Here is a 57,343-nt window from a genome sequence, read left to right as displayed (position 1 = left end):
TACTGCTGGACGAAAGGCTGCAGTTCAAAGACTTTCGAGTATGTCGTCCAGTCGTAGTTCTGCGGGATCAACTGCGGCGGAAAGGCAAAAATGTCGCTGATCGGCTTGATCGACGAGGTGACCATCCACCAGGTCGGAAAGACGAACGGAATAAGCAGAACGCACATCAGGCCGTATAGCGCCACCCGCATGCGCGCCGAAAGGTCAGTTTTCATAGAACACGATCCTCTTGCGCATCTGCCACTGGGCGAAGGTCAGGACGGCGACGATGACGAAAAGCAGGATGGAGAGCGTCGCGCCGTAGCCGAAATAGTGGAACTGGAAGGCCTGCTGGTAGAGGTAATAGACCAGCACAGTGGTCGAGAGGCCGGGGCCGCCCTGGGTCAGGACCGCGATCTGCGCGAACACCTGCAGCGAACCGACGATGGTGATGATCGAGGTCAGGAGGATGGTCGGGCTGATCAGCGGCAGGGTGATCCGCCGGAACTGCTTGAACGCAGGCGCACCATCGATGCGGGCCGCTTCGTACAGCTCCTTCGGCACGCCCTGCAGGGCTGCGAGAAACAGGATCATGTTGAGCCCGACATTCTTGAACACCTGCACGACGATGACCGAGATCATCGAGGTCACCTCCTCGCGCAGCCAGTTCGGGCCCTCGATGCCGACCATCAGCAGCATGCCGTTGATGCCGCCGTTCTTTTGCAGGAGGAAACTCCAGACGATCGTCCAGGCGACCAGCGAGACCACGACCGGCGAGAAGAACAGCGTGCGGAAGACGGCGATGCCGGCGAGCTTCTGGTTGAGCAGGACGGCGAGCAGCAGCGCCAGCGACATGTTGAGCACGACGAGACCGACCGAGAAAATGGCCGTGGCACCAAGCACCTCGAGCAGGTTGGTATCTTCAAGCACCATCCGGTAGTTCTGGCTGCCGGTGAAGGTGAACGTGTTGGCGAGCACGTTCCACTCATGCAGCGAATACCAGAACACCAGGCCGAGTGGCACCAGCACGAAGGTGATGATGCCGATCAGTTGCGGCGCGATGAACAGGAAGCCGGCGAGGCTGTCGCGCCGCGCGATCGTCCAGAACGGCGGCGGTGCGCCGGTCTTGGACGTTTTGTGATGATGCTGCGCGACAGCCATGGCGATCTCCTCAGCGCTTCAAGAGCGGGCCGATCTGGCCGCAGATTTTCTGCAGCGTGCCGGGAACGTCCGCTTCCGGGCGCCAGACGGCATCGAGGTTTGAGCGCACCATCTGCTGAATCTGGGCAAAGCCGCTATGACCGGGCATGACCTTGCCGGTGGCGATGCCGTTGATCACGACCTTTTCGATCTGCTCTTGGCTGAGCAGCGGATTTGTCTTCTTCAGCACCTCGGCATTCAGCAGCGACTTGCGCGCCGACGGAAAGAACTGGCTGAGTTTCGCCGAGTTTTCCGCGTTGGTCATGTAGGCAACGAACTCCGCCGCCGTCTTGGCGTTCTTGCCTGACTGCATGACGCCGATGCCGGCCTGGCCGATCAGCGCATACTCCCCGGCCGGGCCCTTCGGCAGCGGCACGAGATCCCAGGAGAACGGCTTGTCCTTGGGCAGCAAAGAAGCGCGGCTGATCTGCGTGATGGTCATCGCCGCATTGCCGGCGAAGAAGTCGACGGTCTCTCCGGGGCCGGGCATCGCCTTCTTCGTGAAGATGGCGTCGTGAATGACGGACAGGGCGTCCGCCATCGGCTTGTCGGCCATGCTGCAGGTCTTGCCGTCCTCGCTCCAGGGCAACGCGCCCCAGCCATTCCAGACCGACGTCAGGTACTGCCAGTTCTGGTAGTTGAAATCGCGCACGACCAGGCCGCCCTTGCCGGATTTGCCGACGGTCGAGGCCGTGGCGATGGCGTTATCCCAGGTCCATTCGCCGCTTGCGATCATCTCGGCCGGGGTCTTGGCACCGGCGGCCTTGATGACGTCGTTGTTGACGAACATCGCAAATGGCGAAGTGGAGAAGGGATAGGCATAGAGCGCGCCATCCTGCGTCCAGCGTTCGGTCGCACCGGCGCTGACTTCCTCGAGATTATAGCCTTTGGCCGCCTTCAGCGTGTCGGTCAGCGGATAGAGCGCTCCGGACTTGACGAAGTCGTAAGCCGAAGTCTCAAAGATCCAGGCCATGTCGGGGGCGTTGCCACCGGCAATCTGGGTAGTCAGAGCCGTCGTGTAGGTATCGAACGGCAGCGACTCGTAGGCCACCGTGACGTTCGGGTGCTCTTTCTTGAAGCCGCCGGCGATCTCGTTGAACAGCTTCAGATGTGCTTCGTTGGCACTCCAGATGGTCATCCGCAGGTTCACGGCGTCCTGAGCCTGGGAAATGCCGCCCAGTCCCAGAAGGCCGAGCGCGAAGGCAGTCGATTTCAACGTCAGGTGATAGGGCATTCCCAGTCCTCCTCCAAAGATGGGTTCGAGCTACAGATGGTAGTGTGGCTTAATAGGCCGCGACCTCGGGCCAGCGGATCTCGATCCCCTCGCGGGTCAGTGCTGCCTGGAAATCGTGAAGGTGCTTGTCGTCGGCCTGCACCTGATGAGGCGTCAGGCCCTTTTCGAGACTGAAGGCGGCGAGCATTCCTGCAACCTCGCCGATATTCCATTCGACCGGATGAAGGCGGTAGCAACCGTTAGTGATATGGGTCGTGCCGATGTTTTTGCCGGCCGGGATTAGGTTTTTCATCCGTTGCGGCAGAAGTGCGCCGAGCGGGATTTCGAACGGGCAGGACGGCACGTCGACATAGTTGTCGCCACCAGTCGAGGGGTGCAGGTCGATCCGGTACATGCCTATGCCGATGCTGTCGCGGTAACGCACCGCACCCTTTTCGCCGCGCACCGTGAAGGACAGATCCTGCTCGACGATGCGGGTGACCGGCTTGATGCGCCGGCTCTCACGCACATACGGCGCCATGGCAAGGCCGTGCTGGGTGCCGGTGATGTCGCCACGCAGCCGCAGGCCACGATAACCCTGTCCGCCATCGAGGCGCGGCGCTTCCGTCTGCAGCCAGTAGAAGACCGAATAGGACAGGTCGGCGGCCGACTTCAGGTGTCGTGCCTTTTCCGCTTTGGAAACGTCGATGATGGTGCCGTCCATGTAGTCGATCATTGGCCAGTTCACGAGGCAGATGTCGGACTTGTAGAATCCGGGTGAAAAATTCTTGCGGGCAGCGATGCGCCGGAAGATCCAGAGATTCTCGTCACCGCCACCCTTGCGCTGGTCGGCATCGACGAGAAGCGGATCATCATCGGGGTTGGGCGTGAAGGAGCGGGTCGTGTGCTCCAGCGTGCGCGGATGTGGGGCGGTTAGACCCAGCATCGGGCCACCCCAGAAATGCGGCTGATACTGTTTCCAGTAGTCGTAGTTTTCCGGCTTGTCGATCGTCCGGTCGCCGTCGACATGGTCGATGGCAAAGCAGATCGACACGGCTTGGACATTGTCCGGCTGCGCCTGCGCCCCCGCGCTCGGCTCGCCGGTATCCGATTGTGCCTCGAACCCCTTGGCATATTCGGCACCGGTCATCGGCAAGAGATCGCCAAGCTCGGTGGCATCGAGGATGTAGTCGGCGGAAATCACGATCTCGGCGCCGCTGTCGCGGTGACGGACGGTAATCGAACGGACGGTATCGCCGTCAACGTCGGCTGCCACAGGCCGATAGGGTTGCAGCACCTTCAGGCGGTCAGCGCCGCGATAAGATGCGAGCATGCTTTCCATGACAGCAAGGCTGACGCGCGGCTCGGCACAGATGCGGCTGACCCAGCCGGCACCGGGATTGAGGTCGCCCCAGGCGCGGGCACCTTCGGTGAGCGGATAGTGATCGCGGTAATACTGACGTACGCCCTGACGCAGCTTGCGATAAGAGCGGGTGATGCCGAATTGCTCGACCCATGTATGCTCGTCGGACGGCACGGCCTGACTGGTGAGCTGACCGCCGATCCAGTCATATTCCTCCGTCATGATGACGCGTTTGCCGGCGCGCGCAGCACCGAGTGCTGCCGCAACCCCACCAAGACCGCCACCCACGACAAGAATATCTGCTCGCATCTCTTTCACGTTATACCATCCGTTTTTTGTGCTGGATCTGAAGGACAGGGTCCCAGTGTCTCTCCCTCGACGGGCTCGCAGGGAAGAAGGATCTGAGTGCCGATGCCGCCTGTCTCGATGCGGGTCACCAGCATAGCGGTCGCCTGTCGGCCCATCTCCTCACGGGGAATCTCGTAGGAGGTGAAGCGCACCGCGCTGCGTCCAGCGCGGATGTGACTGCCGAGCACGATCATCGACAGTTCGCGAGGCACCGAAATCCCACGCTCGCGCGCCAAAATCTCGACCCGTACAGCGTCCGCCAGTTCTATGAAGAAGGCAGCCGTTGCGCCCGAGAAGAGGATCGCATCGAGGATCTCGTCGGCGGGACGATTGACGCTGGCGACATGCAACGCCTGTTGCGCACCGGTGGCCGACAGCGCCACCTGGTATCCGAGCCAGCGGTCGGCAACGGATTCCGCCGGGCCCTGCGGCCCGACATAGGCCAGTTTCGAATGGCCGAGCGAGCAGGCCTTCTCGACCAGCGCGCGGGTGCCGGACGCATAGTCGCCGCCGACGTAAGGAACGGGTCCGCCAGCGTCCTCACGTCGGCCAATCGCCACGAACGGGTAATCCTCGGCCACCAGTCGGGCAAGTTCTGCGCGATCGAATTCGCGCCCGAGCACAAGGCAACCGTCCGCAATGCGCAGCCGGTTGCCTTCGGAAAAGATCTTGCGGTTATTGCCGACGCCGGCGCTGGTCAAAAGCAGCAGGTCGTAGTTCTGCTGCTGCGCCTCTTCCTCGATGCCGAGCAGGAAGGGCGTGAAGAAGTCGGCCTGGGCGCTCGGAAAAGCCGGTTCGTAAGTGAAAACGCCGAGGATCCGGTTGAGACCCTTGGCCATGCGACGGGCGATCGGATCTGCGACATAGCCGGTCGTGCGGATGACCGTCTGCACACGCTCCCGGGTTTCCGCCGGAATGCGGGCGATCGCCGTCGGCGCACCATTCAACACGAGCGAAACGGTGGCCTGGCTGACGCCGGCGAGCTTCGCGATATCGTTCTGGGTCAGACGCTTGGTTGCTGCCACGGTCCCGTTTCCAAAAGGCAATAGTTTGCTAATGCGTATTAGCTGGTAATGCGCATTAGCAGTTCACAGGCCCTTAGTGTCAAGCAAAAAATCAATGACGCAACCAAGCACAGCACCGAGCAACCGCGACTTGGGGTGAAAGGGTGGCTTGAAATTCGATAGAGATGCGCTCAAAAGACGCCGGCTTTGCATTGTGGCGGTTCTCGCCCCCCTATCACGCTAGCCGATCACGCGCAGATGCGCATTTTCGAAAGCGTAGCCGTCATCTCGTGAGGACGGCGTGAGAGCTCCTGAAATCCGAGCTCATGGTAGCAAGCTATTACCTGTTGATCGTCGGTGAAAACCTCCAACTCGCGCTCTTGAGCGGGATCGAACCTTCAACCCAATACTAATTTGGCCCCTCATCGGAAATACAGTTACTGCTACGAAAACCGAATTTCTGATTATCGGATCAAGCGTGGATATTTTAGCCAAGTCTGGTGATTTCAAACTATTCGTTTTCTTTCGAGATTGCCGCCATCCCCTTGAAATTGCCTCAGCGCATTCTCCACGGAGTGAGCTCTACCCAGAGAGGCCAAGGCAGTATACAAACCGTCGTCAGCCCTCCCCGCCCAGTTTAAGCAATCAATAAATTTCGACTTCCGCTGCGTCTCTGCAATAGGGTCTGCTAATGAACCTCTGGCATGGAGACGCTCTCTCCACAGCGCTCGACCATCCACCAATGTGACGGTCACCTGATGAGCGATTCGGTCAACACCCCGCTCCTTTTCAGCGCTGTAGGCGCTCATAGTTACCTTCGACATATGACGCCGGATATCCGATCTGAAAATTGCCTCGCGCGTGAAGTCCGCGAGAGAAAGCCTGCCCTGATTCAGTGCGGCTGCGAGACAATACGGCATTGAGAACCGCGCCTGCATCTCATCGGCTGGATCGGGATAGGCCAGATTGTCAACGGCAGACCGCCCCACTTTCGTTTCTATGCGTTGCACGTCATCAAGCGAGAATCCATGCTCCATCTGCAAATCAAGCGCAGCATCAATGACCCGATGTGTGGAAGCACAACACGGGTGAAGTTTCGTTACCAACCCACGGGTTTCAATGATGTGGGATTCGTCCAGGCAAAGCGCATCCCATCCAGTTGCCTCAGCACCTCCAAACAAATCCAGAAAGCCTTGGACTCGCTCTAGAATATCCAGTCGTCCAGTCATTCCCGCCTGTGCAAGACATGTTGCCTCAACCGCGTTACGCGCGGCAATACCCGCGTGAAGCGGTTTTACGGATGTTCCGAACTGACCTTTAGGACCTGAAGCAAGGCTGACCGCGATACTCATCGCCTGTGCGACATGCGCGTCGTCAAGACCAAGAAGCACGGCGACACCTGCTGCTGCACCAATGCAGCCAACGGTAGATGTGCCGTGCCAGCCCCTGTTGTAATGGGACGGGTTAACGCCGAACCCAACCGCGGCCTGCGCTTCGAGACCAGCGAGATAGGCACGGATGAGCTGATTACCAGAGATAGCGCTGTTCGCAGAAGCGATGGCCAGCAAGGCAGGCACGAGAACGGCGGACGCATGGGCGCGTGCCGGGTGGAAATTGTCGTCGAAATCCAGACAATGGGCAGCGGTCCCATTGATCAAGGCTGTGATAGAAGGTGATGCCCTTCCACCGGTGAATAAAGCTGAAGCACCGTTTGAACCAATGTCTTTGGAAAATGCTGCCACGACAGAGCGAGGTGCCGGATCGGTTACTCCGGCGATCATGCAGCCGATCGTATCCACGATAGCTTGTTGTGCAAGCGTGCAGGCATGTTCAGAGAAACGCTTTCTTGAAACCACATGCGTTGCGATTTTTTCCAACACTGTTGCCATTGCCTAGTGTCCCTGCCAAGTCTCTACTCTTGGCAGTACTATTGGAAGGCTTCGTTCGATCCTGCAATCTTATGCAGTTTGAGGGTCATCCTATTCGTTTTTTGGGAGAGAGATTGATGGGAGACAACGAGATAGCCATCAGCAACAAGCATATTCATGCCTATGACGCGATTGCCGCTACCGGTTCCACGATAGCCGCCGCTGCCGATCTAGGTATATCCCAGTCGAACGCCAGCCGACTTCTCCACCAGCTTGAGCTCTATCTCGGCGTGCGGTTGTTTGAGCGGGATAAGAACCGGCTCTCCATGACACGTGAAGGCTTGGCGCTGGGGCCGGAAATCAGATCGATTTCGGATCGGCTGACGGCGTTGAAGGTGACAGCGCAAGAGCTGGAAAATGGTCGCTCAATCGAAATTCCGTTACGGCTGGCGTTTCCCACAAGCCTTTCGGTGACACTGCTCCCGCGTTTGATCAAACGTTTCAGGGTGGAAAACGGACCGGTCAGGATCGAGGTCGCATCTGGGAGTTACGTCGCAATCGAGCGGATGGTTACTGACGGCCAGGCAGACATTGGTTTCACCCGCCTGCCCTCGCCGACACCGGGATTGCGCAACGACTATGTGCTGCCCTCACGCAATATTTGCGTCATGCACACCGATCACACGCTTGCCGCGCACAAGACGTTGACGGTAAGTGATCTTAAGTCGCACGACCTGATCCTGTTGAACCGCGAGCGGCCGATACGCCATGAGCTAGAGGCGCAATTCTACAAACAAGGCCTTCGGCAGCGCCCGGCGATAGAGGCGCATTCCGTCGGTTGTGCCTGCGCGCTTGCGGCGGAAGGGCTGGGTATCGCCATTGTCAGCGAGTTGCTCGCGCTTGAATATGGGGCCATGCCCCTTGTTTTCGTCCCGCTTGAACCAGCACTCATCGTTGACTACGCAATCGTCAGTTCAGATCGAACCACTTTACCCAAATCAGCTGTGCCATTTCTGCGGTATCTAAAGGAATGGTTCGAGACGCAGGATACTGCGCGGCAAAATGGACAACGGGGGCAGGACGAATGATCAGTTTCAGACAGTTGGAAGTGCTGAAGACCCTTCTTGCGACGGGATCGACGATTGCGACAGCGAAGAGCATGGGCCTCAGCCAGTCCGGGGTCAGTCGTCTCTTGCAACAGCTCGAATCCGATCTCTCCCTGCGGCTGTTTGATCGCGACAAGGGCCGGCTCGTTCCGACACCAGAGGCCAGCATTCTGGCGCGTGATGCGGAAACGGTCCTCCTCGGTTTAAACCGCTTTTCGAGCCTAGCGGAGGATTTGCGCAGTGGTGCCACCGGGCCGGAACTGGTGCGTATCGGTCTGCCAAGCAGCATGTGGGAAAACTTTGCCCCGGCGATGCTGCTTGATTATATCAGTGAATATCCCACAGTACGGATCGAAACCTTCTTCGAAACCACCTCCAGCATCGCAAGGCTGGTCGAGCAGAAGGTCATCGATTTCGGCTTCCTTCGTTACGAGGATCAGGTAGGTCCGGGAATTGATATGGAAAAGGTGGCGACTGGATCGAGTGTGTGCGTCATCCCGAAAGATCATCCGCTGGCAACGGCGACCGAAATCACGCCCAAGGACCTGCGCGGCGAGCCGCTGATACTCATTGGTCGCCAGAGACCGAACCGCATGTTGCTCGACCAGGCCTTTAAACGCGCCGGTGTGAAACAGAACGTCAAGATCGAGACACATACCAACAGTTCGGCGTGCTCTTACGCCGCCCACGGCTTGGGCATCGCTATCCTGAGTAGTTTTTTTGCCAACCTCTATCGGCACCTGCCAGTCGTGCAGCGGCCGTTTATTCCTGCGTCGAATCAGGAGTTCGGACTGGCCACTCCTTCCGGCACCTCTTCCTCTCTTGCTGCAAAAGCGCTCATGAACGCGCTGAAGCGACAAATCGTCATTTCCCAAAAAGATAAAACCTAACAAGTCGTTAAAGATCTTTTGGATTAGCCCCATCATCCAAACGGAACGCATTATCTGCATAAAGCTATGATGAAAATGCATAATATTGCGCAAAATTCGCTCATCGCTCATAGTCTGCACATAAACAGCCGGTGACTTTGCAGATCCGGCCCCGCCAATCGTGTTCAGGGGAACCGATGATTAGATTTATATTCAACCGCCTGCTCATGGCGTTGCCAACCATGGTCATCGTTGCCATTACGGTCTTCGCGTTGATCCGTTTCATTCCGGGTGATCCCGCCGCTCTCATGCTGGGCGACATGGCTACGCCGGATCAGATTGCCGCCATGCGCACCGAGCTTGGCCTGGACCTATCGATGCCGCAACAGTTTCTGGTCTGGAGCGGCAATGTGCTGACCGGCGACTTTGGGCGCTCGATCGTCAATAACGAAGCGGTTTTACCACTCGTCGTGTCGCGCTTCATGGTGTCTGCTGAAATCGTTATCATCGCCGTCATTCTGGCGAGCCTGATTGCCGTTCCCGCCGGCGTGATTGCCGCATGGCGTCAGAACAGCGTCACTGATTTGGCGCTGGTCGGAACCGCCACGGTTCTGCTGTCGATCCCGACATTCTGGCTCGGACTGTTGCTGCTTCTGTTCTTCGGCCTCAAGCTCGGCGGGCTGCCGGTTCTCGGATATGTGTCGATCAGCGACAATCTAGTCGGGGGCTTGCTCTATCTTGTCCTGCCGATCATGACTCTGGTGATCCACGAGGCGGGTGTCCTGATCCGCATGGCGCGTGCTTCGACGCTCGAGGTGCTGCGGCTGGATTACATCACTCACGCTCGTGCCAAGGGCCTCTCAGAAAGCGCCGTTCTCTGGAAGCACGCGTTCAAAAATGCCTTCGGCCCGACATGGACGATGATCGGACTTATTCTCGGCAATCTTCTCGGGGGCATCGCCGTCATTGAAACGGTGTTCACCATTCCAGGCCTTGGGCGCCTGATGGTGGATAGCATCTTCCAGCGCGACTACCCGGTCATTCAAGGCTGCCTTCTGTTCGTTGCCTTCTCCTACGTCGTGATCAATCTGATCGTTGATCTCCTCTACCCTCTGTTTGATCCGCGTGTGGTGGCAGAATGAAACATTTTACTCTCAATGGCCTGATCGGCGGCCTGCTCATAGCAGTCCTTCTGGTCGTCGCAGCCATCAGCCTGTTCTGGACACCATTCGAACCGATGAAGCTCAGCTTCACCGCCCGTCTCGCCGCACCGGGCGCACAACATTTGCTTGGCACCGACGAATTCGGCCGCGATGTTCTCAGTCGCCTGATGATCGGCGCGCGCGCCAGTGTCTGGATCGGATGTTTGACCGTGGGTTTCGCCACCCTAGCTGGGACACTGATCGGGTTGATCAGTGGTTATGCCCGCGGCTGGATCGATGGCGTCATCATGGCCGTCAACAATGCGCTTCTTGCTTTCCCGGGCATCCTGCTGGCACTCGGTCTGCTCGCCGTATTCGGGGCCAATCAATACGGCATCATCTTCGCGCTCGGCATCGCCTATACGCCGTCCATGGCACGTGTGGTTCGCGGTGCTGTTCTATCGCTGCGTGAACGAGAATTCATCGAAGCCTCGAAGATCATGGGCAACAGCGAGATTTTCACCATGGTGCGGCACATTCTGCCCAATTGCGTGGCGCCGATCACCGTTCTTGCCACGTCCATGTTCGGCTGGGCCATTCTGTCTGAAAGCGCCCTGAGTTTCCTTGGCCTCGGCGTTCCTCCACCTGCGCCCACCTGGGGCAATATGCTGGCGGCTGGCCGTCCCTTTATTGAACAGGCCGTCTGGCTCGGACTTTTCCCCGGCCTCTGCATCGCACTGACGCTGCTCGGCATCAATCTGCTTGGAGATGCGCTTCGCGACAAACTCGATCCCCGCATGAGAGGTTTGAAATGACACAGGAAAAACTTCTCAGTGTGCGTAATCTCTCCCTGGAGATTACCCATCGCGGCGTCGAAGTCGTGAAGAATGTCAGCTTCGATCTGGAACCGGGAGAAATCTTCGGGATCGTCGGGGAAAGCGGCTCCGGTAAATCGCTTGCGACCCGCGCGCTGATGTCGCTGCTACCGCCCGCCATCCGCAAAACCGGCGGCGATGTGACCTACAAAGGTCGTGACGTCACATCGATGAGCGAAGCAGACTTGCGCCGCCTGCGCGGTGCCGAAATCGGGCTGGTGTTTCAGGAGCCGATGACGTCGCTCAACCCGTCCATGACCATTGGACGGCAGTTGCAAGAAGGTCTTACCCTTCATACCAAATATACACCGGCAGAACGGCGCACCAAAATCCTTGCCATGCTTCAGCGTGTAGGAATTCGTGATCCGGAAGGGGCGCTCACATCCTATCCGCATGAATTTTCCGGCGGCATGCGCCAGCGGATCATGCTGGCCTCGGTGATGCTTCTGAAGCCCGCATTGCTGATTGCGGACGAGCCGACGACGGCGCTCGATGCCGTCATCCAGCGCGATGTCATGGAACTGATGGTCGAGCTGACCAAGGCCGAAGGCACGGCTGTTCTGCTGATCAGTCACGATCTGCCGATGGTGGCGCGTTATACCAGTCGCATCGTGGTGATGGAAAAAGGATCAATCGTCGAGGCTGGAACCACAGAACAGATCCTTGAGACGCCAAAGCATCCCTATACCCGCAAGCTTCTGTCATCCCTGCCGATCCGTGGCGAGGTGAGAGCTATCAATACGGCAGCGGCACCGATGGTGTCGGCCAAAAACATCGTGGTCGATTATCCGGGCCGCAGATCCCTGTTGAAGAAGGGAACCGCCAAACGCGCTTTGCACGGCGTGTCCATCGATATCCACGAGGGCGAAGTTGTCGCACTGGTGGGCGGTTCTGGGTCCGGCAAGACGACACTTGGCCGCACCATTGCCGGTCTGGTCAGCGAGACCGACGGTGAAATCCTATTTCAGGGTCGCAAGCGTGATGCCGACTGGGAGGATTATCGACTGAACTGCCAGATGGTGTTTCAGGACCCTTATTCCTCGCTCGATCCGCGCATGACCATTCTGGCTCTGGTGGAAGAGGCGCTGCGACTGGTTCCCGATATTGACCGCGCCGCCAAGAAAAAGCGCGCTTATGAAACGCTGGAGGAAGTCGGCCTTGGTGCCGAATATGCCCTGCGTTATCCGCATGAGCTTTCGGGTGGGCAGCGGCAGCGTGTGGCGATTGCCCGCGCAATCGCGCGGCGTCCCCGCTTCCTGATTGCGGACGAACCTGTGTCGGCGCTCGACGTAACCGTTCGTGCACAGGTGCTATCGCTCTTTTCCGATCTACAGAAGCGCTACGGTTTTTCCTGCCTGTTCATCAGCCATGATCTTGGCGTCGTGGAACAGGTGGCCGACCGCGTGGTCGTCATGCAGGACGGGCGCATCATCGAACAGGGTGATCGCAACACAATCTTCGACACGCCGAAAGAGGCCTACACGCGACGCCTGCTTTCGGCCATTCCCGCACTCGACCTTAACGAGACCGGCGGCGTCAAACTGAAATGGCGTCTGGAGAACTAAAAAATGACAAACAGCACGACAATTCAAAAGATTTCCGGCAGCGTGGCCGAGCGCCTCAACGCCGTCTGTGACGAGCAGGATTTCATTACCCGTTTCAGCATTCGCAACCTGCTGACCGGCGAAACCTTCGACCGCGACGCGGATGAGGAAACGCCCTCCGCCAGCACCCGCAAGACATCGATCATGATGGCAGCGTTGAAAGCCGTCCATGAGGGCAGGCTCGATCTCGAAGAGCGGATCACTTACGAGGCACGTTTCGCCGAGGAGGTTGCAAGTGGCATGCTTCGCTACATGACGCCCGGCCTGGTCATCTCTCTTCGAGACGCCATCACTGGCATGATGGTGCTAAGCGACAATGTCTGTACCAAAATGGTGTTCGAGCGGCTGACGCTGGAGGAGGTTGATAGCTACTGCAAGTCGATCGGTATGAGCGGCACCCATCACCGCTTCCTCATTCCGCCGCTGGCCTTGTCGCCCGACCACACGTTGAAGTCGGTTACGACGACAACGGCGAGCGATCAGCTATTTCTGCTCCAGACCATCCTCGATGCGCAGACATCGCCGGAAGCCGCCGCCAAGCTTGGCGCTTCGCAGGCGCTATGTGCCTATGCGCTCCAGACATTGAAGAACCAGATCCTGCGTTATGCGATCCCGTCCCGGCTGCCATTCGGCACCGTGGTCGCACACAAAGGCGGCACGGGCAAACGCGGCCGTATGAATGCCGGCATCGTCTATCGCGATGGCGCGCCGCTCTACATCATCACAGCCTTTACCGATCAGGTGCCGCAGGAAATGCCTGATGGCACGCCGGGCTACACCCTGTCGCTTGAAACCATCGGCAGACTATCCCGCGTCTGCTGGGACGCATTTTAAGCCTTGAGAACAACCATAATCACCAACAAAAGAGGGTAACATGAAAAGCATTCTTCTCGCCGGAACGATCCTGATGTCACTGACCGGCATTTCCGCCGCGCGCGATATCGTAATTGCCCAAAGCTCCGATCTGCGCAGCAGCAATCCTGGCGTCAATCGCGACGGCAACACGGACGGCGTCATTCTCCACATCGTTGAAGGCCTTGTCGGTTATGCCAACAACGGCGAGGTCAAGCCTTTGCTCGCGCAGTCCTTCGAGATGTCCGTTGATGGCCTGACCTATACGTTCAAGCTCCGCCCGGACGTGAAATTTCATAACGGCAAGAGGCTGACGGCAGAAGATGTGGTGTGGAACTGGAACCGCTACATGGACCCGGCGACGAAATGGACCTGTATCAAGGACTTTGATGGCAGCGGTACCGTGAAGGTCACGGGCATCAAGGCGGTCGATACACAGACCGTGACCATGACGCTTGAAAAGCCGTCTGCCGTTTTTCTCGGCCTGATGTCGCGCCCCGAATGCGGTTACACCGGCATGATTTCACCGGACTCGATTGCTGCGGATGGCACATTCGACAAGCCAATCGGCACCGGCCCGTTCAAATGGGACCAGTGGAAAAAGGGCGAATATATTCATCTGACCAAATTCGATGACTACGCCTCGCCCGCCAACAATGGCGAGCCGGATGGCATGGTCGGCTCCAAGCGTCCGCTGGTCGACGGCATAAAGTTCATGGTCATCCCTGATGCCTCGACTGTGAAGGCTGGTTTGCAATCAGGCGTGCTGGATACGGCGGAAATTTCTCCCGACTTGATCCCTGAATTCGAAAAGAGTGAAAAGGCCAAGGTCATCGTTTCGCAGAACAACGGCAAGAATCTGTTCTATATCCAGACGCGCGATCCAATCCTGGGCAAGCCCGGCGTGCGCCGCGCCATAGCCATGGCGCTTGAGCTGGACGAACTGGTTGCCGCCGCATCCAACGGCACCGGCAAGGCAAATGGCTCCATGGTCGCTTCGGACTCCGTCTACTTCAGCGAAACCCAGAAGACGCGCCTTCCCTACGATCTCGAAGCGGCCAAGAAAGAACTAGCGGCTTCCGGTTACAAGGGCGAGCCGATCAGCATCATCGCCAACAAGCGCGGCAACGTGCCGAGCTTCCCGGCAGCAGTCATTGCCCAAGCGATGCTTCAGCAAATCGGTCTCAACGTACAGATCGAAGTGCTCGACTACGCCACACAGGTGGATCGCCGCCGTTCCGGCAACTACCAAATCATCTCGCAATCCGTCGCACCGCGTCTCGATCCGGCACTGATGTACAGCTTCTATGTGGGCGACAAGGACAAGAACGCATCGCTGATGTGGGATAACCCCAAGGCAATCGCATTGATGAAATCCGCCTATGCCGAAATCGACACGGCGAAACGCCAGGCCATCTTTGACGAATTCCACAAGCTGATGCTTGAGGAAATGCCGGGGATTTTCCTCTATGACATGATCGACGTCTGGGGTGCGACGAAAGCCCTGAAGGGCCAGCCTGTCTGGCAGTCCAACGCCCGCCTTTGGGAAGTGTCCCTCGATAAATGAAACATGACGACAGCCCGGTGCCGCGACGATGCGCGGCGCCGGAGTGACCTGCAGATTGGCTGGTTCATTTGCAAACCTGCTCCAAGACCATCCAGACTTCCGTGAGGATACAACATGCCAGAGACTGCCGCCTTGCAATCGCTCATCCAGACCCTTGATGCGCTGGCACCCGATTTTACCAGTATTAGCGACAAGATATGGGAGTTTTCGGAACTGAAATTTCACGAAGTTCGATCATCCGATCTACTGGTCGAAACGCTGAAACAAAATGGATTTTCCGTTCAGCAAGACATCGCTGGCATGAAGACGGCCTTCATAGGCGAGTATGGGCGCGGCAAGCCTGTCATAGCATTTCTCGGCGAATACGATGCCCTGGCGGGCATGAGCCAGCACCCGGGCGTGGACCGGCAAATGGCAATCGAAGAGGATGCAAGCGGCCATGGTTGCGGCCACAATCTTCTGGGAAGCGGCTCGATGCTGGCTGCGATTTCGCTGGCAAAACATCTGGAAGCCAACGGCCTTCCCGGCACCGTGCGCTATTACGGCTGCCCTGGCGAGGAAGGCGGTTCCGGCAAGACATTCATGGTGCGCGCCGGTGCCTTTGCCGATGTCGATGCGGCCCTGACCTGGCATCCTGCGCCGTTTAACGGTGTGCGCTCGACTAACAATCTCGCCGTACTCGAATATTATTACCGCTTCAAGGGCATTGCAGCTCATGCGGCAAACGCCGCGCATCTCGGCCGCTCGGCGCTTGATGCCGTCGAGTTGATGAATGTCGGCGTCAATTTTCTACGTGAGCACATGCCGCAGGACTGCCGTGTCCATTATGCCATTACCGACGCTGGCGGTCGTGCAGCCAATGTCGTTCAGGCAAAGGCCGAAGTGCTCTACCTCGTACGGGCACCCGAAATGTCCCAGGCGCTCGCGCTGGCGGAGCGCGTCGATGAGGTTGCGCGAGGTGCTGCCATGATGACCGGGACGGAGGTCGAGATCATCTTCGATACGGCTGCCACCAATCTGCTGCCCAATCTGACGCTTGAAAATGCAATCCACAATAATCTGGTCTCAATTGGCCCGGTACCCTTTGACGAAGCCGATATAGACTTCGCCCACAAGATACAGGCGACCTTTACTGACGAGGCGATCAAAAGCAGCATCCGTCTTTATCAGATCAAAAAGGACATCTTTTTGAACCAGAAGATCGACGGCTCGACACCACTGCATCTCGGTCTGCGTGACTTCGAAGGCCAGTCCCATTTCCGCGCAGGATCGACCGACGTTGGCGATGTCAGCCGGGTAACGCCAACGGCACAATGCTGGGCACCGGCTTGGGCAATCGGCACCAATCCACATACATGGCAGGTCGTGGCTCAGGGCAGAAGCGCTGGCGCCCACAAGGCGATGATCCATGCAGCCAAGGCCATGGCCGCAACCGGACTTGACCTTTTCACCTCGCCAAAACTGCTACTAAACGCCAGAGCAGAATGGCAGGAAAAGATAAAAGAAGAGCCGTATGTCTGCCCCATACCGGATCACATATCACCCGCTACCCCATAAGGTTATTCTGCGTTCAAGCGAGGCGAAGCTACTGACCAACTGATCGCAGGAGAACGAGCGATGTAGCTAGTGCTTAGATCATCCGTTCTCAAACCAGCGTATGAGTTTGACAATCGGCCACGAGTGCTAATCGACGGTAACGCTCGTGAAAGGAAACTATCGACGATGACCGAAAAGGATGTTGTTTGGTTGCCTGTCTTCCGAAGAACGACAACGCTTCTGCAGGACGTGCGTGATGTCGCAACTGAGCAAGGCGCAACCACTCTTGCTGTGACAGATGTTGGAGGAACGCGCATCGATCCACCACCCGAACATCATATCCTTGTATCCAGGGGAAATCCCGGTAAATCGCAGTCGCTTGTTGTTCCGATGACCATCGCAAACGCGGTAATTCTGGACCTGGCATCCATTGATAGCGGACGGTCGAACAGATCACTCAGTGAGTTCAAGTCTTTCAGGGCGTCAACTCGTTTCATCGGGAGTTGGAGGCCAGTTGTACTAAGAATTTATCGTCACGCCCTTTACGCCCAAGCGGATAAGCCAGCCCGCGCAGCGCCAGCCAGACCGTTGATACGTCTTTGGATCACCTTGTTTAAAATACACCCCTTCGAGGCATTGCGGGCATGGCCACCGGGCTCCGGCATGTCTTATAGAGCATCAGCCAGAACCAGGTCCGGCCATAGGGACTTCGTCGGTCGTCAGGCGGTATTCCGACATGTCTGCGGGCGTGAGATAGTAGAGCCGGTCGGGCGGTGTCTCCAGTGCGTGGATCCACAAACCGGCGCCGATACCCATTTCGTCGAGATGTCGCGCGACGCGCGCGGTGGTTGCCTGAGCGCTGGACATTGCCTGCTCCGGAGAAGGACGCTCAATGCCGCCATTGAACACCTGATGTACGCCCACCACGGCATCTTTTTCGGCTGATCGTGTCACACCACCGGCAAAGATGATTGGGCAGGAGGAGGCACAAAGCGCCTTTTCCGCAACCTTCGTGGCTATATTCTTCTCCCGGATCAGCTTTGACATCGCAATAGCATCATCGACCGAACCACCCGGTGAGTTCAAAGAAACCAATTTGATATACTCGCCACGGGCCTCGACTTCGCTGGCAAAACGGCCTGCTGCGCCGGGGTCGATAGTCCCTTCGGCAACGAGTATCCCGCCCGAGACAAGATTGAATGTCATCCGCTTGCGCAAGACTTCCTGCGGGCTCGAGGGTTGGACCGGCGGCGCGCCCGGCGCGGTCGTCGGCGGGAGAAAGATCGGCACGTCCGGCAATGTTTCAAGACCCGGTCGCGCCGCTTCGGCCGTGCTGATCTCCCGGATGTCGATTACCAGAAAGGCGGCGGCTGCCGCAAGCAGCACGTAGAAGGCGCCGCGCATCAGCACCCCATCGTCCATGTTGATCACGGCCTTGAGCGCGGATGCCGGTTTCATGTCGCCGGACCCTTGCGCGGCGTTTTGTTGAGACCGAGACTGGTGATGTTGTTGGCCTCCGTCTCGTCATTTGCGTCTTCAGCTTCGACAATGACATTTTCCGTGGCCTGAACTTCTGTAGCTGACATCGCTTCAGCGGCAATGGCCTTCTGCATCGCCAGCGTCTGCATCAGTTCTGCCACGGTGATCCGTTCGGCGAACGGCAGGGTCTCTTCCTGCCGGCGGATTGCACCATTCACCACGGCCAGAATGAACACCATGACACCTGGCAGCAGGTCGATGGAAATAGCCCCGGCCCAGGCGGGAATGAAGTCGGAAGCATAACGCAGCACGGCTTCCGCCGACGAGAGCGGCACAAAGCGCCGCTCGGCCACGGGAGCACGCGAGAGAATTTCGTCAGCGGCGTCAGACAACACCTTGGATTGCGCCGCGACCGATGTGCGGATCGTTTCCATCACGCGGTCCTGACGACTGATCAGATCCTGTTCGCCGCCGTCGGGGATTGGAGCGATGAAGCCAAGAGAAAGATCGTCGGCCGCACGGCGGATGGAAGGAGCGATCGAGGTTTGCCCGAGCGAGGCAATGACTCCAGTAAGTGCTACGACCTCCGACGAGAACTTGTCTGCGCGCGGTTCTACGACGCCGGGTGCCGAGACGAGACCACGCATGGTTTCGAGGCGTTTCTGGCCTTCGTTGAACAGGCTGGTAACCTGCTCACGCGAGGCATTGATGCCGTTTTCCAGTTCGTTCAGTTGCGACGACATCTGTGATAGCAGCGAGACGACACTGCCCGAACCGGTGGTGCCGGTCAGCGCACCCGACTGTCGTTCGGATGCCGCAAGCTGGGTGAAACGCTCCTTGGCGCGTTGAATGTCCGGCAACAGGCTCTGTGCTGCCAGCGCATTCTGGTGCGCCTGATCCAGATCTTCTGTGTAATCCTCGACCGTTTCCGCAAGATGCTGTTCAAGTGCCGCCGATCCTGCGAGAGCGGCTGCATTCAACCAGCTCGACATGGCCAGGATCATCACGCAACCGACGGCCATCACCGCCAGCATCGCAGTGCGACTGGAACGGCTGGTGACGTGCGGATAAAACCGCGCCATGTAGGACCAGAAGGCATAGATGCCGACGGATACCGAGGCCGAGTAGATGATGGCAGCAAAAAAGACCGCCGTTGGCGAGCCGTCCAGAATGCTGCGCACACCCAGATAGGTGTAAACGCCGGACGCGAGTGCGAGAACGGCAAGGGCGAAACGTGTCATCGTTTCGACCGCCACCAGGCTTTCCTGCAAGCGATGCGATGCGCCAAGCGCCATGGGCGATCTCCAAAAAAGGAATGTATTCCTTAACACTGATGTAGAATTCGGCGAATTCAAGGCTGCTAAAATGCGAGGCGTCCGCAGTCTACTGTAGCCGGTCAACTTTCAGTTATTATGGCGTGAAACACGCGCGGCGTGGGTCTTCTGGTTCGAAACGACATGCGGACGCACCACAACTCAGCCGCACGGCTCCAGTTGATGTAGAGGCGCTGACGACGAAAAGGCGCGAGCTGATTTTACGTAAAGCCCGTGCACAGGATCAGCTGCTGGCCATCTAGCGGAGCGGCAGACAACACGTCATTCTCGATGTCATCTACAAGACAAAAGGGTGCGCATCGCCCACTGATATCAGGAAATACCCTGCCCTGCATCGCAAGTTGAAGACAGACACAAATTACTTCCGCTTCACCATTCGTCGAAGCACAGATCTAGCTCTCGATTTACGCGGAATAAGCTCGATATCACTAACCAATTTTGCGCCACCCTCGCGTCGCTCCAGCGTAATCTTGCGGCTGTGAAATGCTTCCAGCTCGGCGCGATGCGCGACGCTAATAATCGTGGCGTCAGGTAGCTCATCGATAACTGTCTGCATCATCTTGTCCTGACTTTTCTCATCGAGCGCGGCGGTCGCCTCGTCCATCACAATGATATCGGGGGCATTGAGCAGCAGCCGTGCAAAGGTAAGCCGTTGTTTTTCGCCGCCTGACAATGTCTGGTCCCAAGGCGCCTCGTCTTCGATCTTGTCCTTGAGTTGGCCAAGCCCGACCTTTTCGAGAGCGGCGCCAATCTCTTCGCCCGTCCAGCTTTCTGCCGGCTGCGGATAAGAGACGGCACGGCGCAGCGTACCGGCTGGTATGTATGGTCGTTGTGGCAGCATGAACAACTGGCTCCCGGCGCGGAAATTGACGCTGCCCCCACCCCAAGGCCAGAGGCCTGAGATGGCACGAACCAGCGTGCTTTTGCCAGAGCCGGATTCTCCTGAAACCAGCACTCTCTCGCCTGCTCCGATTTCAACATCGGTCTCTTTCACCACCGCGGTTCCATCACCGAGTGATACGGATACGTCCTTGAGGCTCAGCATGGTCTCGCCTTCGGTCTCGCCGCGAATGATGCGTCCGAAAGTCTCACTTCTTTCGGCGCGCTCAAGGCCATCAAGCGACATCATCAGGGAGGCTACACGTCGGGCGCAGGCGTTCCAATCGGCCAAGCGCGGATAGTTATCAACGAGCCAGCCAAAGGCCGACTGCACAATGGTGAAAGCGGACGCTGCCTGCATGACCTCGCCGAGCGACATGCTGCCATCGAGAAACTTCGGCGCACAGAGCAGAAGTGGCACGACTGGGGCAATCAGTACCGAGCCGTTGGAGACGACGGTGGTCCGCATGTATTGTTGCGCCATTAACCGCCATTGTCGCCGGACGTTACCGAATCTTTTGTCGAGATCGCTACGCTCCTCCTCCTCCCCGCCAAGCAAGGCAATACTCTCACCATTTTCCCTGACGCGTGTCAGCGTATAGCGATATTCCGCTTCAACCTGGTTTTTAACTTCGGAGACCTTTACGAAGTTTCGGGCAATGAACGCGATGGAAGTGGAGGTGACTGCCGCGTAAATGATAGCCGCTATCACGAGAAAGCCGGGGATGGTGACCCAAACGCCGCCGATTGACAGTGTGAGCGCTCCACCAATTGTCCATAGAACAACAATGAAGGTGGAAGCGGATACGAAGGCGGAGATGACGCCGGAGACGAAATCGACCGGCGCTTCAGTGGAAATACGCATATCCTCCGAGAGCCTTGCTTCCGGGTTCTTATGGTCACCGTCGATTAGGTTGAGCTGGTAGTAGCGGCCGTTTGCAATCCATCTCCCCACCGTTAACTTGGTCAACCAAGAGCGCCAGCGCCGCTGGATGCGCATTCTGACATAGACCTGCGAGGTGACGATGAATACACTTCCCAGAACTAGAAACGGAAATATGGACGCGAGGGAATAGACAGTCGACGCATCTCGTTTTTCGATCGCATCAAAAATTCCGCGATTCCAGACGTTGACCCCGTACTGGATGGCGACATTTATGCCGATCATCGCCAGCAGGCCAAGCGTGAATAGCCATGCCAACTTATCGCCCCGGCGGCTCCAGAAGCCCCGCGCGCTGATCCAGAACCGTTTCAGCAAGTATTTCCGGCGCGCTTCCTCAGCCTCTTCCGGCGTCAAATCCGCATTAGGCTCTACTTCCTCTGGGGGAAGCTCTTCAGCATTGTCATCAACATCTTGGGAGAATGCGGCTTCGGTCCCAGTTGCGTTGGCACCGGCGACCGGCTTTGGTTCTATTTCATTGTTTTTCATGGGCGCTGAACGACCGACAATCGGAAAGGTTTCACGACTTTGTGAAGATAAGTGAAATTTATCTGAGACTGTAGCTTGGAACCGACGACGAGGAAGCAGCGACAGTTAGCGCGTGCATTTAAACGACTAAAAGAATTGGATCAGAAGCAAGCGTGCGCTGCAATCGTCTCTGCCGCCTCCTCATAGGGGCTGACATACTCCACTGCCGCAAAGCCATCGGCAGCAGAGGCGGCAAACCGTTCCATGAACGGATGTTCGGTGTAAAGCATGGACGGGTTGACGGCGCGGCGATAGGTCCGGCTTCGACTGATCGAACGTTGGGTTTTGACACGTGAAAGCCAACGTGGTTGCGAATGGCCGCTGCCATAACTACCTACAGAGCAATGACCGACAGCCCGCAATGAGCGGCATCAAGTCATGTCGGCCACTCAAGGAGAAAAGCTATGGCACAACCTCAAGGCGCTTCTGCGCCCGAACAGGCTTATGACGCCAAGACATTGGCCAAGAAGCATCGCATATCCATGGAAGAGGCAGAGAATATTATCTCGGAATATGGAGCAGACCGTAAAGCTTGCGACAAGGCGGCACGACGTATCGCCGCTTAATTTTCCTCGTTACGCCCTATGAAACGCAAGGCGGCTCGCCGAACCACTTAAGGGAGCGGGCTGCACGATTACCATGCAAGCGGAGGAAAACTTGCATGGGATCGAAAACCTAGGCCGCGTTGTGCTTTGCTTATTAGTGCTTACTCGTCCACGGCCTGTCATGCTGATCCGTTGGGACCCCGGCTAGAAGTACGTGGGTACCCTCTAGTGTTCATCGTCCTTTGGATGCTTCATCTTTCTTTGCCTGATCGTGATGCCACTTAATGGCATAAAACATGCCGATACTCAGCACGATGATCTTAAAAGGAAAAAAGATGTATGGAAACCAATTTACCCAAGAGCCGTCCGACATATCGAGTGCTTTCAATCTGTTGATTAGAATTGTCTATCCTTAAGAATAGCACTCTATCGAAATGCTCCTTCGACACCCTAATTGCAAGTTTGAGTGCATGGCCTTATTGACGCAGGTTGCCTGCTTATAAGTTGCGGACGCGGAGTTGAACCGCGTAGTTCCGCTTATACGGCCGTGGAGCGCACCAGCCCTCTTATGCGCTACAGTTTCGCGGGGCGTGCTAATGCATCTCCTTGGAACAGTTTGCAAATAGAAGTGCAAATTCCATCGACCTTCCAGCACTCATGAGCGACGGCGGTTGAAATCGTCGACGCTTTCACCCGAGAAAACTCAAAATTCGGCAGCGAAACAGAGAGATGGTGCAGATTCTTCTCACTCATGGGATCTGTCCAAGCATTGTACGAGTGGAAGCGATTGATGCCAATCACGACCACTTCAGCTACAGAACTTAGGGAAGAATTGTCTGTGCTCTCGAGTGATCTCAACGTCACATACATTTTTAGGTCGTATGCCAGCTTTGCCGACAAATGCCGGGATATAAGGACGGTAAAACACTAGATTCTCCTACAATTAATGCCAAGGATAAGTGCTGTTAAAAATGACTTCCTATTCCACCCGTATGTCAAAGGTAGCCAAAGTCGATTACGCTGACGCGGAAAAACGCTTTACTGGCTCGCTCAATCAGGCAGTTCTGGTGCCCGTGGATTCGATCAAGGATTTGCAAAAAGCTCATCAGAACTTCGTTGGTGACACTCGAATTTTTCTCTCCTCACTAGAGGTATTCCCGAGTGAAGAAAGAAAACAACAAATAAACTCTTCCCCATTCTAATTTAAATTCATAACCTTAGCATCCTTAGAAATTTACATTTGTATTTTCCAACAAAAAAGGCCGGGCGAAACCGCACCGACCTTTCTGTCGCTTGTCATCTTCTGCCAGTTTATCCGTGAACAGTGCGCAAGCTACTTGCTGTAGGAATGCGCGGAGGCAGCATTGGTTCCGCTTAATCCAGCAGTTCTGGCGGAACCTTGCCGCCGTTCTCAGACAGCTTCTTGAGAAGCGCCTTGTGCAGCCAAGTGTTCATTGAGGCAGACCCGTCTGCCTCACCATTATAGCCAAGTTCCTGCGCCAGTTCCTTACGTTCTGCACGGCTGGCATCCATGCCAAGTGCTTTCATCAGGTCGACGATTGAATGCTTCCAGTCAAGCTTCTGGCCACTTCTCTTCACCGCGGCGTCAAGCTGTGAGGCGACATCAACGGTCTGGTTGGCGCCAGCTGTTGTTGGCGTAGATGGCGCTGGTGCAGACGCGCCAGATGTGGTTGGGACGGGTTGGCCGCTACCGCCTACGGGTGGCGCGGTCGTTGCAGCTGGATCAGGTATCGAGGATGGCGCTGGTGTGGGCTCAGCACCTGATGGCGATGCGTCCTCAGCGTGGGCTGCTCCGCCGAAAATGGCGTCTCTGATTTTACCGAATATGCTCATTGTGTTTCTCCCTTTGTCTAATGATCACAAGAGACAAACGGATTGGATTCGCTTGCGTTCCTAAGCAAATTCTAAAAAGCCGCCAGCTATTAAAAGCTGACGGGGAAAATCAAGCAGCCCTATCAAACACCGCCACCTCCCGCCTCTCTGGATCGCGCTCCTCCTTCTCGACCATCGCGCCTTCCCCATGAGCGCCACAAAAATGCTGCCCGCACGCTTCCTTTGACCAGAATCATCCAACTCCAGCCATGCATCGTACTTTACAGGGTTTCCGACCACGACTCTGTTTCTATGAAACGCACGTTTTCCAACGGCATCGGCACATGATTCAAGCTGCCGGAAGTCGTCGGAAAGCACATTTGCGCCATTCATTGGAACGATGTTTACCATGGGGTAATCGCAGCTGAACAGGTTCAGAGACCGCGGAGAATAATGAGGGAATTACGACTGGCCTTGTCGAACACGCGGATCGCGTATTCGTCTATCAGACCATTCGACGGGAAGCGCTCCTTTGCACAGGGCGACCGCATCCTTCTGCTCGAGAACAAGCACGGTGCCGGCATCAAGAATGGCATGCTGGGAACGTGCAAGCCGTCGAGACAGCGCAATACATCCGCGGCTCGACAGATCTTCAGGTGGACAAAACGATGCCCGCCGCCCGTCCAGCGGAGCTACCACTTGGGTTTCAGCAGATCAAATGGACTACGATTGATGCCGACGTACTTCTCGGATTTCATTGTTCAATCCATAATTCATCAAAATATCGCATTGTGAAAACTTAGATGCTCTCTGACGCTGAAAGTCACTACAGACCCTGAAGAAGCGATTGAAGCGGCCGCAATACCAGCTGCCTGACCGGTGACAAAGGCCGTACCCATTACTCTCAGAGAGCCATAAGCAGCGGCATCTGCACCAGCAACCCTGCCCGCCAGAAGCAGGTTGTCCGCACCGGCAGCCTGTATGGCTCCTATTGGTATATCAGCAAAGCCGTCGCCGCCAAGATCGACGAAATGTGCCCGACCGGGTGCTTCGTGAACCTCCATGGGCCATGCAGCGCGCCCGATGCCATCTTCGCGACGGTCACCTCTGCGTAAAGCAGTACCGGTCAAATCGTTACGCGAATGTGGACGGCGTGTCTCGCGAATACCGATCTGTGGCCCCGTGGCCGAGATGAATGCGTTTTCGAAGCCAGGCATCTGCCGGAGCAATTGCAAATTCCGCCAGGCTTGCCGCCGTGCCTCGCGTTCCGCAGTGCCAAGACTGGCACCGCTCAAACCATCGGTCTCAAGATCGATCGTCATCCACCAATAATCGTTCGACGTCGGCAGCCGCAACATGACGCCGCCGTCGGTTCGATGGATTGGAACATCTGAGCAGGCGTTGTGCTCGGCGATCAGTTGCGTCATCTGCTCGCGGTCGAATGTCACACCCGCTGAAACGCCGCCGATACGAACCGGCATTGACGCGGGTTGGACGTGATCACCAGCGCGGCTGTCGGTCGTCATCTCAAGTCCCGCATGCGACGCCACAGCAGCGTCACCGCTGGCATCTACAAATGCATCAGCGGTGATCTCGTAGCTACCGGCATGGTCAGTCACCGTAATGGCGGCAATTCCACTCGGCTTCGTGGACACCGCAGTGACACGACTGTGCAACAGGATTTCGAGGCCAGTCATATCGGTCATTTGGTCGAACGCAAACTTGACCGCCTCAGGGTCCAGCATGACAATCCAGTTGCCGCTGCTAGATCGTATCGGAGCGATATCCTGGCCAATCTTCGCAAGCATGGCCAGCAGTTCGACACCGATCCCGCCAACTGCAAAAACAGGCTCAGGACCTTTCAGGAAGAAGCCGCAATAGGCTAAAACCAACGAATTGGCAGCCGCTCCGCCCAAGAAACCGTATCGCTCGATGAGTGCGACTTTCGCACCCATGCGGGTAGCAGCTACAGCCGCGCTCATTCCGGCTGCGCCGCCTCCAACGACCACGACGTCGTATCGTCCACCTCGGGCTTTAGACATCAGCTGGCACTCCAGCGAATATGCCCATCACTTTTCCAAGCGCAAAAAGTTGTGATTTGGCCATTTCCTCACCCGTCTGAATTTTCAGGCCACGAGCTTTCGCAAGTGTGAGCAGCGGCGTCATTTTCGGGCGTGTCACGACATCAGCCACCAGGCCTTCTGGTGGCATCAATGCCAGCGTAGAGTGAGGTACTGGCAGCGGATCGTCATGCTGCATACCAGCCGAAGACGCGTTGACGACAAGATCGAAGGCGCGCTGGGGTACTAATTCTGCCGAGATGGAAACGGCTGGGAAAACGCTGGACAGGCGAGCACAGAGATTGACGGCACGATCCTTGTTGCGATCGGAGATAACCAGATACGAAACGCCTGCGCCTGCAAGCGTGTAGCCAATCGCACTGCCAGCAGCTCCTGCTCCGACCAGCAGCACGACTTTGCCATTGGGAACGAAACCGTGCGCCCTTGAGGCTGTGAGGAAACCCTCGCCGTCCGTCATGTCGCCAGAAAGCTGTCCATTCGGGTGACGCCTCACCACATTCGCAACACCGAGAAACTGCGCTGTTGCGCTGAGCTCATCGACCAGCGCGGCGACTGCGGCCTTGTGCGGAACGGTGACGACGAAGCCATCCATATTCTGCCAGCCGCGCACCGTTGTAACGAAATCGGGAACGCGCTCCGGGACGAGATCGATGGCGATCATTGCCCTATTCACACCCTCATCGGCAAAATAGCGGTTGAAATTATCCGGTGATTTCACTTGGACAATGGGTGATCCGATGATCGCCACCAGCCGTGTTTCGCTTCCAGTCACAAAGCTCCCTCCCAATTTTGGAGCGACGATATGAGACCATTACCTATTGACGCCAATATAACTTTCAACCCATGCTATAACGTGGATTTATAGGAGAAATGCGAGCACGGATGCCAAATCCCAAACTCAGAGAACGGCAGATCGAGATTTTCCGAACGATCATGGCGACGCATTCGTTGACGGCAGCAGCCCGCCACCTCGGTGTTTCGCAGCCGAGCCTGTCGATTGCCATCAAGCGTCTCGAAGACCAGCTTGGTATCGCGCTGTTTGCGCGCATTTCCGGCCGACTGGTGCCGACTCAGGAAGCGGAGCTGATCTTTGCCGAGGTCGAGCGCGTCCACCAGCAATCCGAAATGCTGTCTGATGTCATCTACTCGATTGCCCGTGGCGACGCCTCTGTCTTTCGGTTCGGCTCGACGCCAAGTCTTGGCATGCGGTTGGTTCCGAAGGCATTGAGACGCCTGCAACTGGAAGGGGCTGCGGGCACCTACTACAGTGACTCACTATCGCAGCGCGATGTTCGCGACTACCTGCTGTTCGGCCAAGGTGCCTGTGTTGCAACGATTGCAGAGGTCAACGATCCAGTGATCGAAACGGCGAAAATAGCCAGCGCCGGTCTCGTCTGTGTCGTCCCCAATGATCACGCGCTGGCTGGCTGCAAATCCGTAACGCCGCTGGCGCTTGCCAGTGAACCGCTAATCTCTTTCGGAACCACCACCACGCATGGTCTTCTGATTGATGAGACCTTTCGGCGTTGGGGCGTATCGAGGAAAACGGCGGTATATGTGCATTTTGTCGAGGCCGCGCTGTCATTCGTCACAGAACGCATTGGTATCACCATACTCGACGCATTTTCCGCTATCGATTGCGAAGCAAACGGGCTCGTGGCAATACCGATCGAAAACAGCGTCAGCGTTTCCGCCTACGTCCATATCTGCCATCTTCGCCCGCGACAGAAAGGCGTAGACAGATTGATCGAGGCGCTAAGGGACATAGCCGCAGTGACCTCAAACGCTCAAAAGGGACAGCCAATCGATGTATAGACGCGCAAACGAGCTGTTTCCGGGCTTTGAAGAAAACCGTATCGAAACGCCAGAAGTCAATTTCGCCGTTCTGACGGCCGGCAGCGGTCCCGTGATCCTGCTTTTGCACGGCTATCCAGAAACCCGCTCGGCATGGCACCGGATCGCGCCGGTACTTGCCAAGACCTATACCGTCGTTGTTCCAGACCTGCCGGGCTATGGTGAAAGCCGCGTCACCGGCAACTCGCAAGGAATGGGTCCCAAACGTCGCATGGCGAAAAGCCTGAGAGAAATGATGCTGGCGCTAGGACATCGGCGGTATGCTGTCGTTGGTCACGACCGTGGGGGCAGGGTTGCCTATCGCATGGCGCTTGATTTTCCAGAAACGGTCACGGCACTCGTCTCGGTCACCGTCGTGCCCACACCGGAAATGTGGGAAGGTGCAAGCAAGGCCTTCGGCATGGGAGCATGGCACTGGTTCATGATGGCCCAGCCCGCGCCACTGCCCGAAACACTGATGGCCGCGGATCCGCGTTTTCTGATCAATCTCACGCTCGGCAAAATGGCTGAGAATATTGAACGGATCGATCCGCTTGCGTTGGAAGACTACAGGCTTGCATTCGACAATCCCGATGTTCGCCACGCCATGTGTGAGGATTATCGGGCTGGTGCCACGACAGACGAAACTGACGATCTTGCAGATCGCACGTCAGACCGCAAAATCCAGGTACCTGTCCTTTTATTCTGGGAGAAGGACAGGCTCTATGGCGGCGGTCGCGAACCACTCGATATATGGGCAGACTGGGCACCCAAGGTCCAAGGAAAGGGCATTGGTGGTGGCCATCTGCTGCCGGAGACCGCCGCCAGCGAAATGCTCGAAGAGCTCTTGCCATTTCTTGAAAAGGCGATCGATGTCCCAGGACAATGATGAAACTTCGATGGCCCAACGACCTGATGACGGTCTCCTCAGCCTTCGGCAGATGGAGGTCTTCCATGCGGTCATGCAGGCGCGCTCCATCACCGGTGCCTCAAAAGTTCTCAATGTCTCTCAACCAGCGCTGAGCCGTACGATCCGTCGGATCGAAGACCTGCTTGGCATTGCGCTTTTTACACGCGACCGCAACGGTCTTGTCCCTACATCCGAAGCACTTGAGATTTATGCCGAGATCGACCCGCTGATACGGCAGTTGACCGGCGTCGGCACCCAGATAGGCCGTATCGCACGCGGTGAAACGGCTGTATTCAGGGTTGGATCGACAGCCAGTGTGGCGCGCGCGCTGGTGCCACAGGCTCTAAGAACATTGTCCGTCGAGGTGCCCGGTATCGAGCTTTTCTTCGACGTACTTCCGGTAGACCAGATTGAGGAATACCTGATTACGGGACGCGGAGAAGCGGTGGTGACGATCGCCTCGCCAGATCATCCGCTGATTGCTGTCGAGCATGTGGGGCGGGTCGATCTGGTCGCGGTCATTCACAAGGATCATAGCCTTGCAATGACGCCTGTCATACGAGCGGCCGATCTGGCGGATATGGATTTCATAGCCTTCGCCCCGGGCGGCGCTCATCAGACAGTTGTCGATCAATTTCTCAGTCGCGAAAAATTGAAGGTCAATACGCGCGCTGTCGCCCGTTTTTCCGACACCGCACTGGCGCTGGCCAATGAAGCAATGGGCATCGTGCTCGTCGACTACGTGACCACGCTCGGCCCCGTCGGCAGCAACCTCGTGGTTCGGCCCATTGAGAACGCCCCGCAATTCTCGATATCGGTTCTGTGGAACCGTCGTCGCTCGCATTCTGCCAATCTGCGCAAACTCATTGAAATTCTGTTGCGCAGACTGGCCGATCTGCCGCCGCTCGCCTGATTGCAAACATTCATCTGCATGCCTTAAAGGCATGGGAGACATAATCATTGTTCGTTGTCTTCCGTTCAAGTCGGTGGCAATGAAAACCAACGGCGTCTCGGACACGCCATCTTTGGGAGGAGAATCGGAATGAATGTATTTTTGAGCCGCCGTCAGGCACTTATCGGCATGGGCGCACTCGGCAGCGCCTCTGCTTTCGGTCTGCCCGCCCGCGCAGCAACCCGAAATCTTGCAGTGCTGCACCTTGCCAGCCACGCGCCAAGCTTCATTGCTTTTGAGCGCGGCTACTACAAGGACGCCGGTCTCGATATCGAGCTGAAATTCTTCGAGGCCGCCCAGCCTATGGCCGTGGCAATTGCGTCCGGTGATGCCGACTTCGGCGTGACCTCGATGAGCGGTGGTCTTATCAGCCTTGCTCAGAAAGACGCCATCAAGGTCATCGGTGGAGCATTGACCGAGGAGAAGGGCGTCACCGGCGCGATCATTCTGGCGTCAAACAAAGCCTATGAGGCCGGCCTGACCGACTCGTCTAAGCTCTCAGGCAAAAGCTTCGGCATCACCACGGCGGGCTCGTCGTTCCACTTTATGGCCCACAAGATCGCCGTCGCGAACAACATCAAGCTTTCGGATATTCAGTTGCGCCCATTGCAGAAGCTGGGGGCCATCGTCGGAGCCCTGACCACAGGTCAGATCGATGCGTGGGCGATCCAGCCGAATGTCGCCAAGAAGATGATCCGCGAGGGTGCCGCCAAGCAGATCGGTCTGGTCTCGGATTACGCGCCGGATTATCAGGTCACTACCGCCTTCACCTCGACCAAGAATGCGGCCAGTGAACGCGAGATGACGGCAGCGTTCGTCAAAGCCTATTCGCGCGCTATTGACGATTACAATGCCGCCTTCGTAGACAACAAGGCGGACGATGCCGAACGCAACGCTCTGGCGAAAATCGTCCACAAATATGTCGAAAGCGATAGCCCGTTCGACGCTGCCAAACAGAATCTGATCGATGGCGCCATGCGCATCAATGCGGGATTGGCACTGTCGCTTGGCAGCTGTGTCGAGCAGCTTGAATGGTTCAAGGCAGAAGGCATGGTCAAGGACGCGATTACGAACGAACAGCTGTTCGACACGTCCTACGTAAAAACCATTTGATCAGCCAGCTATTGTCGCGGAGGCCTCACGGCCTTCGCATGGAGGAACCATGGATCTGAAGCTGAAGAACATCAGCCATTCCTACGGAGCCGTAGAGGTTCTGAAAGATATCTCGCTCGATATCCCGCAAGGGCAGATCATCTGTCTGATCGGGCCATCCGGTTGTGGCAAATCAACCTTGCTTCGGTTTCTCGGCGGCCTTGAACGACCAAGTTCAGGCGAGGTGCTGCAGATCGGGAATCCTCCACCCGGCTCCCTCAATCCCCTCACCTACGTCTTCCAGCATTTCGCCCTGCTGCCCTGGCGCACAGTCGAAGGCAATATTCGCCTTGTGCTCGAAGATCACAATCTCAGTCGGCGGGAAATGGACGAGATCGTCACAGACGTTCTTGACCGTACCCGCCTGACGGATTTCCGCACGGCACTTCCAAAGCAACTTTCGGGCGGCATGCGCCAGCGTGTTGCGATCAGCCGAGCACTGGCAGTGCGCCCCGCGCTGATGCTGATGGACGAGCCGCTTTCGGCCCTCGACAGCCAGACGCGCGAACTTTTGATGGATGACCTTGTCGCTCTGTGGACACGGCAGCCTTTCACATCCGTCTACGTTACCCACAATCTCAACGAAGCGGTTCGGCTTGGCCACCGCGTTGTCGTTCTTTCCCGTCGCCCAGGCCAGATTCGCGAAATCGTCGATATCGATATCCCTCTGTCCGAACGCCACCTTGGCGATCCCGTGCTGGAAGAGAAGCAGAAGCAGCTTTGGGACCTGATGCGCGAAGAGGCCATGGCTGCCGACAAGGAGTTGGTCAATGTCTAACATCACCACACTTGCAAACCCCGCTGGAGCATCCGGCGATAACAGGACGGAAACGAGAACTGCGCCTGTGCGCCCTGTCGCATTTCGTGGCGGCGGATTTGCGCCGATCCCAGTGCGCGGCGTGGGCATTGCCGTGTTCATCGTCCTGATCGCTCTTGCTGAGATTGGAACGCGCAGCGGTTTTATTTCCAACCTGACACTGCCGAGGCCCTCCGCCGTCCTCGATACATTCGTACAACTCTGGCAGACGGGATTACTTTGGAAACACCTGCTGCCATCGCTTCAGCGACTGTTCATCGGCGCCTTCATGGGCATCGCGGTTGGCATATCGGTCGGTGTGATGATCGGCCTGTTCAGCTACGTTCGGGCAGGTCTGGTGCCGCTGGTGGCGGCGCTGTTTCCAATCCCGAAGATTGCGCTTCTGCCGCTTTTCGTGATCTGGTTCGGTATCGACGAGACGTCTAAATACGCCCTCATTGCTTTCGGCACATTCACGCCGACGGTGGTGGCAACCTACGGAGCCGTCGACAATGTCGATCGCACCCTGGTCCGTATGGGCCAGAGTTTTGGGCTTAGCTGGTGGTCGATCGTCCGCAAGATCGTCCTGCCCGGTGCGTTTCCTGCCATCCTGTCAGGCCTTAGGGTGTCGATCTCGATTGCTATCATCCTCCTTGTGGCGGCCGAAATGCTCGGTGCGCAATATGGTGTCGGCTCCTACATTCTCGAGGCAGGCTCACTCTATGATCTCGAAAAGCTTTTTGCCGGTGTCACGATCCTCTCTGTCATGGGTCTGATCGTCAATTTCGCAATCGGACGGGTCGAGAAGCGCTTTTTAAGCTGGCGCGGCTGACACCTGCACCTCATCAATGGAGATTGAATATGCTGGCATTGCAAAAGGTCCGGCCCGGCAGCGGCGTGCAGTTCAACACGATAGCAGAGCCTGAAAACATTGCCGCTGGCGAGGTGCTCATCCGTGTCCATTCCGCGGGCATTTGCGGGACCGACCTGCATATCGCCCAGTGGACACCGGGCTACGAATCGATGGAAAGCGCCATGCCCGTCACGCTCGGCCACGAATTTTCAGGAACGATAGAGCGCGGTGGGAAAAACGTCTCCGCCGATGTTATTGGAAGCCGCGTCACTGCCAGACCCTCCACAACATGCGGTCATTGCGAGTTCTGCCTGAAAGGCGACGAGGATAATTGCACGTCGCGCAAGGGCGTCGGTATCGGCAGAAACGGTGCATTCACATCCTATGTCTGCGTTCCCTACGGCAATTGCCACACGCTGCCGGACAGTCTCGACATGGATATCGCGGCACTGGCAGAGCCGATGACAGTATGCGCGGAGGCTGTCGCGACGACTGAGGTTACGGCAGGTCAGACCATACTCGTAGTCGGGCCGGGCTTCATCGGTCAAGGTATCGCAATTCTGGCGCGCTCGCGCGGCGCTAAGGTTGTCGTCATGGGACGTGATGATGGGCCACGTCTTGAGAACTTAGCTGCTGCCGGTTTTGAGCATCTGATCGATACAAACGACAGAGACATGGAAACCGCGCTTTCCGAATTTGCGCCGTTCGATGCGATTATCGAGGCGGCGGGTGTGCCAACGCTCGTCGCCGCTACCCTGCCATTCCTGAAAAAGCGCGGAATTTTCACCGTCGTCGGCATTCATCCCAGACCCGCTGAAATCAATCTCACAACGCTTGTGCGCATGCACCAGCAAATACGCGGCTCCTATCGAGCCCACGCAGCCGACTGGGATGGCGTCATCGCCTTTCTTGATGGCCATCAGGATTTGATGCGGCAACTGATTTCGCACACCCTGCCGCTCAACGATGCTCTGGCCGGTTTTCAGGCTGCCCATGACCATGTCGCCTCCAAAGTCATTTTACGAATGGGAGAGGTTTGATGGCCGCAGCCATACTCGCACTCTGGAACGATTATCCGTCAAACCTCGCCGAAGAATACGCATCGTGGCACACGTTCGAACATGTACCCGAACGTTTGACCGTACCGGGCATGCAGGCCGCCCGTCGTTACGTGTCGGCCAGCCAAAGCGAAACCTATTTCACACTCTACGAACTTGAAAATCTCGGGGTGATCGAGCATCCCGCTTATCTCGATCTCGTCCGCAACCCCACGCCCTGGTCGCTCAAGATGCGTCAGCATTTCTCAGGGGTCCTCAGAATTCCGGGAGAGATCGCGGCGAGTGGTGGTAACGGGATTGGCGGGGCCGCAATTGTTCAGGCCTACTCCGTAGACCGCGCCAATTCGCAAACATCGGTGCAGGCACTAGAAGCCGGGTTGCACCATTTAATTACGCAGGGCCACTTAATTGGCTTTAAACTAGCTCTCGCCGAACCAAACCAGATGTACGAAGTTTTTAGTCAGGAGGAAACGACGGACCCCGACACCGTCAATCTAGTGGTCATTGCAGAAGGCGAATCCGTTGGATCACTTACGGGGGTAAACAAAAAAATAGCCGAGCATATCCACGCTGAGTTCGGCCCACGAAAAACTCTGCGCAACGACCTTTTCAAGATGTTAGTCAGCTATCGCGGCCACGAGTTTCCAACAGATCGATCGCAAATCGCTACAACCGGATATTCGAGACGCCAGTCGAATTTTACTGACACGTGACAAAAATCGGATAACGGAGGGGTGATCCCTTGCGTTATGAGTCAAAACTCGAGGTCGCCACATGCACTATCTCTTTCCCAGGCGGCAGAAGGTCGGATTTTTTAGCACATTTAGCGAAACAATATTATTATATTTCAATTTCTTACGATGGTTACTAAAAGTCAAAAATAAAGGTTGCCTGTGGCAAATAACGAGGAGGCCTTGCAGGGCTAGGCGATCTTAACTCGTTTGTCTTAAAACAGTGAAGCTGGCAGAGATCGCTTTAGGTCCACGTCACGTCTTGCGCCTGCGATCGGCGCAGCGGTAAAACCGTAGTATCCACAAAAGCTCTCAATCATCAGGACGCTCGATTTAATCGTCTTCGGCAAGCACACTTTCCACCAGGGCGAAATTTTCTTCGCGCTCATCTGACCATGTTTCACCGGTTGCCGGGCGCGTGTGAAACACAGATCGTAGATGCACTGCTCAGCGTTGCGCATGAGACGGATGCTATAATTGCCGGGGTCAACGGTGTTAGGCATCTTGGCGCAGGCGTTGCCAATTTGATCGACAGCTTAAGGCTGCAAGACGTTCGGGCAACTTTGAAAAGAGAGTTTGCAGCGTGGCTTGGCCCTCAGGACAATCAGAAATGGCAACCGCACATAACGGTGCAGGACAAATCCACTAAAACCGAGGCCGACAATCTCTACCGAAACCTGAGCCGAGAGTTTAAGCCGCACCCAATTTGGGTCACCGGGCTCGATTTGTGGGAATATAGGGGCGGGCCGTGGGGGCAGAAAACATATGTGCCTTTTAACGCTCCAACTGACATTGTCTGAGCGCATCCTTGCCCTTCGGTCGACGTGTTTCAGTCACGCAACCTGTCAAATGCCCTTAGATTCCCTTCCAACAAACAGGCCCGAAGATTTAGATCGTGAACAAGCCATTCTAATATCATGGTAGAAGCTACCTCGGGACATACCGTGTCCAAGGATGCTCTTCTTTGAAGCCAAGAACCTCGCGTGCCTTGCGATTGGAAATTGGTGCTTCGTCCCTGCCCATTTCCCTAATTATCGGCGTATTAGGGCAGTATTTGGCTAGAAATTCGGCGGTCGGGATATCTGCGGTGATCTTGTCATTGACCGCGTTGAAAACTTGAAATCCCAATCCGTCTTTTTCGATGCAGAGATGAACGAGATTGCCGAGATCACGTGCGTCTATGTAGCTCCAGGCATTGCGTTTTCTGGACATAGGATCATCAAGAAAGGCTGGAAATTTCGAGTATTCTTGCGGTTCGATTACGTTGGCAATGCGCAATGCGTAAATGTCTGCATTGTAGCGCATAGCAAACGCGCGCGCAGTCTTTTCATTTACGAGCTTCGATAGTCCGTAACTGTCCATCGGATCGGAATCGTAATTTTCATCCAAAGGAAATGCGTGGAAATCCTTATCCCCTTCTGCAAAACAAACACCATAAGTGGTTTCGCTCGAGGCGATTACGACCTTACGGACGCCCAGCTTCATAGCTGCTTCTATGACGTTGTATGTGCCGACCACATTCGCTTTGAACGTGTTGTTGTCGGGCTCAATCAAAACGCGTGGAATGGCTGCAAAATGTACGACGACATCAGGCCCAGTCGGCGGCGCGCCTTCTTCAAAACCGTCAAAGCCAAAATGCGTGGTTAGTGCGTTGAAAACCTGACCGCTATCGGTAATATCTGCAATCAGTGTGCTGACACCTTGCAAATCCAGGGGCTTCAGGTCAACATTTAGAACGGAATAACCCTGCTCAAGTAGCTTTGTAACAGCGTGCCGCCCAGCCTTGCCAGTGCCACCTGTGAAAACGATACGTTTCGTCATGTTTGCCACCTTTTTTGAAGCTCGGTCACATCATAAAATCGATCAGCATACGGCCTAGGTCTACGAATGTAGACTAATCTATCAGATGAAATGAAACGCTAGTTTTTCTCAAATCTATAGCCGGAAATGGGTGTCGCGTCGAATTGCGACACCCAAGTGATTTCAAGCCAGAAACTCGATCAAATCCTGATTCAGGCGCTTGGGCACCGTTGCGAACAGGCCGTGCGGTTCGCCATCGTATTCGATGAATTTCGCACCCGCGATTGCCTTTGCTGCTGCACGGCCCGTTGGATCGATTGGGACTGTTTTGTCGCCGGTGCCGTGAATGACCAGCGTTGGGATGGTGAAGGCGGCGAAATCGGGTCTGAAGTCTGTTTTGCCGAATGCATCGACGCAATCGATTGTTGCTTTGGGGCTTGCCATAACGCCCAGCACGAAGGACCAGTCAAGCACGCCCTGGCTGACGGGGCTGGTGACAAAGCCGACGCCATAGAATGTTTTCGCGAAGCTCTGAAGGAAGGCGAAGCGGTCTTCGCGGATATCGTTTTTCATGCCTTCGAATACGCTAGCATCGACACCATCGGGATTGGTCTCGTCTTTCAGCAGATAACCGGCGACGGATGCGACGAGAACGGCTTTCGAGACCTTCGACGCGCCGTGGCGTGAAAGGTAACGAGCGATTTCACCGCCACCCATGGAAAAGCCGACGAGTGAAACCTGCCGAAGCTCAAGGCCATCAATGACGGCGGCGAGGTCATCGGCAAACGTATCATAATTGTAACCGCTGGCGGGGTGTCCGGACTGGCCAAAGCCTCGGCGGTCATAGGTGATGACCCGAAAACCTGCTTCGAGCAGGGCGACGGTTTGGTATTCAAACATGTCGCCGGTGAGCGGCCAGCCGTGGATGAGGATGACGGGGCGGCCTTCGCCCATATCCTTGACGTGCAGTTTCGTACCATCTTTTGCGTCGATGAATGCCATCTGGAGACTCCCTTGGTGATGTCACCGGGTAAAGCGCGATGGGGTGCATCGCGTTCCATCTCCAACCGACAATCTCGAGGCGGCATTGCGGCCTGACTACCAAGTCCCGAGGCTGACTTGTGAAACGCTTACGTCGGAGTGTGATCCACGTTCGAAAAAACGGACAGCAATAAGAAGACGGGGTCGATCCCGGCGGCTGCCTATTCACTGCATTTCAGAAGGAACGAATGCACGCAGATAAAGTTAGAGAGTCTCTACAAGCAAAAATTCATAAGGAGACTTTCCAATGGGCCGTGGCATATTACTCTGGATGCTGGGTATTCCCCTTCCGATCATCATCCTCCTCGCCATTTTTCTGCGATAGGAATGAAGATGCCCCTATCTAGCACTTCGGGTGCAATGCCCGTCGAATCGTCCCAGACAGCGATGTCGTGGGGCCCTATCATTGGTGGTGCGGTCGCAGCGACAGGCGTTACCTTGATCATGTTGCTCCTTGGCTCCGGCTTTGGTCTTACCATGGTTTCACCCTGGTCGGGCGAAAGCAGTTCTGCCGCAACCCTCGGCGTGACGGCAGCGATCTGGCTGATTGCCGTTCAGTGGCTGTCTTCTGCTTTCGGCGGATATTTGACCGGGCGACTGCGCACCAAGTGGGCAGCCGTCCATACTGACGAGGTGTTCTTTCGGGATACGGCGCATGGTTTCCTGAGCTGGGCGCTGGCAACCGTGATTGTGATGGGCTTCCTGGCGTCGTCGCTGACCTCTCTCGCAGGTGCTGGTGCATCCGCTGTTGGCTCTACCGCATCGACGGCTGCCATGGCTGGGGCTGCGTCGTCTAACGGTTCGACCAGTGGTGCAGATCTATCGACGTCGTATTTCACCGACGCACTTTTGCGGCCTGAACGGGTAACGGCAGAAGCGAGAACGGATAACGGTGCGGCAGCCGCTGAGGTGTCTCGCATCCTCCTGCAAGGCGCCGCACAGGGTGAAGTAGCCGAGCCGGACCGTGCCTATGTCGCCAGCATTGTATCAGCCCGGACAGGTTTGAACGAAGCGGATGCTCGCGCCCGCGTCGATACCGTGCTTGGACAGATCGAAGCCGCCAAGGTCAAGGCACAGGAAGCAGCCGATACCGCTCGCAAGGCAGCAGCAACCACTGCTCTGGTTGGTGCGATCTCCTTGCTGGTTGGAGCGTTTATCGCTTCGGCAGCGGCGGCACTGGGTGGCAAGCAACGCGACGACGAGGAAGACCTTCTGGTATCGCGCGGCTAATCACTGCTCGCTCACTTTTGGGGTGCCACTGGCACCCCATTTCTTTGCGGAACTCTCAGAACGCCTACGATCGATGACGAAAAACGTCGGGCGGCGCTCTTACGCTGTAAGATCATGAAGATCGGTGGTGATGGCGTCACCAACTGAAAACTCCGAGAACCGAACATTCAGTCCGCCCCGCTCCGGCGTACATGCGGTCAGTCCGACGAGATAATGAGAGGCCTCCGGAAACGGGGCAAGACGCAGCAATGGCCACATCCTGCCATCGGATGACGCCTGAATGCGCATCGCGCCGTTCTTCAACGTAATCCGGATGTAGAAATCCTCGAGTTCCTTAAACGGCTGGGACACTGACCAGTCGGATTTGCCATCTGTGACAACGGTGCTGAGGAAGCGCTCTCCGTCGGTAAATTCCACCCCGGTCTTTACCCATCGATTTTCATCGATGCGCACCATGAGGCCGGCTTGATCATAGAGAGACCGAAATTCCCCCTGTACGCGGACACGAGCTGTGAAGCCATCGTCAGCGGTGATGCCGAGGAAGTGCCCGCTGTCACGCGTGAAACGGTAATGGGTCTTACGCCAGAAATCGGTGTTCGCATCCGTTGTAATGATGAGGCCGGTTTCTGTGGCTTCCCATACCGCAGGCTCATTGAGCCATTTGGCTTCTTTAAGATTGATCAGCATGAGGCTTCCCTGGAACTGCGGTTTGCGTGGCGGTAGGAGCCAAGCGATACCTGTCATCGGTGTCTGCGTAAAGAAAGCGTCTCCGTTTTAGGAGACGCCTGACCAGACATACCACTTTCAGGCTGGCAGTTTCATCTGCTTGCGCAGGCTTTTGTCAAACGCATTTGCGGGTACGAAACGGCGCAGGAAATGCAGTTGACGAGCGGCTTTTGTGGCGGGATAGCGCAGCTTTGGCGACTTGGCCATTGCCGCTTTCACCACCGCTTCTGCGACAAGTTCAGGGGCATCGCCCGCCTTGATCGCGCTGTTCCAGCCCGCCTCAATCGTTTTCCGGCCCTGATCGTACACACTCGTCATACGGTCGGGCTGGGTTGCGTTATGGTCCAGCGCTGTGTTCGTGAACGCTGGCTCAACCAGTAGCACCCGCACACCAAGCGACCTGACTTCGTGGTCGAGGGACTCCGAATACCCCTCAACGGCATGTTTTGTGGCTGCGTAGAGCGCACTGAACGGACTGGGGATGAAGCCAACCACAGAGCTGATGTTGATGATGCGCCCGCTACGCTGCCTGCGCATGATGGGCAGCACCTCATTGGTAACGCGGACGATCCCGAACACGTTGAGGTCGAAGAGAGCCTGCGCCTGCTCGACCGACGATTCTTCGGCACCGCCGATCAATGCACCGCCCGCATTGTTGACAAACACGTCGATGCGGCCCGCCTGATCAACGACCTCAGCAACCATCCTGGCCACCGACGCGCTGTCCGTCACGTCACATTCAAGCATGGTGATACCCGCTGTTGACGCTGGCCTGGCTTTCCTGCTGGTGCCGAACACCTGATACCCTGCCAACTGAAGCGCCTTGGCCGTAGCAAGGCCGATGCCTGATGCCGCGCCTGTGACGACCGCGACGCTGCGATTGCTTGTGTTCATTTTGGTGACTTTCATTTGCCTGACGAGGCGGTTGAGCGAATATGTGCGGCGGGAAGGACCACATGCGTCGAAAACTTCATTGATGGACGCGGTATCGAGCGGCGGGTTCGGAATTGCTGAAGCCTGCCGCCAGAACACCGCGGGCTTGCTCGAACGCGTCCCATGCGGCGACATCCGGGACAGGCGGGATCGTGACGAGTTCCTTGCGGTCGAAACCGATCAGAGCAGCATCGACGAGGTCGTCCACCTCCATGACGTTCGCAATGCGGTTGATGTCACCGCCTGCCCGATCGAAGATTTCGGTGCGGGTTGCGGCGGGCAGAACTGCCTGCACGTAAATGCCCTTCGCGGTGAGTTCGGCGGCAAGGCTTTGCGACATTGTCAAAATGTAAGACTTGGTTGCCGCGTAGATACCATGAGAGTGCTCCGGAAGCAGCGCCAGCACAGAAGCGATGTTCACGATGGACCCACTGCCCCTTTCCACCATTCCGGCAACAGCAGCGGAAGCAAGCAAGGTCGGAGCCGTCACGTTCAGCCGCAGGAGCTTGTCCATTGCAGTTGGATCGGCTGAGATGAAGCCACCGAGAAGCCCTGCCCCGGCATTGTTGATAAGGATGTCGATATAGGGTGCCGCCTTGAGGCGCTCTGCGACAAGACCGAGCTGGTTTTCGTCTGTGAGGTCTGCCGTGATGATTTCGACAGCGATACCATGGGCCTGCTCAAGCTCAGAGGCGAGCGCTTTCAGCCTATCGGTGGCGCGGGCCACTAGGACGAGATCGTGGCCGCGCGCTGCGAGGCGGCGTGCGTAAACTGAACCGATACCGCTGGAAGCGCCGGTGATGAGTGCGATGGTCATGGAGGTTCCTTCCGGCAGTCTCTTTGACTGCCAGTTGCTTGAGGTTTCGAGATAAACCGCGGGAATTTGCAGCCTTAGCCGCGGAACTTCAGGTGGAGCATTGGATGGTGTTCGTAATGGCCCACGCCGTTTTGCACGATCGGGTCTTGTGATGTCAGCGTTTCGATATCTTCATCATCGGCGACTTGATAGAGCGAAACGCCGTAGCCGCCGGTGGGATCCATCACTGGCCCGTGTGCCACGATCTTTCCTTCGCTCAGGAGTAGGTCAAGAAAAGCGCCGTGCTGACCCATCCAGTTTTTCTCGTCCACCGTCATCGTGGCGAAGAAATCGAAGCGCGGCGGGATGTATTTGCAGAGGTAGTACTTCATGATCACATCCTGACTGACTGGCTATCTGCCGTTTCGACATCCCCTTTGAATTAAGGCTGGAATGTCGATGACCGATGAGATACTATCATTTCGATACTATGTCACTACTAATTTGAGATGGACATGAAAAATCTTTTGGACCAACCCTGCCTCATCGCGCGAAGCCTCTCCTTGATCGGTGACGCGTGGAGCATGCTGATCCTGCGCGATGCCCATGCAGGTTCGACACGCTTCGAAGAATTTCGCAAAAACCTGGGGATCGCACCAACGATGCTGACCACAAGGCTCACCGCCCTGGCGGAAGAGGGAATTCTGGAAAAGCGCCGATATTCCGAGCGTCCGCCAAGGGACGAATATCAGCTGACGGCTGCGGGCCGGGACTTCTTACCCGTTCTCTTTGCTCTTGGAGCATGGGGAGGAAAACATCGTGGTGGGGGTGAGTTCACGAGGTTTTACGACGAGGCAACGGGAGAGGAGATTGAACCCGTTACCATAGACAAAAAAACCGGTGCGCCCATTGGCACGCGGCCTATCAAGATCGTTATGCCCACCTGATAAAAAAGAAGATCCGTCCGAACGCGCCGAATCCTCGCTCAGCTCATAGATCGAGCTGCAAATCCCCGTCCACGTGTGCAGGAACCGAACAGCAGATCAACGCCTCGCCATCTGCGACTGGATAGTTGGGCTCGGAAAGGTAACTGACGTCACCCTTGACGATCTTCGTTCGGCAATCTCCGCAATTACCCGCCCGGCAACCATAGGGCGGGTTGAGGCCACTTTGCTCTGCGAGTTCCAACAGGGACTGACCACCCGGCTTCCAGCGGGCTTCTTTTCCCGATTGTGTGAAAACAACGCGTGTTGGAACCGCAGCTGCGGGCTTGGGCTGCTGCGCGGATGAGTAAGCAGTGTAATCACGCTTCAGGCCGGAGGGGCCGAACGCCTCCGCGTGGATACGATCGTCTGCGATATTCAGTCCGCGTAGCCCGTCGTACATCGACTGCATGAAGGACGACGGTCCGCAGATGTAGAAGTCATAGTCGCCGAATGGTAGATGCGCCTTCAGCAGCGTCATGTCGATGCGACCGGCTGCATCAAAAAGGCCATCATCATCGACTTGGGGTGCCCCAAGCACCCTGACATCCCGAACGGTCCCTTCGCTGCGCGCAACCAGTTCGCCGATTTCGCGGTCGAACGCTCTTTCAGCAAAGATGCGCGACGACCGGAACAGCCATACTGGCCGGCGATAGCGCGTTCTGTCCCCCGTCTGGACAACATGGCGCAGCATAGACAGCAAAGGTGTGATGCCGATGCCAGCCGCAAGCAGAACTGCCGGACGGCTGCGTTTCATCGCGTCAAAGGTGAACGCTCCAACCGGTGCCAGCGCCTCGATCTCGTCGCCTTCCTGCATTGCATGCAGGAGCGTGGACGCCCGGCCCTCACGCTTTACACTCAGCCTGTAGAAGCCATCCGATGGGGCACTGGATATCGTATAGCTGCGGCGGATCGTGTCCTTGCCGTCCCTAATTCTGATCGGCAGATGCTGGCCTGCGAGATGCGGGATGAGAGCCTCATCATCGACCGGCGCGAGGTGAAGCGAACGGATCGTCGCGCTTTCCTCGACAATTCGCTCCACACGAAAGCGCCTCCACGTCTTTGCCTTGGCCGCGACCTGAAGGCGGCTTGCGGCTTCCTGCCAGTTTCCAGTCATCAGGCTGCTCGGTGAGATGCCGCCTTCGAGAAAACGCCATCTGAGTGGCAGTGCATCCCTGCGCAGCACCACCTTCTCTGGCATGACGCGCCAGAGACGCTCGGCGCCCTCGAAGGCCGCGATCTCGGGTGAATTCAGGATCACCTCGACGCTACCGGCAATCTGCAGCATATCACCCGTCTCATGATCAACGAACAGAAGTCCAGCGCGCGGATTGACGACAAAATTGCCAAGCGTGTTGAAGAACAGGTTTCCATTGAAATCCGGCACCGTCAGGCCGCCATCGGCATCGACGCGAACGAAACCGGGCCGACCGCCTCGATGGGAGACATCCACCTGCCGACCTTCACCGTCGCGGTCCACATAGGACGCGACAAAGAAACTGTCGGCAGATTCGATGATGCCCCGCTCATGTGCGCCGGGCCGATCTGAAACAATCACTTCGGAAGGCTGCTGCGATGCCGGATCGCGCACGAAGGTGAATTGCCGGTTCTGAATGTAGCGCGGACAGTTGCCGAAGCTCTGTGCGACGGCGACGGAAAAGCAGTCATTGCTATCCCGGATAACAGTACCGTTCATCCTGTTCCGTCGGCGCGTGATAAGATCGACGCCGACCAGACCGATCGGGTCGCCGTCGTTCATACCGGCTTCGGCAGGATCGTCGGGATCGCTGACGGCTTCGACATCGAGTGTATGGGGATCGGGCGAATGCAAAAAGCCGGGCTGTCCGCTGCGGATCGTCGCCCACGGCGTGCCATCGCCATCGACAGAGCCGATGACGATGAACGGCAGCAGCGGGTAGAACTCCCGATGCTGATCAAGCAGGAAGCTGCGCAAGACCTTGCGCCCCACCGGGTCCATCTGCTCCATCACGCCAGCGTGCCGCTGTAATTGCAGTTCGCCCGCATGCCAGGGGGACGATGGTGAGAGTGTTTCAGCAGGCATTGGAACCTCCTATAGGGAACAACGTCCCGGCCCCAAGACCGTGTCAGGCTGCGAGGCCGACTGCCGTTTTCGGAAGAGCAACAAAACCAGGCAAAGCTTCGATCCGCGCCAACCAGTGACGGACCTCCGGATGTTGCGTCAGATCGACATTGCCCTCTGGTGCGCCAGCGATGTAGCTGTAGAGGCCGACATCTGCGATGGTCGGCTTATTGCCGATGATGAAGGGGTGATTTTCGAGTTCGGCATTGATGAGGCCGAGAATTCGGTGGGCGCGGGCAATCACCTCATCGGCCCGGAAGTCTGCTCCGAAGACCGTGATCAGTCGGGCCGCAGCCGGGCCATAGGCAATTTCTCCGGCGGCGACGGAAAGCCACTTCTGTATCTTAGCGACAGACGCGAGATCGTCGGGTAGCCAGTCCTTGCGGCCAAGTTTCGTGGCGACATAAACGAGGATTGCGTTGGAATCGTTGACGACGACGTCCCCATCTTCCAGCACCGGCACCTGACCGAACGGGTTGAGCTTCAGGAATTCTGGCCTTTTGTGCTCGCCGTTCGCCAGATCGAGGTCGATGATCTCGGCTTTCACGTTGAGGAGGGACAAAAAGAGGCGAGCGCGATGCGCATGGCCCGAAAGTGGAAAGTGGTAGAGTTTCATGACTGGCTCCCTTGAGGGCCGGACACCGTCATCCGGCAACGAGAGAAACCTAGCCGTATCCATATTTTTGTAGTAGAGCGTTAATTCTGTAATCATCCTCTCGTTTTGTGGAAGGAAAGTATGGATCGTCTTGATGCCATGGCAGTTCTCTTGTCCGTGGTGGAACAGGGTAGCCTTTCCGCCGCGTCTCGCGCCCTGCACTCACCGCTGCCGACGGTCAGCCGCAAGGTCGCCGAGCTGGAGGCTCATCTCGGCGTTCGCCTGCTCACCCGCACCAGCCGCCGTATTCTGCTCACCGAAGCCGGGGAGAATTATGTCGCTGCGGCGCGCGAAATTCTTGAGCGGGTAGAAGAAGCCGAACGCCGCGCCACCGGAGAATACGCCGCGCCAAAGGGAGACCTGACAATGACGGCGCCGATTGTCTTCGGTCGCCTGCATGTGCTGCCAGTCATTACGGACTTCCTGAAAGCGTTTCCGGACATCAACATTCACCTGACGATGAGCGACCGGACGATCAGTCTTGCCGACGAACACATCGATGTCGCCCTGCGCATCAGCCAGCTTTCCGACAGTAACCTGATCGCAATCCGCCTGGGCTCCATCCGCACAACGATCTACGCCAATCCCGACTATCTGAAGCGGCACTCCCGTCCATCACATCCTGACGAACTCAAAGACCACGATTGCATCGCGTTCGAAGGCTTGCTTTCGACACGGTTCTGGACGTTTCATGACGGCGCAAAAGATATCGCGGTGCCGATCCGCACACGCCTTTCCGTCAACACCGCGGAAGCAGCAGTTGACGCAGCAGCAGCCGGTCTCGGGATGACGCGCGTCATGGCCTATCAGGCGAAGAGCGCAGTCGATGCCGGCTTGCTGGTGCCGTTGCTGGAGGATTTTGAACGAGAGGCCTCTCCGGTTCACCTCGTCCATCTATCGGAGGGCCTGATGCCGCTGAAACTCAGGACCTTTCTGGACTTTGCAACGCCGCGGCTGAGGGCTTTGTTGAAGTAGGTCGTAGCCAGATGACCGTTGAATGCAGACACAATACTACCGCGAAACCACGATCCGAAATCCATTGCCGCGCCAGAAGCCATCCGGTTCGAGACTTCCTCGATAGGTGCAACAGGCTTTCAGTTTGCCGCTGGAAAAACAGCCGCCGCGTAGCACGCGCCGGATGGACGGTGCGGCATCCAGTGCTTCGCGCCCATCTTCCGAATAGGGATATTTGAAGTCGGGCGTAGCCATGTCATCGCCCCACAGCGTCGTGCACCACTCCCAGACCTGACCGACCATATCGTAGCAGCCGTAGGGAGAGCGCCCCTTCGGAAACAGACCAACCGTGCAGGTGGTGTTGAACCCGGCCTCTTCCGAATTCGCCGCATCGTCCATCCAAGCATGTCCCCAAGGGTAGCTGAGGACATCCACACCCATATCCGGCTGATCGCCGCGCGCGGCACGCTCCCATTCCGGTTCCGTGGGCAGTCGCACGAATTCGTCTTCGGAAATACGCGCCTGCGCACGCCAGCGATGCGTCAACCAGTCACAATAGGCCCGCGCATCGTGCCATGTGAGGTCGGTCGCAGGAGCATTGCGTCGGTCATCCGAAAAACCGTCCGGGCTGCGCCACAGCCGGTCCGTATCGCGCACGAACGCGCCGTAGGCACCATTTGTTACCGGATAAAGGCCGATACGAAAGGCGTCGACGGTGACTGGATGAGGCGGTGCAGAATTGGGATGGCTGTTAGAGCCGAAGGTGAACTGTCCACCGGCAACATCTGCCAGTGCATCGAGGTCACGCGGATCACCCCAAAGCGAGAGCCTGCGGCCCGCCGTCTCACGTTCCGGCGCAGAAAGCGCTCCGTCGCTGACGATTGCCAGCAAATGGGCGGCGATGCGGTCACGCAGCGGTCCTGCCTCCGTCACCATATCCGTTGCCAGCAACGCGCCCCGCAGAACCGCATCACCCTCACCCTCTATCAACGCTTCGACCAAAGCGCTGGCCGCACCCGTGCCGGAAAGGCGCGCAGCAAGGCTTGTCATGACCGGTGCCCAAGGGCCCGGCTTCTTGCGAAAATGCTCAACAGCCAGATCAGCGGGCTTGGATGCCAGATGCACCGCTGCCAGCAATTGCCGCACGCGGGTGATGGGCATGATGGTGGGATCATCCACCTCGGCTGTCAGCGCATCGAAGGCCAGACCGCAAAAGAGTTCGCTGGTCTGGGCATCACCGGAAATCTTCGCAAGCCAGCTGTCGGTGATGGCCTCGGCGCTATCGCCCGCATCGCCGCCATGCATGGCCATGACGAATTGCGCCGGATTGCCAGCGGCATTGCCAAGAGCAATACCTGTCGCGCCGAGATCGAGGCCAGCCAGTCGCGCAGCCGTTTTCCGACGTTGGCTTTTCAGAAGCGGCAGCAGATCATATCGCACATAGCCCGCGGGAAGCGCCCAACTCTTGACGACAGAGACCTCCCCAAGTGCAAGCAGCTTAACTGCCGGATGACGGCTCTGGAACGTCAGCGCATCGGCGAGCAATTGACGCCCTGCGTCGCCAGCCGCCTCTATGCCGTCGAGGATCAGCAGAAGTGTCTTGTCTGAAAATATGGACGCAACTGTTGAGGACGCAAGCAATTCATCGAACGTTTTTGACGGATCGACAGTGAGATAGAGAGGCACAACGCCCTCCAGCGTCCATTGCTCATCATGAACTGCACCGAGATCGTTGCGCGGAACGGCGCGTGGCGCAAAGTCACCTTGCGCCAGTGAGAACGCCAGATGCTTCGCAAACGTGGTCTTGCCGCTTCCGGTCTCTCCGGTCAGTACGACGGCTGGATGATCGTGCACCATTTCGAGCGCCGAGAAATAGACGGCGGGTTCCGGCTCTGCCTGATCGGTCAGCTTGCGCAGTCCCCTGGCCGCCTTGTCCTCGAATGTGAAGTTGACGAGCAGCGGAATATAGCCGGTCGCAAGATCAACGATGGAGGCATCCGGCAGAGCAAAAAGCTGCGCGGCACCGAACTCGCGTGCCTGCGAAATCATGCCGTCTATATCGTCGTTGATCATTGAAAGAGCTTTGCCACATCTGGGTTATGAAATCTCTGGATCTCGATGGCATAACCGGCGGGATCTTCAAAGAAGAAATGCTCGCAGAACGTTCCGCGCAGCATCTCTGACTGACCGGTAACGCCTGCATCCTTTAACCGCTTGTGCCAGCCTTCCACATCCTGAGACACGATGGTCAGCAGCACGGCGCTCTTTTCCTGATGTTTCAGATGACCGCGATTGCCATCGACAATGCCGAAATAGCAGTTTTCAGCAATGCGGTAGATGCGGGCCATTTTCTGATCGAGCACCAGTTCGAAGCCCAGAACCTCTTCGTAAAACGGCACGACTGCATGGATATCGTCGTAGTAGAAGAAAGTGATCGAATAGTCTTTTTTCATTCTGTGTATCCTCGTGTTCAGGCGATCGTCAGCGTGCCTTTGTGGTCTATCGAAAGCCCGGCGATTTCCTTGCGCGCTGCGAAAACATCGACCGGATGCACCAGATAAAGCCAGGGTGGGTTGGCGTTTAGATAGGTCAGGCAGGCGGCATAAGCACGCTCACGCGCATCGGGCTCTACTGCCGCATTGGCCGCTGCGATCAGCCGTTCCGCTTCAGGATCGTCGTAACCCTGCCACCACACGGCTTTCGTGACGCTCGATATCTTGTCATTGAGAATGCGGAACGTGCTGTGCGGCGAGGAATCGAAGATCGCCAGATCACCCATCTTCTTAGCGCCAATCTGGCGGGCATATTCCGGCCGGTCGGTTTCAATCTCGATCTCCACCTCGAAGCCAACAGCCTCAAGTGCCTCGGCCACGAACCGGCTGATCTCCGGCGCACGCTCCGGCATGAAGGTGGGCGTCCGCAGCGTGATTCTGCGATCTCCATCCACCTCGGCCAGCAAGGCACGTGCGCGGTCAGGATCGTAAGCGATGGGTGAAAGCCCGGCGGTCTTCATGCCTAGATGAAAAGGGCTGACGATACTGGAAGACGGCACGGCCAAATCGCCGAATATCTCGTGGCATATGGCCGCCGTCTTCACCGCGTGATTGGCGGCAAGCCGTGCCTGCGGTGAACGGAAGATGCCTTCGCTGCAATTGAGGTAGTACATGACCGACAGCGTGTTGACGGCCCTGCCCCATTGAAAGGCATCATCGAACTCCAGCTTGCCCTCGACGCGCTCTAGATTGAGCGCGGCAGCGACATCGCCTGATTTCAGCATCGCATAACGTTGGTCGGCGGAAGGCTCGCAAAGCGCGATGATGCGCTTCGGCTCCGTGCTACCGGAGACCCGCTTCAGCTCGGCACGGACCTTGGGTTCGAAAGTCAGAACGCGGAACGGCCCTGTGCCCAAAACGGGTGTGCCGTCAGGCGCGAAGCGGCAAATGTAAAACTCCGAGAAGATATCGAGAATATCGGCAATGGGGTGCGGATTGCGCACCACAATTGCTCCGTCACCATCCGCCATGATTTCGGCATCCGCGAGATAACGCGCATAGGACCACTTCATGCCAAACGTATCCACGGCCTCCAGAATGCCGTCGATGAAGTCGGTAATATCGGAAGCGACACAGGGCTTGCCGTCATGGAAAACAGCATCTTTGCGGATAACAAAGCGCCATTCGCGGCCGTCCGGGCTGTGCGTCCAAAGGGAAAACAACGCGGGCAGAACCTGCCCGTCATTCCATTTCAGCAGAGGTTCGAACACCAGATTTTTCAGCGTCAGAACGCTGGTGTCATCAGTTACCCGCGTTGGCGGCAGGAAATCGACTTTTTCGAGGGCTATGGTCAAGGTGGACATGGCTGGCATCAGTCGAGCTCGTTGCGGCGGCGCGGATTGAACCAGTCGGCAAGGGAATCGCCGATCAGGTTGAAGGAGAGTACCGCGAGCAGGATCGCCATGCCGGGGGCGAGCGCCACCCATGCAGCACTACGGACAAATTGCAGGTTGGCAGACACATCGGCACCCCACTCCGCCATGGGCGGCTGCGCGCCAAGCCCCAGAAAACCGAGGCTTGCGGTTTGCAGAATGGCACTGCCCAGCGCCAGCGTGGATTGCACCAGCAGCGGCCCCAGCCCGTTGACAAAAACATAGCGGAAGAGAATGCGCGGTGTCGGTAGCCCAAGTGAGATTGCGGCCTCGACATAGGGCTTGACGGAAATGCTGAGCGCCTGGCTGCGGGCGACGCGGGCAAATTGCGGGGCAAGCGTGATGGCAACGGCCAGCATCGCATTTTCAAGGCTCGGGCCGAAGGCAGCCGCCAGTGCAATGGCCAGCACGAGCGCCGGAAACGCCAGAATGGCATCCACGATGCGCATAAAGACGCTATCGAACCAGCCCCCGAGAAAACCCGCCAGCATGCCAATGGTTACGCCGACGACGAAGGCGATGGCCACGACGCCCACGCCAATCGCCAACGTGGCGCGACCGCCATACATGATCCGCGTGAAGATATCGCGTCCGAAGGCATCCGTGCCCAGCCAATGCTCAAAACTCGGTGCGGCAAGCTTGTGCAGCACATCCAGCTTGGTTGGCGAATAGGGCGAAATCATCGGGCCGAACACGATGACGCAGACCAGCAACAGCAGGATGATACTGCCCGCCAGAGCCAGCGTGTTTTTGCGCAGGAAGTTGAAAAACTCTGACATCCGGCTCACTTCATCTTCTTGCGGACACGCGGGTCCAGAACGCCGTAGAGAACATCGACCACGATGGAGGTGAAGACGAACAGCAGCGCAAACACCAAAGTTGTGCCCTGAATGACGGGATAATCGCGGTTCTTGATCGCCTCGAACATATATCGTCCGATACCCGGCCATGCGAAAATCGTTTCAGTCAGGATCGCGCCACCCAGCATTTCCGCAAACTTCAGACCGACGACGGTGATGGCTGGCAGCAGGGAATTGCGCAATCCGTGGCCCAGAATGACATCGGCCCGGCGCAAGCCCTTGGCTTTGGCCGTGCGAATGAAATCCTCGCCCATCACCTCCAGCATGGTGTTGCGCACGAAGCGACCAAGCGTCGCCCCAAGAAAGGCAGCCAGCACGGCGGTGGGCAGGATGAGGTGTTGCAGTGCGCTCCATGCCGCGGCCCAGTTGCCGGTGATGATACCATCCAGAATGGCAAATCCCGTCACCGGTTCGGCGATGATGAAGGAACTCATGCGGCCAGAGACCGGTAGCCAGCCGAGATAGGTGGCGAACACCAATTGCAGGATAAGCGCAAGAAGAAAGGCAGGCATCGAAACGCCCACCAGCGAAACGACACGGGTGATGTGGTCGAATGTCGAGTTCGGGCGCGTGGCGGATAAAACGCCGATGGGGATGCCGATGATGATGGCGACGATGACGGCCAGAACCGAAAGCTCGATTGTGGCTGGCAGGCGGGTGAGAATTTCATGTGCTACCGGCTGGCCGGTTTTCAAGGATACGCCGAAATCACCCTGCAACAGGCCGGTAACATAGTTGAAGAACTGGACCGGAAACGCCTGATCCAGATCCAGCTGCGCCCGCAGCGCATCGATTTGCTCCTGCGTCGCGCCGGGGCCGAGCAAGGTCACTGCCGGATCGCCGGGAATGAACCGCACCAGCGAAAACACGATGACCAGCACGATACACATGACGGGTATCAAGGCGATCAACCGGCGTAGAATAAAACTGGCCATTCCCTGCCTACTCACATCATCGAAGAATGATCTGCACCGGTTTCCCGCTGCAGATCGGATCGGCGGGCGCGCTGGATGCGCGCCCGCAAAGACTTACTTCTTGGAAACGCCCCAATATTCGTTGAGCGGCGGTGCGCTGTTGACAACGAGGCCTTCGACATTGGCGCGCTGGAAGACGATCAGCTTGGGGCTGAAGAGATAAACGCCGGGAACGCGCTTGACGATTTCTTCCTGCACCTGATGATACAGCGCCGTACGGGCCGGTACATCCACAGTCTGTTGCGCCTTGAGGATCAGATCGTCCAGCGCCTTGTCTTCCGGCATACGGAACGTCATGGCCGAGTTGGCAAGCGACGACAGATAACCGATGGTGATATGCGCATCCGGATCGTTGTACCAGGGCTGGCGACCGTCAAGTGCTGCATCGAACTGGCCAGCGGTCTGAAGGGCGCGGTAGGCCGGGAACTCGGTCTGTTCGATGGTGGCATTGATGCCGATATCGGCCAGATTGGCCTGCACATAGGTGGCAACGGCTGCCCAGAGCGGACCCTGGAAGCTGTAGAGCTTCAGCTGGATCGTGGAGGGATCGACTTTGGCGTCCGCAAGCAGCTTCTTCGATGTTTCAGGATCATAGTTCGGGGCCAGATCCTTGATCTTTGGATCGAAAGCCCAGCTGTTGGTGGTCAATGGACCATAGACGCGCTCAGCAGTTCCGCCGAAGACACCTTTCAGCAGGCCATCATAATCGATGGCATGGGCCACGGCCTGACGCACACGAATATCCGCAAACGGACCGTCTTTCTTGCTGTTGTTGAATTCCAGTTGGCGAATGATCTGGCTGGGCGTCTCGAGAATCTTCACATCGGCATTGGACTTGAGTGCCGCGATATCTTCAGCCGCAATGGCGGAAAGCTGGCCCTGCTGCTGCACGACATCCACGCCACCGCTTTCAAGCTCGAGACGACGTGTCGAGGCTTCCGGGATGACGCGGTAGATGATGCGCGAAAGCTTCGGCGTGCCACGGAAATAATCCGGGTTGGCTTCCAGAACCACATTGGTATCGGCCTGCGCGCTCTTGAAGGCGAAGGGGCCGGTGCCAACCGGATTGGCAGCAAATTTGTCACCGAACTTCTCGACGGCAGCAGGACTGACGATGGCCGACTGTGGCTGCGCCAGAATGGAGAGGAAAGCCGGATATGGTTCTGTCAGGCTGATCTTGACTTCCGTGGGCGAGACAACCGCGATGTCCTTGATCAGACCGAAGGTTGCCTTGACATAGGAATTGGTGGCCTTAGTGCGCTCCAGCGAGAATTTCACTGCAGCCGCATCAAAGGGCGTGCCGTCCTGAAACTTGACGCCTTCGCGGATCTTGAAGTCGAACTCCTTGCCGTCGGCAGACACAGTCCAGCTGGACGCCAACCGGCCTTCCAGTTCCTTGAAGTCCGGCGCGGTCCAGGCAACCAGCGTATCGAAGACATTGAGAATGATCTCGCTGCCAATAGGCTCGGCCTTGTTGGTACCGGGCTCCAGACTGACTGGATCGGATGGAACGGCAATGACGAGCGTCTTCAACTGGTCATCGCTCTGCGCGTTGGCCGCGCCTGCAAACAGCGGAACAGCCACAAAGGCTGCGGCGGCTAGTCCTTTAAAGAGTTTCATGGGCACGACCCTTTCGCGGTCTGATCGAGGCATTGTGCAGCCTCAGCTCGGCTTCATGCTATCAGTTTAATCGCGGCTCGCGCCTGTGATATTCCACGAAATATATCATCGCTTTTTAGACTGTAAAGGTGATCTGCAAGCAATTTGAACAAATGGCTAATATTGCTTATTCATTGTGCAAAAGAGGAAATATTATATTGTCGCCAGCGGTATTTGAGCAAAATCTGAGCGTCAGATCTGCTCAGATCGGATCGGCACCGGTGACGACAGGACGTGTTGGATCGCTGACCCAGGCAGACCAAGACCCGGGATACATGGCCGCTTCGATACCGATTGAGGCAAGCGCCAGAACCGTGTGTGCAGCCGACATGCCCGCCCCGCAATAGACCCCGACAGGCTTCTTGCCATCAGCACCCAGCACCCGATACATTTCGCGCAATGTCTCTCCATCGGTGAAATTTCCGTAGTCGGTGACATTGTCAGGCGCTGGGACGCTCAAGGCATGGGGAATATGCCCGCGTGGCGGCTGGCCGGGCGCGACTTTCCCGCCGATATAGTTGGGCCGGATGCGCGCATCGAGAAGAACGCCATCGGTCGCCAGCGTCAGCGCATCGTCAGCCCCAAGCTCGGCCATATGTCCCGGCGACAGAACGATGTCGCTCGGCACCGGCTTCGCAATCTCCTCGGTCACCGGCATATCCGCCGCAATCCACGCTGGAAAACCACCATCCAGCACCCGCACATCCGGCAGGCCTGCCCACCGCAAGACCCACCACGCACGCGCCGCCGTCATGCTACGGTCAGCATCGTAGATGACGACCGTCGTGTCAGGCCGCAAACCCCAGCTGCGTGCCTTGGCCTGAAGCTCTGCGATGTCTGGCAGGGGTCTCTGCCCACCCTCGACGCTGGCAGGTGACTGAAAATCGGTATAGGCTTGCGTATCTATCGCGCCTTTGATCCGCTGTCCCTTGAATGAGTTCTGGCCCGTATAGGGATTGATGGAATGCACGGCGATGACCGTGACATCCGCTCCGGCGGATAACATGTCTTGCAACTGAGTTGGCGTCAAAAGAACCGAGATGCGCGTCGTGTCAGTCATGGTCATCTCCGGATATACGGGCGGGAAGAGGTGTTCCTCTTATCATGGTAAAATCATCCATCTCGGAAATGATGACAAGCAATAAATATCTCACGTAATATTCTACGAGATATTTTTATTGACATTCACCTGTCTGCAGGCTGCAATGTGGTTCTCAAGAGCCGGAGTATCGAAATTTGACAGTTCTTTCGGTCGAAAATCTGACAACCGCATTTCGCCGCAACGGCATCTGGAACTCCGTGGTCAACGATGTGAGTTTCAGCATCGATGCCGGAGAAACGGTGGCGATTGTCGGCGAATCCGGTTCCGGCAAAAGCGTCACGGCCATGTCGATCATGCGGTTGTTGCCGGAGCGAACATCGCGTGTGACCGGCACCGTCAGGCTTGGGGACACCGACCTGCTGTCGCTGCCCGAGCGACAGATGCAGGACATTCGCGGCGATGACATCGCCATGATTTTCCAGGAGCCGATGACATCGCTCAATCCGGTTCTGTCGGTAGGCCGCCAGATTGCCGAATCGATCATCCGGCATCGCGGCAACTCCAAGGCCGAGGCGCGGGCGGAGACGGTGCGGCTCCTCGAGCGGGTGCGCATACCCGCCGCATCCAGCCGTTTCGACGAATATCCGCATCAGCTTTCCGGCGGCATGCTTCAGCGCATCATGATTGCCATGGCGCTTGCCTGTCGTCCAAAACTGTTGATCGCCGACGAGCCGACAACGGCGCTCGACGTCACCGTTCAGGCAGAAATCCTGCAACTGATCAAATCCTTGCAGGATGAGGAGAATATGGCCGTCCTGTTCATTACTCATGACATGGGTGTTGTGGCCGAGATTGCTGACCGGACCGTGGTTATGTTTCGCTCTCGCGCACTCGAAACCGGCAGGACTGAACAGATTTTCGCCCAACCCGCCAACGTCTATACCAAGGCTCTGCTCTCTGCTGTGCCAAGGCTGGGTTCGATGGAAGGACACGACTATCCGGCCACATTTCCGCTGACAGATACGGATACCGGCGTTTCGTCAGCCGAGCGCGAGATCGCGGGAACGATACCCTCAGACAAGCCCCCAATTCTTGAAGTGCGCAACCTGATCACCCGGTTCGATATCAAATCCGGTGTCTTCGGGCGTGTCAGCGGGCGCGTTCATGCCGTCGAGAATATCTCGTTTGATCTGCATGAGGGTGAAACACTGGCGCTCGTCGGCGAATCCGGCTGCGGCAAGTCTACCACCGGGCGGTCTGTGCTGCGTCTGATCGAGCCGGTCAGTGGCTCCATCCTCATCAATGGACAGGATGTCAGGGCTCTCGAGCCCGCCGCACTTTCAAAACAACGCCAGCATATGCAGATGATCTTTCAGGATCCCTTCTCCAGCCTCAATCCGCGCATGCGTGTGGGTGAGGCCATCATGGAGCCGCTGGTGTCGCATGGTTTGGCATCGACCAAGGACGCCCGCGACAGGGCCACGGATCTGCTGGTGCGCGTGGGCTTGCAGGCGGATATGGCAAAGCGCTTTCCACATGAATTCTCGGGTGGCCAGCGCCAGCGCATCAGCATCGCGCGCGCACTGACGCTCAATCCCGGCCTCATCGTCGCCGATGAAGCCGTCTCCGCGCTCGATGTCTCGATCAAGGCGCAGGTCGTCAACCTGATGATGGAACTGCAGGAGCAGCTGAAAATCGCCTACCTCTTCATCAGCCACGACATGGCCGTGGTGGAGCGCGTCAGCCACCGGGTCGCAGTCATGTATCTGGGTGAGATCGTCGAGATCGGCACCCGTGCGCAGATATTCGGAAATCCGCAGCATGCCTATACAAAGAGGCTACTCAGCGCCGTTCCGATTGCCGATCCCGCAAGGCGCCATTTGCGGAAAGTGGCAGAGGGCGGGGAGATCGGCAGCGCGGTGCGTCCGGTGGATTACGTGCCGGTGGCGGCACGCTATGCGGAGCCAGCGCCCGGCCATCTGGTCAAGGTTGCCTGAGAGGTCAGCGCATGCGCCGAGATTTGCATGAGAACGGTGACTTAGAGCGTCAAGCCGCCCTGCCCGGTCGCAATCAGCGCGCCGAGGATGCCGCTGCGGGTATTCTCATTGTGCTCCACGATAACCTCTCGCGCCAGATCGGAATCCCGTTTGCGCAGAGCCGCCACGATGCGATGATGATCGACATTGGTTTCCGGATTGATGTCGCGAACGCGCGCGCCCATGTAGAAAAGTCGCGCACACTCCTCAAGATGGCTCATCACCAGCGAATAAAGGCGAGGATTGCGAGACCCCCGAGCAATGGCGGAATGGAACTCCTGATTGGAATCCACGAAAGTCTTCGTGCTGATCTCCTCGCCAATCACGTAGCTGACATCCGCCAGCTGATCGAGCGCATCGAGATCTTCATTGGAAAGGTTCTTGGCCGCCAGCGCCGCCGCCGTTCCTTCCAGCATGCCACGAATGGCGAAGAGGTCGTTCATATCCTTCACGGTGACAGGCGTGACGCGGTAACCCCGGCGCGGATAGGCTTCCATGAAACCCTCAACGCAAAGCCGTGCCAGTGCTTCGCGCACCGGCGTTTTGCTGACGGAGAGCTGCTCGGCAAGCTCCGGCTCGGACACATCCATGCCCGGCGCCAGCTCTCCGGTGATGATGCGCTCCCGCAAAATCGCGTAAGCCTTCTCGGTCAGAGACTTGCCGCGCTTCTCCCCCAACTCATCCGCTTTGTTCAAAGCCAATCTCCAGTTTTGCGTCTACGCCATGCATTCGTGCCCGCAGCGCCAACATAGGTCACTCATCCGGGCATTGCTATGCACCGATTGCGCCATGGCCTTATCACCAACAGAACTTTGACAACCGACGACGCACTGATATACTACGTAATATATTTAACAGATACAATCCTCGCATCCGTTCACGCCGCAGGTATCGTCTTGTCAGAAATTTTGGTCATCAATCCCAACAGTTCCGTCTCTGTAACGCGCTCCATGGAGGCCTGCATCGGTCTCGTCCGCGATGCCACACGCCACAGCATCCGGTGTACGGAACTTGCCAAATCCCCACCGGGTATCGAGACAGACGCCCATGTCGGTCAGGTCATTCCCAACATTATCGAAGCTGTAAACGAGGCCTCAGCCGATGCCTTCGTGCTCGCCTGCTTCTCGGACCCCGGCATTACCACAGTCAGAAAAGCGACGACACGACCCGTGGTCGGCATTGCCGAGGCCGCCTATTT

The 57,343-nt window shown here is 57.1% G+C and carries 53 protein-coding genes and 1 pseudogene (2 of these 54 only partly in view); 24 read left to right on the top strand and 30 right to left on the bottom strand.

Annotated elements, in window-relative coordinates; translation table 11 throughout:
* The 6 genes from ABUK73_RS18690 to ABUK73_RS18665 all read right to left on the bottom strand — a co-directional run.
* Positions 1-215, bottom strand: the 5' end (the start) of a protein-coding gene (locus ABUK73_RS18690) for a carbohydrate ABC transporter permease (protein WP_113089550.1). It extends 628 nt beyond the left edge of the window; only the first 215 of its 843 coding nucleotides appear in the window; the start codon lies at positions 213-215; its stop codon lies off the left edge, out of view.
* Entirely contained in the window at positions 205-1,140 is a 936-nt protein-coding gene (locus ABUK73_RS18685) for a carbohydrate ABC transporter permease (protein WP_113089551.1), read from the bottom strand. The genes ABUK73_RS18690 and ABUK73_RS18685 overlap by 11 nt, the downstream gene beginning before the upstream one ends.
* 10 nt (positions 1,141-1,150) lie before the next feature.
* Complete coding sequence (locus ABUK73_RS18680) at positions 1,151-2,413, bottom strand: ABC transporter substrate-binding protein (protein ID WP_353578601.1); 1,263 nt, start codon at positions 2,411-2,413, stop codon at positions 1,151-1,153.
* Positions 2,414-2,462: 49 nt separating this feature from the next.
* A complete protein-coding gene (locus ABUK73_RS18675; RefSeq protein WP_353578617.1) occupies positions 2,463-4,064 on the bottom strand; it encodes an FAD-dependent oxidoreductase in 1,602 nt (533 codons plus the stop codon).
* A 5-nt stretch (positions 4,065-4,069) separates the two neighbouring features.
* Positions 4,070-5,128 carry a LacI family DNA-binding transcriptional regulator gene (locus ABUK73_RS18670; RefSeq protein WP_353578600.1) on the bottom strand — a complete coding sequence of 353 codons (1,059 nt, stop codon included), beginning with the start codon at positions 5,126-5,128 and terminating at the stop codon, positions 4,070-4,072.
* Between the two features lie 485 nt (positions 5,129-5,613).
* On the bottom strand, positions 5,614-6,996 hold the full coding sequence (locus tag ABUK73_RS18665) for an MmgE/PrpD family protein (protein WP_353578599.1): 1,383 nt from the start codon (positions 6,994-6,996) through the stop codon (positions 5,614-5,616).
* A 71-nt stretch (positions 6,997-7,067) separates the two neighbouring features.
* Here ABUK73_RS18665 and ABUK73_RS18660 point away from each other — a divergent pair, with 71 nt between their 5' ends.
* The 8 genes from ABUK73_RS18660 (at position 7,068) to ABUK73_RS18625 (ending at position 16,547) form a co-directional block, all read left to right on the top strand.
* On the top strand, positions 7,068-8,063 hold the full coding sequence (locus ABUK73_RS18660; RefSeq protein ID WP_454892393.1) for a LysR family transcriptional regulator: 996 nt from the start codon (positions 7,068-7,070) through the stop codon (positions 8,061-8,063).
* Complete coding sequence (locus ABUK73_RS18655; protein WP_353578615.1) at positions 8,063-8,971, top strand: LysR family transcriptional regulator; 909 nt, start codon at positions 8,063-8,065, stop codon at positions 8,969-8,971. Before ABUK73_RS18660 ends, ABUK73_RS18655 begins: the two co-directional genes overlap by 1 nt.
* A gap of 176 nt (positions 8,972-9,147) precedes the next feature.
* Positions 9,148-10,092, top strand: a complete 945-nt coding sequence (locus tag ABUK73_RS18650; RefSeq protein WP_353578598.1) for an ABC transporter permease — start codon at positions 9,148-9,150, stop codon at positions 10,090-10,092.
* On the top strand, positions 10,089-10,907 hold the full coding sequence (locus ABUK73_RS18645) for an ABC transporter permease (protein ID WP_113089557.1): 819 nt from the start codon (positions 10,089-10,091) through the stop codon (positions 10,905-10,907). Before ABUK73_RS18650 ends, ABUK73_RS18645 begins: the two co-directional genes overlap by 4 nt.
* Complete coding sequence (locus tag ABUK73_RS18640) at positions 10,904-12,532, top strand: ABC transporter ATP-binding protein (RefSeq protein ID WP_353578597.1); 1,629 nt, start codon at positions 10,904-10,906, stop codon at positions 12,530-12,532. The genes ABUK73_RS18645 and ABUK73_RS18640 overlap by 4 nt, the downstream gene beginning before the upstream one ends.
* A gap of 3 nt (positions 12,533-12,535) precedes the next feature.
* Positions 12,536-13,405 (top strand): serine hydrolase, encoded by an 870-nt coding sequence (locus ABUK73_RS18635; RefSeq protein WP_353578596.1) that lies wholly within the window; start codon positions 12,536-12,538, stop codon positions 13,403-13,405.
* Between the two features lie 40 nt (positions 13,406-13,445).
* Positions 13,446-14,990, top strand: coding sequence for an ABC transporter substrate-binding protein (locus ABUK73_RS18630; protein ID WP_353578595.1), 1,545 nt, complete (start codon positions 13,446-13,448; stop codon positions 14,988-14,990).
* A gap of 114 nt (positions 14,991-15,104) precedes the next feature.
* Positions 15,105-16,547, top strand: a complete 1,443-nt coding sequence (locus tag ABUK73_RS18625) for a M20 family metallopeptidase (RefSeq protein WP_353578594.1) — start codon at positions 15,105-15,107, stop codon at positions 16,545-16,547.
* 657 nt (positions 16,548-17,204) lie between these two features.
* On the opposite strand, the gene ABUK73_RS18620 is transcribed toward ABUK73_RS18625, so the two are convergent.
* From ABUK73_RS18620 to ABUK73_RS18605, 4 genes are all read right to left on the bottom strand, one after another.
* Positions 17,205-17,984, bottom strand: a complete 780-nt coding sequence (locus ABUK73_RS18620) for a COG3904 family protein (RefSeq protein WP_353578593.1) — start codon at positions 17,982-17,984, stop codon at positions 17,205-17,207.
* Positions 17,981-19,300: a hypothetical protein gene (locus ABUK73_RS18615; RefSeq protein WP_353578592.1), complete on the bottom strand. Its 1,320-nt coding sequence runs from the start codon at positions 19,298-19,300 to the stop codon at positions 17,981-17,983. The genes ABUK73_RS18620 and ABUK73_RS18615 overlap by 4 nt, the downstream gene beginning before the upstream one ends.
* Positions 19,301-19,697: 397 nt before the next feature.
* Complete coding sequence (locus tag ABUK73_RS18610; protein ID WP_353578591.1) at positions 19,698-21,647, bottom strand: ABC transporter ATP-binding protein/permease; 1,950 nt, start codon at positions 21,645-21,647, stop codon at positions 19,698-19,700.
* Between the two features lie 140 nt (positions 21,648-21,787).
* Positions 21,788-21,916 (bottom strand): hypothetical protein, encoded by a 129-nt coding sequence (locus ABUK73_RS18605; RefSeq protein ID WP_353578590.1) that lies wholly within the window; start codon positions 21,914-21,916, stop codon positions 21,788-21,790.
* 174 nt (positions 21,917-22,090) lie between these two features.
* Between ABUK73_RS18605 and ABUK73_RS18600 the strand changes: the two genes are divergently transcribed.
* Positions 22,091-22,252, top strand: coding sequence for a hypothetical protein (locus ABUK73_RS18600; protein ID WP_353578589.1), 162 nt, complete (start codon positions 22,091-22,093; stop codon positions 22,250-22,252).
* 552 nt (positions 22,253-22,804) lie between these two features.
* On the opposite strand, the gene ABUK73_RS18595 is transcribed toward ABUK73_RS18600, so the two are convergent.
* Positions 22,805-22,984: a hypothetical protein gene (locus ABUK73_RS18595; RefSeq protein WP_353578588.1), complete on the bottom strand. Its 180-nt coding sequence runs from the start codon at positions 22,982-22,984 to the stop codon at positions 22,805-22,807.
* Between the two features lie 218 nt (positions 22,985-23,202).
* Between ABUK73_RS18595 and ABUK73_RS18590 the strand changes: the two genes are divergently transcribed.
* A complete protein-coding gene (locus tag ABUK73_RS18590; RefSeq protein ID WP_353578587.1) occupies positions 23,203-23,433 on the top strand; it encodes a hypothetical protein in 231 nt (76 codons plus the stop codon).
* A gap of 172 nt (positions 23,434-23,605) precedes the next feature.
* Here ABUK73_RS18590 and ABUK73_RS18585 read toward each other — a convergent pair whose 3' ends face one another.
* The 3 genes from ABUK73_RS18585 to ABUK73_RS18575 form a co-directional block, all read right to left on the bottom strand.
* Positions 23,606-24,085 (bottom strand): DUF3597 domain-containing protein, encoded by a 480-nt coding sequence (locus tag ABUK73_RS18585; protein ID WP_353578586.1) that lies wholly within the window; start codon positions 24,083-24,085, stop codon positions 23,606-23,608.
* Between the two features lie 755 nt (positions 24,086-24,840).
* Positions 24,841-26,106 carry an FAD-dependent oxidoreductase gene (locus ABUK73_RS18580; RefSeq protein ID WP_353578585.1) on the bottom strand — a complete coding sequence of 422 codons (1,266 nt, stop codon included), beginning with the start codon at positions 26,104-26,106 and terminating at the stop codon, positions 24,841-24,843.
* Entirely contained in the window at positions 26,099-26,917 is an 819-nt protein-coding gene (locus ABUK73_RS18575) for a shikimate dehydrogenase family protein (RefSeq protein ID WP_353578584.1), read from the bottom strand. The genes ABUK73_RS18580 and ABUK73_RS18575 overlap by 8 nt, the downstream gene beginning before the upstream one ends.
* Positions 26,918-27,027: 110 nt before the next feature.
* Here ABUK73_RS18575 and ABUK73_RS18570 point away from each other — a divergent pair, with 110 nt between their 5' ends.
* The 9 genes and pseudogenes from ABUK73_RS18570 to ABUK73_RS18530 all read left to right on the top strand — a co-directional run.
* Positions 27,028-27,960: a LysR family transcriptional regulator gene (locus ABUK73_RS18570; protein ID WP_353578583.1), complete on the top strand. Its 933-nt coding sequence runs from the start codon at positions 27,028-27,030 to the stop codon at positions 27,958-27,960.
* The gene (locus ABUK73_RS18565) at positions 27,953-28,867 is read left to right on the top strand and encodes an alpha/beta fold hydrolase (RefSeq protein ID WP_353578582.1); all 915 of its coding nucleotides are present in this window, start codon (positions 27,953-27,955) and stop codon (positions 28,865-28,867) included. Before ABUK73_RS18570 ends, ABUK73_RS18565 begins: the two co-directional genes overlap by 8 nt.
* Positions 28,868-28,877: 10 nt before the next feature.
* A complete protein-coding gene (locus tag ABUK73_RS18560) occupies positions 28,878-29,801 on the top strand; it encodes a LysR family transcriptional regulator (protein WP_353578581.1) in 924 nt (307 codons plus the stop codon).
* A gap of 129 nt (positions 29,802-29,930) precedes the next feature.
* On the top strand, positions 29,931-30,953 hold the full coding sequence (locus tag ABUK73_RS18555) for an ABC transporter substrate-binding protein (RefSeq protein WP_353578580.1): 1,023 nt from the start codon (positions 29,931-29,933) through the stop codon (positions 30,951-30,953).
* A gap of 49 nt (positions 30,954-31,002) precedes the next feature.
* On the top strand, positions 31,003-31,770 hold the full coding sequence (locus ABUK73_RS18550; protein WP_113087592.1) for an ABC transporter ATP-binding protein: 768 nt from the start codon (positions 31,003-31,005) through the stop codon (positions 31,768-31,770).
* Positions 31,763-32,620 carry an ABC transporter permease gene (locus ABUK73_RS18545; protein ID WP_353578579.1) on the top strand — a complete coding sequence of 286 codons (858 nt, stop codon included), beginning with the start codon at positions 31,763-31,765 and terminating at the stop codon, positions 32,618-32,620. The genes ABUK73_RS18550 and ABUK73_RS18545 overlap by 8 nt, the downstream gene beginning before the upstream one ends.
* 29 nt (positions 32,621-32,649) lie before the next feature.
* Positions 32,650-33,681, top strand: coding sequence for a zinc-dependent alcohol dehydrogenase (locus ABUK73_RS18540; RefSeq protein WP_353578578.1), 1,032 nt, complete (start codon positions 32,650-32,652; stop codon positions 33,679-33,681).
* Positions 33,681-34,412: a hypothetical protein gene (locus ABUK73_RS18535; protein ID WP_353578577.1), complete on the top strand. Its 732-nt coding sequence runs from the start codon at positions 33,681-33,683 to the stop codon at positions 34,410-34,412. The genes ABUK73_RS18540 and ABUK73_RS18535 overlap by 1 nt, the downstream gene beginning before the upstream one ends.
* Positions 34,413-34,765: 353 nt before the next feature.
* Positions 34,766-35,230 (top strand): annotated as a pseudogene (locus tag ABUK73_RS18530) (2'-5' RNA ligase family protein); the annotation flags it as partial.
* A gap of 127 nt (positions 35,231-35,357) precedes the next feature.
* On the opposite strand, the gene ABUK73_RS18525 reads toward ABUK73_RS18530, so the two are convergent.
* Positions 35,358-36,251 (bottom strand): NAD-dependent epimerase/dehydratase family protein, encoded by an 894-nt coding sequence (locus ABUK73_RS18525; RefSeq protein WP_353578576.1) that lies wholly within the window; start codon positions 36,249-36,251, stop codon positions 35,358-35,360.
* A gap of 162 nt (positions 36,252-36,413) precedes the next feature.
* Positions 36,414-37,232 (bottom strand): alpha/beta fold hydrolase, encoded by an 819-nt coding sequence (locus tag ABUK73_RS18520; RefSeq protein ID WP_353578575.1) that lies wholly within the window; start codon positions 37,230-37,232, stop codon positions 36,414-36,416.
* A 372-nt stretch (positions 37,233-37,604) separates the two neighbouring features.
* On the opposite strand from ABUK73_RS18520, the gene ABUK73_RS18515 reads away from it, so the two are divergent.
* Positions 37,605-38,501, top strand: a complete 897-nt coding sequence (locus tag ABUK73_RS18515; RefSeq protein ID WP_353578574.1) for a hypothetical protein — start codon at positions 37,605-37,607, stop codon at positions 38,499-38,501.
* Positions 38,502-38,600: 99 nt separating this feature from the next.
* Here ABUK73_RS18515 and ABUK73_RS18510 read toward each other — a convergent pair whose 3' ends face one another.
* The 4 genes from ABUK73_RS18510 to ABUK73_RS18495 form a co-directional block, all read right to left on the bottom strand.
* Entirely contained in the window at positions 38,601-39,188 is a 588-nt protein-coding gene (locus ABUK73_RS18510; RefSeq protein WP_353578614.1) for a DUF1349 domain-containing protein, read from the bottom strand.
* Positions 39,189-39,305: 117 nt separating this feature from the next.
* Positions 39,306-40,121: an oxidoreductase gene (locus tag ABUK73_RS18505; RefSeq protein ID WP_113087600.1), complete on the bottom strand. Its 816-nt coding sequence runs from the start codon at positions 40,119-40,121 to the stop codon at positions 39,306-39,308.
* A 76-nt stretch (positions 40,122-40,197) separates the two neighbouring features.
* On the bottom strand, positions 40,198-40,977 hold the full coding sequence (locus ABUK73_RS18500; protein WP_113087601.1) for an SDR family NAD(P)-dependent oxidoreductase: 780 nt from the start codon (positions 40,975-40,977) through the stop codon (positions 40,198-40,200).
* A 74-nt stretch (positions 40,978-41,051) separates the two neighbouring features.
* On the bottom strand, positions 41,052-41,348 hold the full coding sequence (locus ABUK73_RS18495; protein WP_113087602.1) for a YciI family protein: 297 nt from the start codon (positions 41,346-41,348) through the stop codon (positions 41,052-41,054).
* Between the two features lie 123 nt (positions 41,349-41,471).
* Here ABUK73_RS18495 and ABUK73_RS18490 point away from each other — a divergent pair, with 123 nt between their 5' ends.
* Positions 41,472-41,903 carry a winged helix-turn-helix transcriptional regulator gene (locus tag ABUK73_RS18490; RefSeq protein WP_113087603.1) on the top strand — a complete coding sequence of 144 codons (432 nt, stop codon included), beginning with the start codon at positions 41,472-41,474 and terminating at the stop codon, positions 41,901-41,903.
* 43 nt (positions 41,904-41,946) lie between these two features.
* On the opposite strand, the gene ABUK73_RS18485 is transcribed toward ABUK73_RS18490, so the two are convergent.
* Both ABUK73_RS18485 and ABUK73_RS18480 read right to left on the bottom strand, forming a co-directional pair.
* Complete coding sequence (locus ABUK73_RS18485) at positions 41,947-44,001, bottom strand: 2Fe-2S iron-sulfur cluster-binding protein (RefSeq protein ID WP_353578573.1); 2,055 nt, start codon at positions 43,999-44,001, stop codon at positions 41,947-41,949.
* A gap of 43 nt (positions 44,002-44,044) precedes the next feature.
* Positions 44,045-44,656, bottom strand: coding sequence for a glutathione S-transferase family protein (locus ABUK73_RS18480; RefSeq protein ID WP_353578572.1), 612 nt, complete (start codon positions 44,654-44,656; stop codon positions 44,045-44,047).
* 120 nt (positions 44,657-44,776) lie between these two features.
* Between ABUK73_RS18480 and ABUK73_RS18475 the strand changes: the two genes are divergently transcribed.
* Positions 44,777-45,670 carry a LysR family transcriptional regulator gene (locus ABUK73_RS18475; protein WP_353578571.1) on the top strand — a complete coding sequence of 298 codons (894 nt, stop codon included), beginning with the start codon at positions 44,777-44,779 and terminating at the stop codon, positions 45,668-45,670.
* 36 nt (positions 45,671-45,706) lie between these two features.
* Here the strand turns inward: ABUK73_RS18475 and ABUK73_RS18470 are convergent, their stop codons facing one another.
* The 7 genes from ABUK73_RS18470 to ABUK73_RS18440 form a co-directional block, all read right to left on the bottom strand.
* On the bottom strand, positions 45,707-47,722 hold the full coding sequence (locus ABUK73_RS18470) for a formylglycine-generating enzyme family protein (protein WP_353578570.1): 2,016 nt from the start codon (positions 47,720-47,722) through the stop codon (positions 45,707-45,709).
* Entirely contained in the window at positions 47,719-48,102 is a 384-nt protein-coding gene (locus tag ABUK73_RS18465) for a VOC family protein (RefSeq protein WP_353578569.1), read from the bottom strand. The genes ABUK73_RS18470 and ABUK73_RS18465 overlap by 4 nt, the downstream gene beginning before the upstream one ends.
* 17 nt (positions 48,103-48,119) lie before the next feature.
* Entirely contained in the window at positions 48,120-49,514 is a 1,395-nt protein-coding gene (locus ABUK73_RS18460) for an ABC transporter substrate-binding protein (RefSeq protein WP_353578568.1), read from the bottom strand.
* Positions 49,514-50,353, bottom strand: coding sequence for an ABC transporter permease (locus ABUK73_RS18455; RefSeq protein ID WP_353578567.1), 840 nt, complete (start codon positions 50,351-50,353; stop codon positions 49,514-49,516). The genes ABUK73_RS18460 and ABUK73_RS18455 overlap by 1 nt, the downstream gene beginning before the upstream one ends.
* Before the next feature lie 5 nt (positions 50,354-50,358).
* On the bottom strand, positions 50,359-51,369 hold the full coding sequence (locus tag ABUK73_RS18450; protein WP_062452802.1) for an ABC transporter permease: 1,011 nt from the start codon (positions 51,367-51,369) through the stop codon (positions 50,359-50,361).
* 93 nt (positions 51,370-51,462) lie between these two features.
* Positions 51,463-53,028, bottom strand: coding sequence for an ABC transporter substrate-binding protein (locus ABUK73_RS18445; RefSeq protein ID WP_353578566.1), 1,566 nt, complete (start codon positions 53,026-53,028; stop codon positions 51,463-51,465).
* 241 nt (positions 53,029-53,269) lie between these two features.
* On the bottom strand, positions 53,270-54,127 hold the full coding sequence (locus ABUK73_RS18440; RefSeq protein WP_353578565.1) for a sulfurtransferase: 858 nt from the start codon (positions 54,125-54,127) through the stop codon (positions 53,270-53,272).
* Between the two features lie 176 nt (positions 54,128-54,303).
* Between ABUK73_RS18440 and ABUK73_RS18435 the strand changes: the two genes are divergently transcribed.
* On the top strand, positions 54,304-56,106 hold the full coding sequence (locus ABUK73_RS18435; RefSeq protein ID WP_353578564.1) for an ABC transporter ATP-binding protein: 1,803 nt from the start codon (positions 54,304-54,306) through the stop codon (positions 56,104-56,106).
* Positions 56,107-56,147: 41 nt separating this feature from the next.
* Here the strand turns inward: ABUK73_RS18435 and ABUK73_RS18430 are convergent, their stop codons facing one another.
* Complete coding sequence (locus tag ABUK73_RS18430; RefSeq protein ID WP_353578563.1) at positions 56,148-56,840, bottom strand: GntR family transcriptional regulator; 693 nt, start codon at positions 56,838-56,840, stop codon at positions 56,148-56,150.
* Between the two features lie 201 nt (positions 56,841-57,041).
* On the opposite strand from ABUK73_RS18430, the gene ABUK73_RS18425 reads away from it, so the two are divergent.
* Positions 57,042-57,343, top strand: the beginning of a protein-coding gene (locus ABUK73_RS18425; protein ID WP_353578562.1) for an aspartate/glutamate racemase family protein. 361 nt of this gene lie beyond the right edge of the window; the window shows 302 of its 663 coding nt (coding positions 1-302); it begins with the start codon at positions 57,042-57,044; its stop codon lies beyond the right edge, outside the window.

Source organism: Agrobacterium vacciniicorymbosi (genome assembly GCF_040427045.1).
Classification (GTDB): Bacteria; Pseudomonadota; Alphaproteobacteria; order Rhizobiales; family Rhizobiaceae; genus Agrobacterium.
The sequence above is the reverse complement of the archived record's forward strand: the minus strand, read 5'-3'. Positions and strand labels throughout refer to the sequence as shown.

Excerpts from the sequence above, each read along its gene's own strand:
- ABUK73_RS18685 (WP_113089551.1), bottom strand. The coding sequence starts at position 1,140 with ATGGCTGTCGCGCAGCATCATCACAAAACGTCCAAGACCGGCGCACCG.
- ABUK73_RS18680 (WP_353578601.1), bottom strand. The coding sequence starts at position 2,413 with ATGCCCTATCACCTGACGTTGAAATCGACTGCCTTCGCGCTCGGCCTT.
- ABUK73_RS18675 (WP_353578617.1), bottom strand. The coding sequence starts at position 4,064 with ATGCGAGCAGATATTCTTGTCGTGGGTGGCGGTCTTGGTGGGGTTGCG.
- ABUK73_RS18665 (WP_353578599.1), bottom strand. The coding sequence starts at position 6,996 with ATGGCAACAGTGTTGGAAAAAATCGCAACGCATGTGGTTTCAAGAAAG.
- ABUK73_RS18660 (WP_454892393.1), top strand. The coding sequence starts at position 7,068 with ATGCAGTTTGAGGGTCATCCTATTCGTTTTTTGGGAGAGAGATTGATG.
- ABUK73_RS18650 (WP_353578598.1), top strand. The coding sequence starts at position 9,148 with ATGATTAGATTTATATTCAACCGCCTGCTCATGGCGTTGCCAACCATG.
- ABUK73_RS18645 (WP_113089557.1), top strand. The coding sequence starts at position 10,089 with ATGAAACATTTTACTCTCAATGGCCTGATCGGCGGCCTGCTCATAGCA.
- ABUK73_RS18640 (WP_353578597.1), top strand. The coding sequence starts at position 10,904 with ATGACACAGGAAAAACTTCTCAGTGTGCGTAATCTCTCCCTGGAGATT.
- ABUK73_RS18635 (WP_353578596.1), top strand. The coding sequence starts at position 12,536 with ATGACAAACAGCACGACAATTCAAAAGATTTCCGGCAGCGTGGCCGAG.
- ABUK73_RS18630 (WP_353578595.1), top strand. The coding sequence starts at position 13,446 with ATGAAAAGCATTCTTCTCGCCGGAACGATCCTGATGTCACTGACCGGC.
- ABUK73_RS18625 (WP_353578594.1), top strand. The coding sequence starts at position 15,105 with ATGCCAGAGACTGCCGCCTTGCAATCGCTCATCCAGACCCTTGATGCG.
- ABUK73_RS18620 (WP_353578593.1), bottom strand. The coding sequence starts at position 17,984 with ATGAAACCGGCATCCGCGCTCAAGGCCGTGATCAACATGGACGATGGG.
- ABUK73_RS18615 (WP_353578592.1), bottom strand. The coding sequence starts at position 19,300 with ATGGCGCTTGGCGCATCGCATCGCTTGCAGGAAAGCCTGGTGGCGGTC.
- ABUK73_RS18610 (WP_353578591.1), bottom strand. The coding sequence starts at position 21,647 with ATGAAAAACAATGAAATAGAACCAAAGCCGGTCGCCGGTGCCAACGCA.
- ABUK73_RS18605 (WP_353578590.1), bottom strand. The coding sequence starts at position 21,916 with ATGCTTTACACCGAACATCCGTTCATGGAACGGTTTGCCGCCTCTGCT.
- ABUK73_RS18600 (WP_353578589.1), top strand. The coding sequence starts at position 22,091 with ATGGCACAACCTCAAGGCGCTTCTGCGCCCGAACAGGCTTATGACGCC.
- ABUK73_RS18595 (WP_353578588.1), bottom strand. The coding sequence starts at position 22,984 with ATGAGTGAGAAGAATCTGCACCATCTCTCTGTTTCGCTGCCGAATTTT.
- ABUK73_RS18590 (WP_353578587.1), top strand. The coding sequence starts at position 23,203 with ATGACTTCCTATTCCACCCGTATGTCAAAGGTAGCCAAAGTCGATTAC.
- ABUK73_RS18585 (WP_353578586.1), bottom strand. The coding sequence starts at position 24,085 with ATGAGCATATTCGGTAAAATCAGAGACGCCATTTTCGGCGGAGCAGCC.
- ABUK73_RS18580 (WP_353578585.1), bottom strand. The coding sequence starts at position 26,106 with ATGTCTAAAGCCCGAGGTGGACGATACGACGTCGTGGTCGTTGGAGGC.
- ABUK73_RS18570 (WP_353578583.1), top strand. The coding sequence starts at position 27,028 with ATGCCAAATCCCAAACTCAGAGAACGGCAGATCGAGATTTTCCGAACG.
- ABUK73_RS18565 (WP_353578582.1), top strand. The coding sequence starts at position 27,953 with ATGTATAGACGCGCAAACGAGCTGTTTCCGGGCTTTGAAGAAAACCGT.
- ABUK73_RS18560 (WP_353578581.1), top strand. The coding sequence starts at position 28,878 with ATGGCCCAACGACCTGATGACGGTCTCCTCAGCCTTCGGCAGATGGAG.
- ABUK73_RS18555 (WP_353578580.1), top strand. The coding sequence starts at position 29,931 with ATGAATGTATTTTTGAGCCGCCGTCAGGCACTTATCGGCATGGGCGCA.
- ABUK73_RS18550 (WP_113087592.1), top strand. The coding sequence starts at position 31,003 with ATGGATCTGAAGCTGAAGAACATCAGCCATTCCTACGGAGCCGTAGAG.
- ABUK73_RS18545 (WP_353578579.1), top strand. The coding sequence starts at position 31,763 with ATGTCTAACATCACCACACTTGCAAACCCCGCTGGAGCATCCGGCGAT.
- ABUK73_RS18540 (WP_353578578.1), top strand. The coding sequence starts at position 32,650 with ATGCTGGCATTGCAAAAGGTCCGGCCCGGCAGCGGCGTGCAGTTCAAC.
- ABUK73_RS18535 (WP_353578577.1), top strand. The coding sequence starts at position 33,681 with ATGGCCGCAGCCATACTCGCACTCTGGAACGATTATCCGTCAAACCTC.
- ABUK73_RS18525 (WP_353578576.1), bottom strand. The coding sequence starts at position 36,251 with ATGACGAAACGTATCGTTTTCACAGGTGGCACTGGCAAGGCTGGGCGG.
- ABUK73_RS18520 (WP_353578575.1), bottom strand. The coding sequence starts at position 37,232 with ATGGCATTCATCGACGCAAAAGATGGTACGAAACTGCACGTCAAGGAT.
- ABUK73_RS18515 (WP_353578574.1), top strand. The coding sequence starts at position 37,605 with ATGCCCCTATCTAGCACTTCGGGTGCAATGCCCGTCGAATCGTCCCAG.
- ABUK73_RS18510 (WP_353578614.1), bottom strand. The coding sequence starts at position 39,188 with ATGCTGATCAATCTTAAAGAAGCCAAATGGCTCAATGAGCCTGCGGTA.
- ABUK73_RS18505 (WP_113087600.1), bottom strand. The coding sequence starts at position 40,121 with ATGAACACAAGCAATCGCAGCGTCGCGGTCGTCACAGGCGCGGCATCA.
- ABUK73_RS18500 (WP_113087601.1), bottom strand. The coding sequence starts at position 40,977 with ATGACCATCGCACTCATCACCGGCGCTTCCAGCGGTATCGGTTCAGTT.
- ABUK73_RS18495 (WP_113087602.1), bottom strand. The coding sequence starts at position 41,348 with ATGAAGTACTACCTCTGCAAATACATCCCGCCGCGCTTCGATTTCTTC.
- ABUK73_RS18490 (WP_113087603.1), top strand. The coding sequence starts at position 41,472 with ATGAAAAATCTTTTGGACCAACCCTGCCTCATCGCGCGAAGCCTCTCC.
- ABUK73_RS18485 (WP_353578573.1), bottom strand. The coding sequence starts at position 44,001 with ATGCCTGCTGAAACACTCTCACCATCGTCCCCCTGGCATGCGGGCGAA.
- ABUK73_RS18480 (WP_353578572.1), bottom strand. The coding sequence starts at position 44,656 with ATGAAACTCTACCACTTTCCACTTTCGGGCCATGCGCATCGCGCTCGC.
- ABUK73_RS18475 (WP_353578571.1), top strand. The coding sequence starts at position 44,777 with ATGGATCGTCTTGATGCCATGGCAGTTCTCTTGTCCGTGGTGGAACAG.
- ABUK73_RS18470 (WP_353578570.1), bottom strand. The coding sequence starts at position 47,722 with ATGATCAACGACGATATAGACGGCATGATTTCGCAGGCACGCGAGTTC.
- ABUK73_RS18465 (WP_353578569.1), bottom strand. The coding sequence starts at position 48,102 with ATGAAAAAAGACTATTCGATCACTTTCTTCTACTACGACGATATCCAT.
- ABUK73_RS18460 (WP_353578568.1), bottom strand. The coding sequence starts at position 49,514 with ATGCCAGCCATGTCCACCTTGACCATAGCCCTCGAAAAAGTCGATTTC.
- ABUK73_RS18455 (WP_353578567.1), bottom strand. The coding sequence starts at position 50,353 with ATGTCAGAGTTTTTCAACTTCCTGCGCAAAAACACGCTGGCTCTGGCG.
- ABUK73_RS18450 (WP_062452802.1), bottom strand. The coding sequence starts at position 51,369 with ATGGCCAGTTTTATTCTACGCCGGTTGATCGCCTTGATACCCGTCATG.
- ABUK73_RS18445 (WP_353578566.1), bottom strand. The coding sequence starts at position 53,028 with ATGAAACTCTTTAAAGGACTAGCCGCCGCAGCCTTTGTGGCTGTTCCG.
- ABUK73_RS18440 (WP_353578565.1), bottom strand. The coding sequence starts at position 54,127 with ATGACTGACACGACGCGCATCTCGGTTCTTTTGACGCCAACTCAGTTG.